Annotated in this window: 54 protein-coding genes and 2 pseudogenes; 23 read left to right on the top strand and 33 right to left on the bottom strand. The window is 67.4% G+C overall.

Translation table 11 applies throughout. From position 1 onward, the window contains the following. The 4 genes and pseudogenes from JWP60_RS03680 to JWP60_RS03670 all read left to right on the top strand — a co-directional run. A pseudogene (locus JWP60_RS03680) lies at nt 1-195 on the top strand (phosphohydrolase); the annotation flags it as partial. Nucleotides 196-307: 112 nt separating this feature from the next. Continuing rightward, nucleotides 308-568: pseudogene (locus tag JWP60_RS03675) on the top strand (catalase); the annotation flags it as partial. Between the two features lie 29 nt (nt 569-597). Next, complete coding sequence (locus JWP60_RS26735; protein ID WP_363320822.1) at nt 598-699, top strand: catalase-related domain-containing protein; 102 nt, start codon at nt 598-600, stop codon at nt 697-699. Between the two features lie 85 nt (nt 700-784). Next, nucleotides 785-6,691: an AAA family ATPase gene (locus JWP60_RS03670; protein ID WP_299786487.1), complete on the top strand. Its 5,907-nt coding sequence runs from the start codon at nt 785-787 to the stop codon at nt 6,689-6,691. Between the two features lie 389 nt (nt 6,692-7,080). Here the strand turns inward: JWP60_RS03670 and JWP60_RS03665 are convergent, their stop codons facing one another. Then, nucleotides 7,081-7,980 carry a LysR family transcriptional regulator gene (locus JWP60_RS03665; RefSeq protein ID WP_299786485.1) on the bottom strand — a complete coding sequence of 300 codons (900 nt, stop codon included), beginning with the start codon at nt 7,978-7,980 and terminating at the stop codon, nt 7,081-7,083. Between the two features lie 93 nt (nt 7,981-8,073). On the opposite strand from JWP60_RS03665, the gene JWP60_RS03660 reads away from it, so the two are divergent. From JWP60_RS03660 to JWP60_RS03635, 6 genes are all read left to right on the top strand, one after another. Continuing rightward, nucleotides 8,074-8,529, top strand: coding sequence for an NAD(P)-binding domain-containing protein (locus JWP60_RS03660; protein ID WP_363320821.1), 456 nt, complete (start codon nt 8,074-8,076; stop codon nt 8,527-8,529). Nucleotides 8,530-8,555: 26 nt separating this feature from the next. Then, nucleotides 8,556-9,107, top strand: coding sequence for an ester cyclase (locus JWP60_RS03655; protein WP_299786481.1), 552 nt, complete (start codon nt 8,556-8,558; stop codon nt 9,105-9,107). A gap of 90 nt (nt 9,108-9,197) precedes the next feature. After that, on the top strand, nt 9,198-9,704 hold the full coding sequence (locus JWP60_RS03650) for a hypothetical protein (RefSeq protein WP_299786479.1): 507 nt from the start codon (nt 9,198-9,200) through the stop codon (nt 9,702-9,704). Nucleotides 9,705-9,709: 5 nt separating this feature from the next. Continuing rightward, the gene (locus tag JWP60_RS03645) at nt 9,710-10,336 is read left to right on the top strand and encodes a zinc-binding dehydrogenase (protein WP_299786477.1); all 627 of its coding nucleotides are present in this window, start codon (nt 9,710-9,712) and stop codon (nt 10,334-10,336) included. 332 nt (nt 10,337-10,668) lie between these two features. Next, entirely contained in the window at nt 10,669-10,962 is a 294-nt protein-coding gene (locus JWP60_RS03640) for a YlcI/YnfO family protein (protein ID WP_299786475.1), read from the top strand. Further along, complete coding sequence (locus JWP60_RS03635) at nt 10,959-11,270, top strand: type II toxin-antitoxin system RelE/ParE family toxin (protein WP_299786473.1); 312 nt, start codon at nt 10,959-10,961, stop codon at nt 11,268-11,270. Before JWP60_RS03640 ends, JWP60_RS03635 begins: the two co-directional genes overlap by 4 nt. Nucleotides 11,271-11,682: 412 nt before the next feature. On the opposite strand, the gene JWP60_RS03630 is transcribed toward JWP60_RS03635, so the two are convergent. Then, a complete protein-coding gene (locus tag JWP60_RS03630) occupies nt 11,683-11,913 on the bottom strand; it encodes a hypothetical protein (RefSeq protein WP_299786471.1) in 231 nt (76 codons plus the stop codon). Nucleotides 11,914-11,951: 38 nt separating this feature from the next. Here JWP60_RS03630 and JWP60_RS03625 point away from each other — a divergent pair, with 38 nt between their 5' ends. The 7 genes from JWP60_RS03625 (at nt 11,952) to JWP60_RS03595 (ending at nt 20,172) form a co-directional block, all read left to right on the top strand. Then, a complete protein-coding gene (locus JWP60_RS03625; protein WP_363320820.1) occupies nt 11,952-12,926 on the top strand; it encodes a LysR family transcriptional regulator in 975 nt (324 codons plus the stop codon). Between the two features lie 114 nt (nt 12,927-13,040). Beyond that, entirely contained in the window at nt 13,041-14,021 is a 981-nt protein-coding gene (locus JWP60_RS03620; protein WP_299786469.1) for a tripartite tricarboxylate transporter substrate binding protein, read from the top strand. A 1-nt stretch (nt 14,022) separates the two neighbouring features. Then, complete coding sequence (locus JWP60_RS03615) at nt 14,023-15,372, top strand: MmgE/PrpD family protein (RefSeq protein ID WP_299786467.1); 1,350 nt, start codon at nt 14,023-14,025, stop codon at nt 15,370-15,372. 21 nt (nt 15,373-15,393) lie between these two features. After that, nucleotides 15,394-16,326 carry a polysaccharide deacetylase family protein gene (locus JWP60_RS03610; protein ID WP_299786465.1) on the top strand — a complete coding sequence of 311 codons (933 nt, stop codon included), beginning with the start codon at nt 15,394-15,396 and terminating at the stop codon, nt 16,324-16,326. Further along, nucleotides 16,292-17,677: an amidase gene (locus tag JWP60_RS03605; protein WP_299786463.1), complete on the top strand. Its 1,386-nt coding sequence runs from the start codon at nt 16,292-16,294 to the stop codon at nt 17,675-17,677. Before JWP60_RS03610 ends, JWP60_RS03605 begins: the two co-directional genes overlap by 35 nt. Continuing rightward, nucleotides 17,674-18,738 (top strand): isocitrate/isopropylmalate family dehydrogenase, encoded by a 1,065-nt coding sequence (locus JWP60_RS03600; protein ID WP_299786461.1) that lies wholly within the window; start codon nt 17,674-17,676, stop codon nt 18,736-18,738. The genes JWP60_RS03605 and JWP60_RS03600 overlap by 4 nt, the downstream gene beginning before the upstream one ends. A gap of 57 nt (nt 18,739-18,795) precedes the next feature. Further along, on the top strand, nt 18,796-20,172 hold the full coding sequence (locus JWP60_RS03595) for an MmgE/PrpD family protein (RefSeq protein WP_299786459.1): 1,377 nt from the start codon (nt 18,796-18,798) through the stop codon (nt 20,170-20,172). Here JWP60_RS03595 and JWP60_RS03590 read toward each other — a convergent pair. Both JWP60_RS03590 and JWP60_RS03585 read right to left on the bottom strand, forming a co-directional pair. Continuing rightward, the gene (locus tag JWP60_RS03590) at nt 20,159-21,145 is read right to left on the bottom strand and encodes a tripartite tricarboxylate transporter substrate binding protein (protein ID WP_299786457.1); all 987 of its coding nucleotides are present in this window, start codon (nt 21,143-21,145) and stop codon (nt 20,159-20,161) included. The genes JWP60_RS03595 and JWP60_RS03590 overlap by 14 nt on opposite strands. Before the next feature lie 126 nt (nt 21,146-21,271). Then, on the bottom strand, nt 21,272-21,595 hold the full coding sequence (locus tag JWP60_RS03585; RefSeq protein WP_299786455.1) for an HU family DNA-binding protein: 324 nt from the start codon (nt 21,593-21,595) through the stop codon (nt 21,272-21,274). A 483-nt stretch (nt 21,596-22,078) separates the two neighbouring features. Here JWP60_RS03585 and JWP60_RS03580 point away from each other — a divergent pair, with 483 nt between their 5' ends. Then, nucleotides 22,079-23,026 (top strand): alpha/beta fold hydrolase, encoded by a 948-nt coding sequence (locus JWP60_RS03580; RefSeq protein WP_299786453.1) that lies wholly within the window; start codon nt 22,079-22,081, stop codon nt 23,024-23,026. Nucleotides 23,027-23,095: 69 nt separating this feature from the next. On the opposite strand, the gene JWP60_RS03575 is transcribed toward JWP60_RS03580, so the two are convergent. From JWP60_RS03575 to JWP60_RS03435, 29 genes are all read right to left on the bottom strand, one after another. Continuing rightward, nucleotides 23,096-24,376: a RidA family protein gene (locus JWP60_RS03575; protein WP_299786451.1), complete on the bottom strand. Its 1,281-nt coding sequence runs from the start codon at nt 24,374-24,376 to the stop codon at nt 23,096-23,098. Between the two features lie 13 nt (nt 24,377-24,389). Next, nucleotides 24,390-25,460 (bottom strand): tripartite tricarboxylate transporter substrate binding protein, encoded by a 1,071-nt coding sequence (locus JWP60_RS03570; RefSeq protein ID WP_299786449.1) that lies wholly within the window; start codon nt 25,458-25,460, stop codon nt 24,390-24,392. 13 nt (nt 25,461-25,473) lie between these two features. Then, the gene (locus tag JWP60_RS03565) at nt 25,474-26,388 is read right to left on the bottom strand and encodes a LysR family transcriptional regulator (protein ID WP_299786447.1); all 915 of its coding nucleotides are present in this window, start codon (nt 26,386-26,388) and stop codon (nt 25,474-25,476) included. A gap of 9 nt (nt 26,389-26,397) precedes the next feature. Next, a complete protein-coding gene (locus JWP60_RS03560) occupies nt 26,398-26,562 on the bottom strand; it encodes an FCD domain-containing protein (protein WP_299786445.1) in 165 nt (54 codons plus the stop codon). Nucleotides 26,563-26,566: 4 nt separating this feature from the next. Next, a complete protein-coding gene (locus JWP60_RS03555; protein WP_299786443.1) occupies nt 26,567-27,952 on the bottom strand; it encodes an MmgE/PrpD family protein in 1,386 nt (461 codons plus the stop codon). 57 nt (nt 27,953-28,009) lie between these two features. Continuing rightward, nucleotides 28,010-28,996, bottom strand: a complete 987-nt coding sequence (locus JWP60_RS03550; RefSeq protein ID WP_299786441.1) for a tripartite tricarboxylate transporter substrate binding protein — start codon at nt 28,994-28,996, stop codon at nt 28,010-28,012. 20 nt (nt 28,997-29,016) lie between these two features. Then, a complete protein-coding gene (locus tag JWP60_RS03545) occupies nt 29,017-30,375 on the bottom strand; it encodes an MmgE/PrpD family protein (protein WP_299786439.1) in 1,359 nt (452 codons plus the stop codon). After that, complete coding sequence (locus JWP60_RS03540; RefSeq protein WP_299786437.1) at nt 30,375-31,361, bottom strand: tripartite tricarboxylate transporter substrate binding protein; 987 nt, start codon at nt 31,359-31,361, stop codon at nt 30,375-30,377. Before JWP60_RS03540 ends, JWP60_RS03545 begins: the two co-directional genes overlap by 1 nt. Before the next feature lie 53 nt (nt 31,362-31,414). Next, a complete protein-coding gene (locus JWP60_RS03535) occupies nt 31,415-32,410 on the bottom strand; it encodes a GTP-binding protein (protein WP_299786435.1) in 996 nt (331 codons plus the stop codon). Further along, nucleotides 32,407-32,679, bottom strand: a complete 273-nt coding sequence (locus JWP60_RS03530) for a hypothetical protein (protein WP_299786433.1) — start codon at nt 32,677-32,679, stop codon at nt 32,407-32,409. Before JWP60_RS03530 ends, JWP60_RS03535 begins: the two co-directional genes overlap by 4 nt. A gap of 12 nt (nt 32,680-32,691) precedes the next feature. Further along, nucleotides 32,692-33,573, bottom strand: a complete 882-nt coding sequence (locus tag JWP60_RS03525) for a polysaccharide deacetylase (protein WP_299786431.1) — start codon at nt 33,571-33,573, stop codon at nt 32,692-32,694. Nucleotides 33,574-33,599: 26 nt separating this feature from the next. Beyond that, the gene (locus JWP60_RS03520; protein ID WP_299786429.1) at nt 33,600-35,006 is read right to left on the bottom strand and encodes an amidase; all 1,407 of its coding nucleotides are present in this window, start codon (nt 35,004-35,006) and stop codon (nt 33,600-33,602) included. Next, complete coding sequence (locus tag JWP60_RS03515; RefSeq protein ID WP_299786427.1) at nt 35,003-35,212, bottom strand: hypothetical protein; 210 nt, start codon at nt 35,210-35,212, stop codon at nt 35,003-35,005. The genes JWP60_RS03520 and JWP60_RS03515 overlap by 4 nt, the downstream gene beginning before the upstream one ends. 8 nt (nt 35,213-35,220) lie before the next feature. Beyond that, nucleotides 35,221-35,970: an SDR family oxidoreductase gene (locus JWP60_RS03510; RefSeq protein WP_299786425.1), complete on the bottom strand. Its 750-nt coding sequence runs from the start codon at nt 35,968-35,970 to the stop codon at nt 35,221-35,223. A 23-nt stretch (nt 35,971-35,993) separates the two neighbouring features. Beyond that, nucleotides 35,994-36,998 (bottom strand): TRAP transporter substrate-binding protein, encoded by a 1,005-nt coding sequence (locus tag JWP60_RS03505; RefSeq protein WP_299786423.1) that lies wholly within the window; start codon nt 36,996-36,998, stop codon nt 35,994-35,996. A gap of 20 nt (nt 36,999-37,018) precedes the next feature. Beyond that, the gene (locus tag JWP60_RS03500) at nt 37,019-38,293 is read right to left on the bottom strand and encodes a TRAP transporter large permease subunit (protein ID WP_299786421.1); all 1,275 of its coding nucleotides are present in this window, start codon (nt 38,291-38,293) and stop codon (nt 37,019-37,021) included. Next, entirely contained in the window at nt 38,290-38,847 is a 558-nt protein-coding gene (locus JWP60_RS03495) for a TRAP transporter small permease (RefSeq protein ID WP_299786419.1), read from the bottom strand. Before JWP60_RS03495 ends, JWP60_RS03500 begins: the two co-directional genes overlap by 4 nt. Nucleotides 38,848-38,940: 93 nt before the next feature. After that, nucleotides 38,941-40,083 (bottom strand): DSD1 family PLP-dependent enzyme, encoded by a 1,143-nt coding sequence (locus JWP60_RS03490; RefSeq protein WP_299786417.1) that lies wholly within the window; start codon nt 40,081-40,083, stop codon nt 38,941-38,943. 21 nt (nt 40,084-40,104) lie between these two features. Then, on the bottom strand, nt 40,105-40,584 hold the full coding sequence (locus JWP60_RS03485; protein ID WP_299786415.1) for a hypothetical protein: 480 nt from the start codon (nt 40,582-40,584) through the stop codon (nt 40,105-40,107). Nucleotides 40,585-40,602: 18 nt separating this feature from the next. Then, nucleotides 40,603-41,514: a GAF domain-containing protein gene (locus tag JWP60_RS03480; protein ID WP_299786413.1), complete on the bottom strand. Its 912-nt coding sequence runs from the start codon at nt 41,512-41,514 to the stop codon at nt 40,603-40,605. Between the two features lie 30 nt (nt 41,515-41,544). After that, the gene (locus JWP60_RS03475; RefSeq protein ID WP_299786411.1) at nt 41,545-43,152 is read right to left on the bottom strand and encodes a gamma-glutamyltransferase family protein; all 1,608 of its coding nucleotides are present in this window, start codon (nt 43,150-43,152) and stop codon (nt 41,545-41,547) included. Between the two features lie 41 nt (nt 43,153-43,193). After that, nucleotides 43,194-44,081 (bottom strand): ABC transporter permease, encoded by an 888-nt coding sequence (locus JWP60_RS03470; protein ID WP_299786409.1) that lies wholly within the window; start codon nt 44,079-44,081, stop codon nt 43,194-43,196. A gap of 2 nt (nt 44,082-44,083) precedes the next feature. Then, nucleotides 44,084-45,025, bottom strand: coding sequence for an ABC transporter permease (locus tag JWP60_RS03465; protein ID WP_299786407.1), 942 nt, complete (start codon nt 45,023-45,025; stop codon nt 44,084-44,086). Between the two features lie 16 nt (nt 45,026-45,041). After that, nucleotides 45,042-46,550 carry an ABC transporter substrate-binding protein gene (locus tag JWP60_RS03460; RefSeq protein ID WP_299786405.1) on the bottom strand — a complete coding sequence of 503 codons (1,509 nt, stop codon included), beginning with the start codon at nt 46,548-46,550 and terminating at the stop codon, nt 45,042-45,044. 28 nt (nt 46,551-46,578) lie between these two features. Continuing rightward, nucleotides 46,579-48,084, bottom strand: a complete 1,506-nt coding sequence (locus tag JWP60_RS03455; RefSeq protein ID WP_299786403.1) for an ABC transporter substrate-binding protein — start codon at nt 48,082-48,084, stop codon at nt 46,579-46,581. Between the two features lie 59 nt (nt 48,085-48,143). After that, nucleotides 48,144-49,226, bottom strand: a complete 1,083-nt coding sequence (locus JWP60_RS03450) for a dipeptide ABC transporter ATP-binding protein (RefSeq protein ID WP_299786402.1) — start codon at nt 49,224-49,226, stop codon at nt 48,144-48,146. Beyond that, complete coding sequence (locus JWP60_RS03445; RefSeq protein ID WP_299786400.1) at nt 49,223-50,236, bottom strand: ABC transporter ATP-binding protein; 1,014 nt, start codon at nt 50,234-50,236, stop codon at nt 49,223-49,225. Before JWP60_RS03445 ends, JWP60_RS03450 begins: the two co-directional genes overlap by 4 nt. A gap of 134 nt (nt 50,237-50,370) precedes the next feature. Next, entirely contained in the window at nt 50,371-51,171 is an 801-nt protein-coding gene (locus JWP60_RS03440; protein WP_299786398.1) for an aspartate dehydrogenase, read from the bottom strand. 186 nt (nt 51,172-51,357) lie between these two features. Further along, entirely contained in the window at nt 51,358-52,257 is a 900-nt protein-coding gene (locus JWP60_RS03435; protein ID WP_299786396.1) for a LysR family transcriptional regulator, read from the bottom strand. Nucleotides 52,258-52,895: 638 nt separating this feature from the next. On the opposite strand from JWP60_RS03435, the gene JWP60_RS03430 reads away from it, so the two are divergent. The 5 genes from JWP60_RS03430 to JWP60_RS03410 form a co-directional block, all read left to right on the top strand. Further along, the gene (locus JWP60_RS03430) at nt 52,896-53,195 is read left to right on the top strand and encodes a helix-turn-helix domain-containing protein (protein ID WP_299786394.1); all 300 of its coding nucleotides are present in this window, start codon (nt 52,896-52,898) and stop codon (nt 53,193-53,195) included. Between the two features lie 2 nt (nt 53,196-53,197). Beyond that, on the top strand, nt 53,198-54,535 hold the full coding sequence (locus tag JWP60_RS03425) for a type II toxin-antitoxin system HipA family toxin (RefSeq protein ID WP_299786489.1): 1,338 nt from the start codon (nt 53,198-53,200) through the stop codon (nt 54,533-54,535). A 131-nt stretch (nt 54,536-54,666) separates the two neighbouring features. After that, entirely contained in the window at nt 54,667-55,101 is a 435-nt protein-coding gene (locus JWP60_RS03420; RefSeq protein ID WP_299786392.1) for a C4-dicarboxylate ABC transporter substrate-binding protein, read from the top strand. After that, complete coding sequence (locus tag JWP60_RS03415; protein WP_299786390.1) at nt 55,077-56,579, top strand: TRAP transporter large permease subunit; 1,503 nt, start codon at nt 55,077-55,079, stop codon at nt 56,577-56,579. The genes JWP60_RS03420 and JWP60_RS03415 overlap by 25 nt, the downstream gene beginning before the upstream one ends. Before the next feature lie 220 nt (nt 56,580-56,799). Further along, nucleotides 56,800-57,034 (top strand): hypothetical protein (locus JWP60_RS03410; RefSeq protein ID WP_299786388.1); only part of this gene is annotated, 235 nt, incomplete at its 3' end.

Here is a 57,034-nt window from a genome sequence, read left to right as displayed (position 1 = left end):
GAAGCGATCGTCGGCGCGTATCCGCGCACCGAGCACTTCAAGGAAGACATCATCCAGGCCTTTTACGACGGCATCAGCCACAAGCCCGAAACGACATTCGGCAATGTGAATGCCGATGTACTCGCAGACAGGGATCCAAAGTTCCGGCGCATGAACTTCTGCAGCGTCATCCGCGGCTCGCGCTGGAAGGCCTAGGCGTGCAGGCGGCAAGGCCATGAACCGCCTGCGAGAAGCTCGCCCAAGTGAAGGCCGAGGTACTCGCCAGGGGCCGGGCTTGGCGCAGGAATTTGCGAAAGGACGATTCATGATGTCGTACTCCGAACGCTTCACCAATGCAACCGGCCCTCCGGTTGCGGACAACACGAACATCCTGACGGCCGGCCGCCGCGGCCCGGCCCTGCTGCAGGACATCAGGCTGATCGAGAAGCTGGCGCACTTCGACCGCGAGGTCATCCCCGAGCGCAGGATGCATGCGAAGGGTTGGGGCGCGCAAGGCACCTTCACGACGACGCACGACATCACGAAGTACACCAAGGCGGCGATGTTTTCCGAAATCGACAAGCGGACGCCCAGCTGTTCGACAACACGGCGCGCGCGATGAATGGGGCTTCCCGGCAGGTCCAGGAAAGGCACATCGCCAACTGCAGAACGGCCGATCCGGCCTACGGCGACGGCGTGGCGCGCGCCCTGAAGGGCTGACGCCGAAGAACATGAAAATCTGTCTCCGCGACGCGGTTGAGCGCATGATGGGACTCGTCTTGCTGAAAGCAAGCTGGGGGCCCTCATGACGGCGGCTACCGGGTATGTGCTGGAGACACTGCGCGAGGGCGCGGAATCCACCCTTTACCGTGGCCGGCAGCACGGCAATATCCTTCCGCTCCTCGCCGTGGCTCTCGCCGCGGAGCAGCCGTCGGCCCAGAGCCTGCAACGCCTCGAGCATGAGTTCTCGCTCGCCGCCGACCTCGACCCCGCGTGGGCCGCCCGGCCATTGGTGCTCACCCGCCACGGCGCGCGGGCGATGCTCGTCTTCAATGACCCGGGAGGCGAGCCCCTGGACCTCGTCCTCGATCGCGGCCACGGGCAGCCGCTGGCGCTGACTCGCTGCTTGCGCATCGCCATCGGCCTGACGGCAGCGCTCGGTCAGGTCCACGGATGCGGTCTCATCCACAAGGACATCAAGCCCGCGAACGTCCTGGTCGATGACGAGGGCCACGCGTGGCTCACCGGATTCGGGATCGCGTCGCGGCTGCCGCACGAGAGCCAGGCCCCCGCGCCGCCCGAGGTCATTGCCGGCACGCTCGCCTATATGGCGCCCGAGCAGACCGGCCGGATGAACCGCTCCATCGATGCGCGCAGCGATCTCTATTCCGTGGGCGTCACCTTGTACCAGATGCTCACCGGCCGCCTTCCGTTTGCTGCCGCCGATCCCCTGGAGTGGGTGCACTGCCATATCGCGCGCCAGCCCACACCCCCCGACGAACACGCCGCGGTCCCGGGCCCCCTCTCGGCCATCGTCATGAAGCTGCTGGCCAAGAACGCCGAAGAGCGCTACCAGACCGCCGCTGGCCTGGGGAGCGATCTTCGCTGGTGCTTGGAGCAATGGGAGGCGCATGGGGGCATCGATGCGTTCGAACCGGGTGCGCACGACGTGTCGGACCGGTTGCGCATCCCGGAGAAACTGTATGGGCGGGAGCGCGAGATCGACGCCCTGCTCGCCGCCTTCGACCGGGTCGTGGCCGACGGCACACCGGAGCTCGTGCTGGTGTCCGGATATTCCGGCGTCGGCAAATCCTCCGTGGTGAACGAACTGCACAAGGTGCTTGTCCTGCCGCGTGGCCTGTTCGCGTCCGGCAAGTTCGACCAGTACCAGCGCGACATCCCGTACGCGAGCCTGGCCCAGGCCTTCCAGACGCTGGTCCGCCAGATCCTCGCCAGGAGCGAAGCGGAGGTGGACCGCTGGCGTCAGACCCTGACGGAGGCGCTGGGTCCGAACGGCCAACTCGTCGTCGGCCTCATCCCCGAGGTGGAGTTCATCATCGGGAAACAGCCGCCCGTTGCGGAATTGCCTGCACAAGATGCACAGGCGCGGTTCCACATGGTGTTCCGGCGGTTCATCGGCGCGTTCGCACGGCCGGAGCACCCGCTCGCGTTGTTCCTTGATGACTTGCAATGGCTCGATCTGGCGACGCTGGCCCTGCTCGAGCACGTGGTCACGCATTCCGAGGTGCGGCATCTGCTGCTGGTCGGGGCCTACCGGAACAACGAGGTCGGCCCTGCGCACCCGCTTCTGCAAATGCTGGAGGCTATCCGCAAAACCGGAGCCAGGGTGCATGAGATCACGCTGGCGCCCCTCGGACTCGAAGATGTCGGCCGGCTCGCCTGCGCTGCGCTGCACTGCGCGCCGGAGCACGCGCAGCCTCTGGCGCAGCTGGTGCAGGAAAAGACCAGCGGCAATCCATTCTTCGCCATCCAGTTCGTGACCGCCCTGGCCGAAGACAGGCTGCTCACGTTCGATCCGGTCAAACGGGCCTGGCTGTGGGACATGCATCGCATCCGAGCCCGGAGCTACACCGATAACGTGGTGGAGCTCATGGCCGCGAAGCTGCAGCGGCTGTCCGCCACCATCCAGGAAGTCCTGAAACAGTTCGCGTGCCTGGGCAATATCGTCGACATCGTCACGCTGGCCCTGGTCCGCGGAGAAACGGAGGAAGCGACGGACGCCGCGCTCCTGGAAGCGGTACAGGCCGGACTCGTGTTCCGACACGAGCATGCCTACAGATTCCTGCACGATCGAATCCAGCAGGCAGCGTATTCGCTGATCCCCGACGAGGACCGTGCGGAGATGCACCTGCGCATCGGCCGCGTGCTGCTGGCGGGCACGACGCCGGACGCGCTTGCGGAACATGTCTTCGAGATCGTGAACCAGCTCAACCGCGGCGCCGTGCTGGTCACCGCATCGGACGAGCGCGAGCACCTTGCCGGGCTCAACCTGCTTGCGGGCAGGCGCGCGATGGCGTCGACGGCTCACGCCTCGGCGCTCAGCTATCTCGTCGCCGGGGCGGCGCTGCTCGCGGAAGACGCGTGGGAGCACCAGCACGAGCTCACCTTCGCACTGGAGCTGAACCGGGCCGAATGCGAGTTCCTCACCTGCGCGCTGGTGGAAGCGGAGAGGCGCCTGACGGAGCTCTCAACGCGTTCCGCCAATCCAGTCGAACAGGCGAGCGTCGCGTGCCTGCGCGTGGACGTCTACCTCACCCTCGACCAGAGCGCAGACGCGGTCGCCGTCGGGCTCGACTACCTGCGGGTTGCCGGTCTTGATCTGCCAGCGCATCCAGGTGAAGAGGACGCTCGGCGCGAATACGAACGGGTCTGGTCCCAGGTCTGCCACCGATCCCCCGAAGAAATCGTCAACCTGCCGCTGATGAGCGATCCGGCAGCGCTGGCAACGCTGAACGTCTTGACCAAGCTTTCCGCGCCCGCGAATTTCATCAGTGCGGACTTGGTCTGCGTCATCCTGTGCAGGGCCGCCAGTTTGAGTCTGGAGCGAGGCAACTCCGACGGGTCGTGCGTGGCGTTTGCACTGATCGCGATGCTCGCAGCGCCGCGTTTTGGCGAGAACCAGGCGGTCATTCGACTGGCCCAGCTGGGCTATGAACTGGTCGAGCGGCGCGGGTTGAAGCGATTCCAGGCCGAGACGTACATCTATGCAGCCACGGTCATGCAGTGGACCCAGCATCCCCGGGCCGGCCGCGATCTGCTGCGCGAAGCGTTCACGGTCGCGAGCAGGAGCGGCAATCTGACCTTCGCGTCACTCAGTTGCAACAACCTTGTCTCAAACCTTCTCGCAGCAGGTGTCGCGCTCCAGGATGTCCAACGCGAAGCCGAACATGGCCTGGCCTTTGCGCGGAACGCCAGGTTCGGCATGGTCGTCGACATCATCACCACGCAGCTTGAACTCATCCGGTGCCTGCGCGGCCTGACCCCGAAATTCGGCTGTTTCGACGAGGGCGCGTTCGACGAGTTGCAGTTCGAAGCTCATTTCGCCGACAGGCCGGCTTTGGCCATCGCCGAGTGCTGGTACTGGATACGAAAACTGCAGGCCCGCTTCCTTGCGGATGACCATGCAGCGGCCATTCACGCCGCTTCGATGGCACAGCGCCTTCTTTGGACATCGCCGTTGCTTCCCGAGACGGCCGCCTACCACTACTACGCCGGGCTGTGCCGGGCCGCTCTGTGGGATACGGCGCCAGCCGGCGAGCGGCCACAGCATCTGCAATCGCTGGCCGCGCATCACGCGCAACTCCAGGCCTGGGCGGTGAACTGCCCCGGGAATTTCGGGAATGGCGCGGCACTGGTGGGCGCCGAGATCGCGCGAATCGGGTGCCGCGACCTCGACGCGATGCGCCTCTACGAGGAAGCGATCCGCTCGGCCCGCGCAAATGACTTCGTGCACAACGAGGCACTCGCCAACGAGCTCGCCGCCCGCTTCTACGCGGCACGTGGATTCGAGAAGATTGCGCACGTGTATTTGCGCGACGCCCGGTACGGCTATCTCCGTTGGGGAGCCACCGGCAAGGTCCGTCAACTCGACGCGTTGCTTCCTTGCCTCAAGGAGGAAGAGCGAGCGCCCGGCTCCACGAGCACGATCGACACGCCGGTCGAACAACTGGATCTCGCCACCGTCATCAAGGTCTCGCAAGCAGTGTCGGGCGAGATCGTCCTCGAGAAACTGATCGACACCCTCATGCGTACCGCGATCGAGCACGCGGGCGCCGAGCGCGGCCTGCTGATTCTTCCGCGAGGTGATGCACTGCGGATCCAGGCGGAAGCCACGACCAGCGGCAACACGATTCTCGTGCGGTTGCGCGACCAGGCGGTGACTGCGGCGGTACTACCGCAGTCGGTATTTCACTACGTCTTGCACTCGCACGAAAGCGTCGTTCTCGACGATGCGGCGGTTCAGGGCCCGTTTTCCGGCGATCCGTACTTCCGTGAGCAGCATGCGCGTTCGATTCTCTGCCTGCCGCTGCTCAGTCAGGGCACGCTCCTGGGCATGATCTACCTCGAGAACCAGTTGCTCCCTCATGTCTTCGCGCCGGCACGGATCAGCGTTCTCAAGCTGCTCGCCACGCAGGCGGCGATGTCGCTCGAGAAAACCCACTTGTACCGCGATCTCGCAGGACGGGAAGCGAAAATCCGCCGCCTGGTCGATGCCAACATCATTGGCATCTTCATCTGGGACTTCGACGGCCGGGTCCTGGAGGCCAACGACGCGTTCCTTGAGATGATCGGGTACGACCGAGAGGATCTCCTGGCGGGCCGCATACGCTGGACCGAGCTGACGCCCGCGGACTGGCGCGATCGCGACGCAGTGGCGGTACGAGAGAACAAGAGGACCGGGCGCTTGCCCGCCTTCGAAAAGGAGTACTTCCGGAAAGACGGTAGCCGCGTGCCCGTACTCATCGGCGCGGCAACCTTCGAAGAGGGTGGCAGCCAAGGCGTTTCCTTCGTGGTCGATCTGAGCGAGCGCAAGCAGGCCGAGGCGGCGCTTCGCGAGCGCGAATCGCGCATCCGGCGGCTCGTCGAGTCCAACATCGTCGGAGTGTGCTTCTGGAACATTGCCGGCGGCCTCTCGGAGGCGAACGACGCATTCCTCCAGAGCATGGGTTACTCGCGGCAGGAACTGCTGTCAGGCGATCTCAACTGGATCGCCATGACGCCGCCGGAATATCACGCCGCCAACGCGCGCGCGGCTGAAGAATTGGCACAGACCGGGACGTTCCAGCCCTTCGAGAAGGAATTCATCCGCAAGGACGGCGAGCGCGTCGCGGTTCTCCTTACCGGCGCGGCCTTCGAGCATTCCAGCGAAGAAGGGGTTGCATTCATCCTCGACTTGACCGAACGCAAGGCCGCAGAGGCCGAGCGTGAGCGACTGGGGCAGCGACTGCGCCAGGCCGAGAAAATGGAAGCGGTCGGTCGGTTTGCCGGCGGCATTGCGCACGACTTCAACAGCGTGCTGAGCGGCATCCTCGCGTATGGTGAGATGCTCGCCCAGGAGACGCCCGAGGGGTCGCCATCCAGGCGCTATGCGCAGAACGTTCTGAATGCCGCGAACCGGGGTCGCGCCCTGGTCGAGAAGATCCTCGCCTACAGCCGCAGCCAGGGCGGCAAGCGCACGCCCGTCGACATCGTGGGCGTGCTGCTCGAGACGCTGGAGCTGGTCGGGGCCGCGCTCCCGGCGAACGTCCGGCTCGAGGTGAGTATCCCGCGGGCACCTGTCGTTGCGATGGGCGATGCCACCCAGCTGCACCAGATCGCCATGAACCTGTGCAGCAATGCGATCCAGGCCATGAGCGAAGGCGGTACCTTGCGCGTTGCACTGGAGGCCGCCGACGTCGCAGCCGGGCGCGTGCTGTCGCACGGGACGCTCAGGCGGGGCCCTCATGTCTGCCTGAGCGTGGACGACAGTGGCTCCGGAATGGACGAGGCGACACTCTCGCGCATCTTCGAGCCGTTCTTCACCACGAAGGACGCCGGCCGGGGTACGGGTCTCGGGCTGTCGATCGTCTACGCCATCGTCGTCGACTGGGGTGGTGTGATCGACGTCAAGAGCGTGGTCAAGCACGGCAGCACGTTCGCCATCTACCTGCCGTTGCTGGAGACCGTGCCGAAAGGAGCCCACCATGAGTGAGCCGTGCGTGATTCCGGACGAGCCGTACGCCAACATGGCGCACGACCTGCCGGCGACCTGCGCCGGTTTCGGGGCACTGGCACAGCCCGCCAGGGCCAGCGCCAGGCCCAGGACAGCGATGCGCTGGAAGGCCATCATGTTCACGTGCCGATCGCCGTTGCGAATTCAGGATAGCGAGCGCACGCGGGGGGACGCCGTGACTTAGGTCATCGGCGCCGCTGCGCGGGCGAGGAGCGCCCTAGACTCGCACCATGTTCCGATGGCACGCAGCCGTGTGCGTCCGCCGCCGGCAGCGTTTCCGTCCGTCACGATCTGGTTCGCAGGCGCAGCGCCTTTCTCGACCAGTTCTCCGGAGCGGTCAGGCGCTTGGCAGTGGTGGTGAACCCCGGTCAGGTGGCCCACGACTGCTTTGCGAATGAGCCGGACAAGTAATCGATGAGCGCGCGAACTTTCGGCAGCAGGTGCTTGCGCGTGGGATACACGGCATAGATCCCAAACTCCACGGACCGGTATTGAGGCAGCACCTCGACGAGATCTCCGGACCGCAAGTCGTCGTGAACCATGATCGTTGGCTGCAGGATGATGCCCTCATGCCCCAATGCCACCGCGCGGCACGTCTCGCCGCTGTTGGTGTGCAAGCGCGGCTTGACGCGCACGGAAACCGGCCCGTCAGGTCCGGTGAACTCCCATGTGTCGCCCATTGCCAGCAGGCTGTACGCCAGCACCACGTGTTGCGCGAGGTCTTGCGGATGTCGCGGCGTACCGTGCTTGCGCAGGTATCGCTTCGAAGCGCAAAGGACGAGGCGGGTCGAGGAAAGCTGGCGGCTGACCAGGGATGAATTGCGCAGTCGCGCGATCCGCACCGCGATGTCTATCCCTTCTTCGACGACATCGACCATCCGGTCCGACAGGTTGACCTCGAGTTCCACATCGGGGTTCTGCGCCATGAAGCCTGCCCACAGTGGCGCGAGATGCAGCACGCCAAAGGTTACCGGCGCGCTCACCTTGAGCGTGCCGACGGCCCGGCCGCTGCGCGCGGTGATCTCGGCTTCCGCCTCGGCAACAGCAGCAACAAGCTCCTTGGCCCGCGCATGGAACACCTCTCCTTCGGCCGTCAGTGATTGACGCCTCGTCGTGCGGTGCATGAGACGGACCCCCAGCCGGGCTTCGAGGTCCGCGACGATGCGCGATACAGCGGCCTTCGACAAGTCCAGCGTGTCCGCCGCCCTGACAAAGCTGCCCGCATCCACAACAGCAGCGAACACGCGCATTTCGAGAAAGCGATCCATGGCACTTCACTCCTTGATTGACTCGCCAGGCGAGACAGTAAATCAAGAAAGCCCCGGTTTATCTTGCCTCCATCGACTACTACAGTGCTTTCCATGGTGCAGCAACGAGTTGCATGGATCGATCGGCTCACCCCACACAAAGGATTCATCATGAAAGTCACCGTCATCGGCTCCGGCAACATGGGCTCGGCATTCGTCAGGCAACTGCATGCGGCGGGTCACAGCGTCAGCGTCACCGGCGTGGATGTCGCCAAGGCCACCGCGCTCGCGGCCCAGTACCCCGGGGTGGGCTTCGTCGACATCAAGTCCGCGGCCAAGAGCAGCGACGCCATCGTCCTGGCCACGCCTTACGAACAGGGCGCTGCGGCCCTGCAGTCGCTTGGAGATCTGAGCGGCAAGGTCGTCATCGACATCACCAATCCGCTGACGCCCGACTACATGGGCTTGACGATCGGCCACGACACGTCGGCTGCAGAGCAGATCGCCAAGGCAGTGCCCGGCGCCGGGCTGGGCACGTCGGTCGCGCCGAGCTGGATCTCCGCCCAATAAATCATCGACCTCACTGGAAAGTCATCATGAACAATGTACGCAATATTCTCGCTGCAGCCGCCATCGCTGCCACCACGCTGGGCGCCCATGCCGCTACGCTGGCTGAAAATCCCCCGACGCCCGCGCCGAAGCACGAGCGCCAGGCGCCCGGCGTCGAGCGCAACCTTCGCAAGTTCGACACGCTGGACTTCGACGTGTTCAGCAACCAGAAGTGGGAGCGGCTGAACGAGAGCCACGCAAAAGACATCGTGGTGACCTGGCCCGACGGCCATGAGACCAAGGGGATCGACAAGCACATCGACGACCTGAAGGCGCTCTTCGTGTTCGCTCCCGACATCACCATCAAGACGCACCCGATCCGCTTCGGCTCGGGCACGTACACCGGCGTGACGGGCGTGATGACCGGAACCTTCACCAAGCCGATGCCCATCGGCGAAGGTAAATTCATCCAGCCGACCGGCCAGCGTTTCGCCCTCAGCATGGCCACCATCGGCCACTGGAGCGGCAAGACAATGGATCACGAATGGCTGTTCTGGGACAACAAGGATTTCATGAAGCAGATCGGCGTGGGTCAGTAACTTGTCGCCCCAACGGAGGACGCCCTAAAAGGTCTTCCGTCGGTGCGTGTTTAGCCCCGGAATATCTCGGACGGTGAAGCTGGCGGTACCATGAAAACGCAAGGCAAAGGCAAAGCGGTCGTTTGGCTGGAGCTCGTGGCGTCCTCCGGGCGCATCCGTGTCGCTGCTGATGGTTCGACCGACACCTTCCCCTTGCCCATCGGCACGTCGGCTGTGGCTGCCCTGTTCCGGCGCGATCCTCCGACCGAGGGAGAACTCGAAACCGCCATCGAGCTGATCGAGGAGGCCGTGATGCCGCTCGCAATCAAGGTGCCCCGCGGGGCGGTTTTGGTCGCGTGCAGCGAGCGCGCGCGGGAACTTGTCAATCTCAGTACCGGGTCCGGGGCGCGCAACGTCGCCTCGCTTGATGCGGTGGAGGCTAGCTTCGAGCAAATGGCCCTTGCGGTAAGGCGCGGTGCGTGGTCGCGGGAACTCCGGATGGACGCTTCCCTTTGCGCCGGCTTGTTGATCTTGCGGGAATTCATGCACCACACCGGGTTCGGCGGCATCGAGGTGCGAGACGCGATCGCTTTCACGGCCAACGAAGCAGAGGGGTGAGGACGATGGTTGCTGCCCGCGCGGTTCACATGCAGGGTCTGGGCGGAGTTCGCGCGGAACGACCGGGTGCGTACGCCGAATTCGTGACCGTTGATTCGCAGGCGCTTGCGCTGGTGCCAGCCGCGGTCGATCCATTCGCGATGGCCGCATTGGGGCTCGTCGGGGTCACGGCGATGGGGGGACTGCGCCAGCTCGGCTCCCTGCAAGGCAAGCGGGTGCTTGTGACCGGGGCCGCAGGCGGCGTGGGTTCCGCCGCAATTGCAGTTGCGCGCGCCATGGGTGCCAGCGTGGCGGGGATCGTCGCGCGGGCTGAGCAAGCACCGCATGTCACAGGCCTTGGCGCCGACGAGGTCATCGTCGTCGAGCGCTACGGCGCCGACAAGCACCAGGGAACCATGCTCGCATGGCAGTTGATTCGTCCGATAGCGCTCACCGGCTACTCGACAGAAACGCTCGACGGCGCGGGTCTTCGAGCTTCGGTTCAATCGCTATCGACCTGGCTTGAGACAGGCGCTATCCGCCCTCCGCAATTCAGGAGGATTCCGCTCGATCGCGCAGCCGAGGCGCACGGTTTACTGGAGCAGGGCGGAGTCAGCGGGCGTGTATTGCTGGTTCCGCAAGGGAAGCGGTAGTCTCGCCTGAACGAGACAAGCACCATCCAGGACGTGCAGCAAACCATGGCGACGATGTGAGGTAGCCGAGACGGAAGAGGGAAGGCCGAGCCAGTCGGCCCAGCTTCTCCGGATGGCGGTACTTCTGACAGTACCAGGCATCCCGCAGCGCCCACCGCCAGCACTGGTGCGCGGTAGCGGCTTCTTTTCGATACGCTCCGGGACCGGCGCGACGTGGACCAGGCCCGGCCATTTACCTGGAGTCGAGCGCGGGTCGTAGGCACGTGTCCTCGCAGTCAGCCATGAGCCGTCTTCCGCGAGTGGGTGCATAGCAGTTGCTATACACTGCCGCCATGAAGTCGTCACAACTGCCGCCCGTACGTGTCGAGCTTGCCGTTCGCGAGGAGATCGAAAGCTGCCTCAGGGAGGGCGAGAGTCTGTCCCAGTTCATCGAGAAGGCCGCCGTCGAGGCTGCACGGGCGCGCAAGTCTCAGGAGGTGTTCTTGGCGCGCGGGCGGGCATCATTGGCGCGAGCTCGGCGTGAAGGGGAGTTTTACCCTGCCTCTGACGTTCTTGAGGGCATGCGCAGCAGGCTTCAGAGTCGTATGAAGGCCCTCAAGCGGAGGAGGGCGGTCAACTCGCCGTGACTTACAAGGTCCTGCTGACACGGGAAGCTAGGGACGATCTGCAGCGCCTGGAGGAGTTCCTCGAGCGCGCTGCAATGGAGTCGGGAGATTTCGATCTGCCGCTTCGGGCGGTCGATGCAATCCTGACCGAATTCGGGGTTCTTGAACGCAACCCCTTCACTTGTCGCAGGGTGAGCGAAGACCCCTTCGAGCGGGAATTGGTGATTCCCTTCGGCAAGGCCGGCTACGTCGCGCTCTTTCGCGTCCTGAGCGAAGAGGAGGTTGTCGTCCTCGCGGTTCGGCACCAGCGCGAGGACGACTATCGGTGACTGGCCGGAGACCGGGATGCGTGAACGAGGACCGGCGGAGTGCGCGCGCTTCGGGTGTAATTCCGGTGTAATCTGCTGGCGATCAGTGCCCGTTTTGGGCGAGCAGCAGCTAGCGCCTCACAGTGAAAGCGTGCATGCGTTTTGCCTGTCACAAGCCTTCACACGGCAGGGGTCGCAGGTTCAAACCCTGCATCACCCACCATCAAAATCAAGCACTTGCGCCACCTTCGGGTGGCGTTTTGCTTGGTGGTACGGAAAAGGTACGGAAAACCGCTTGTCGGCGTGCCCATCCGCGGCATGCGCGCGGAGCTCGCCGTGACCGGAGGCCTCAGCCAGGTACCGAACAAGCAGCAGTACCTGTGACCAGGTTGCTGGGCACGGCAGCGCAACGGCGAACTCCATTTGCAGCTTTTCAAGGGCATCCACGGCGACCCTCGCCGCAGCTCGGCACGGGGCGAGGTGGCCAATTTCGCTCGCGCTGACCACGCATCGCCGCGCGCGCGGCGGCTTCGGTGAACGGATTGAGCAGGTAGCCGTCCGGGATCAGGCGATCTGAGTGATCGGAGCAATCGGACGGGACGAACTTCCTGAGGGATGCGTACTCGCCAACCGGCAGCCTGAGTTCCTCGAGCAGTTCGAGCAACGCCGCGAACGAACACGCCGTGCCTGCGCAGGTGACGCATGAGCTCTTCGCCTATCATCGGTCTGCCGCTCGGGAGACTACGGTTGGAACTTCGCCAGATTCGCTACTTCGTGCGCGCCGCCGAACTCGGCAGCATCAGCCGCGCCGCTACGGATCTCGGAGCCGTCCAATCAGCGGTCAGCCAGCACATTACACGACTGGAAACCGAGCTGAATGTCCGCCTCCTGCGCCGGACCAGCCGCGGAGTCGAGCCGACCGAGGGCGGACTCGCCTTCCTTCGGGAAGCCCAACTCATCCTGCGCCATACCGACCAGGCCTGTCGCGCCGCCCAGCAGGCCCGCCTGACCGGCAGCGCGAGCGTCGGTTTCGCTCCCACGACGGCGTGTGTTCTCGCACTTCCGTTCATGCGCGAAATGCGCGCCCGGTTCCCGGATGTGCGGCTGCACATCGTGGAGGGTTTGTCGGGGCAGCTGGCGGAATTGCTCAACACGAGAAAAATTGATGTCGCGGTGCTGTTCAACGTCACGAAATCGCTTCACTGGAACGTCACGCAGATGCTGGAGGAACGGCTTTTCCTGATCAGCGCGCGAGCCCAACGCGGTCAACAGCCCCAAGCGGATGTCGCATCGCTGAACGACCTGCGCGACGTGCCGCTGATCCTGCCGACAGCGGGCAACGGCTTGCGCACCATCCTGGACGCGGCATTCGAGCGCTCGGGCACGACCCCTGCGGTGATCGCCGAAGTCGATTCCCTGGCGATCCTGATGGATGCCGTGCGCAGCGGCTTGGGCGCCACCATCCAGCCGCGCGCCGCAATGCGGCGCTTCCCGGATGCGGCTGAATCGTTCCACTTCGCCGAGATCGCGGACCTGCACGTGCGGCATGTCAACTCGCTTTGCTCCCTGGGCAACGAGGAGCTTTCTCCGGCAGCCCTGGCCACGCTCGCTACGCTGAAGTCCTGCATGCGCACGCTGGTCGGCTCGGGCGCCTGGCCCGACGCCTCGCTGACCTGAGGCATCGCGATTCACGATACCCGTATGCCCGCTCCTGGGTAGAGCAAGCGCGCCAGGGTGGCTAGAGTCCGGCGGTCCGTGCATGCATTCGCAGGCGCCGTCCCGGAGGTTGCGATGAAGCGTAGGTTGGTGTCGTGCGGCTTGGCTTGCGTGTCGCTCCTGGGTATCTGGCCGGTGGCGGCCATGGCGCAGGACTGGCCGGCCAGAACGGTGCGCATCGTGGTGCCGTTCGCCCCTGGAGGTGCCGTCGACTTCATGGCACGCGAACTCGCACAGGGCCTTTCGATGCGGCTCGGCAAGACGTTCGTCGTCGATAACCGGCCGGGCGCCTCCGGGGTCATCGGTGTGGACGCCGTGGCCAAGGCGCCCGCAGACGGCTACACCATCGTCCTGGCAAACACCGGGGCCATCGCGATCAGTCCGCACATCAACAAGGCGATGCCGTACGACGCGCTGAAGGATCTCGTGGCGGTTTCCGCCGTCGCGAAAGTCACCAACGTGATGGTGGTGCCCTCATCGTTTGCCGCCAGGTCGGTCAAGCAATTCATCGCGATCGCGAAGGCGGCGCCAGGCAAGATCAACTTCGCGTCCTCCGGCGTGGGGGCGTCAGACCAGATGGCCGCCGAGCAGTTCATGGCCATGGCCGGCATCAGGATGACCAACGTTCCCTACAAGGGCGGCGGACCGGCGATGATCGATGTGCTCTCGGGCAACGTCGACGTCATCTTCTCCACCTTTCCGCCGGCCGTCCCATACATGAAGTCGGGCAAGCTGCGGGCCCTTGGAGTGACGTCCGCCACGCGCCTGGAGATCGCCCCCGACGTGCCGACCATCGCCGAGGCGGGCGTGCCCGGTTACGAGTCGGATGCGTGGTATGGCGTCTTCGCGCCGGCAGGCACTCCACCCGCCATCGTGACGGCGCTGAACGCTGAAATCACCGCCGTCCTGCAGGATCCCGCCCTGCAAAAGCGCCTGCTCGAAGGCGCGGCCGCCAAGACCTTCACCAGTTCGCCCAAGGTGTTCGCCACCTTCGTGGCGGGCGAATCGAAGCGCTGGCAGAAGATCGTCCAGGCCAGCGGCATCGTGGGGGAATGAAATGCAGGATTACCTCGACACCTTGAGCGACTTCGTCTGCCGCACGCGCGTGCAGGACCTGGATGGCGCGCTGCGCCGGCACGGCCGCTGGATCATCGCCGACAGCATTCCGGTCATCGCGGCCGGAATGCAGGGGGCGGAAATGCGCGCGCTGGTGGCTGCCCAGCTCGAGAGCGCCGCGCCCGGCAAGGCCTGGGTCATCGGCACCGGGCGCCGCAGCAACCCGGTCGATGCGGCCCTCCTGAACGGCACGGCCGGCGTCTGGCTCGAACTCGACGAGGGCAACCTGGTCGCCAAGGGCCACCCGGGGATCCAGGTCGTGCCGGCGGCGCTGGCCGCAGCGCAGGAGACCGGCGCCTCGGGCTCGGACCTGCTGCTGGCCGTGATCCTGGGCTACGAAGTCTCGGCCCGCATCAGCCGCGCCGCGAAAGTCCGCATCGCCGTCCACCCGCATGGCACCTACGGCGTGATCGGCGCGGCGGTGGCGGTGGGCAAGATGAAGGGCTTCACGCCCGCGCAGATGCGCCAGTTGATCAACATCGCGGCGACGATGGGGCTGGCGACGAGCCGCAACACCCTGCTCGAAGGCGCCACGGTTCGCAACATCTACGCCGGGCACTCGGGCCTCATGGGCCAGATGGCGGTGCGGCTGGTGCTTGCTGGCTTCAAGGGCGAGTCCGACGGCGTGCAGTCGATCTACGGCCGGGTGCTGTCCGACCAGTTCGATCCCGGGCTTGTCGTCGCGGATCTCGGCAGCGACTGGCTGTTGATGCAGGGTTACTTCAAGCTTCATTGCACCGGGCGCTACGTGCATTCGGCCATCGACGCGCTGGAGGATGCGCTGGCCAAGGCGCCCACCGGCGTCACGGCGGAGTCGGTCGAGCGGATCGATGTCAGCGCCTATGCCCTGGCCGCCAGCTTGAACGGGCAGAACATCACGACCAGTTTCGGCGCCCGCTTCTCGGTGCCGTTCGCACTGGCGACGATTCTTCGCCACGGCGAGTCGAACCTGGCCGCCTTCTCCGAGCAGGCGGTCGCCGATGCGCAGGTGCAACAACTCGCCAGGCGCGTCTTCGTGGTGGAAAACGAGGCCTACAACGCGCTCTATCCCGGCCTGCAACGCTGCGACCTGACGATGACGCTGCGCGACGGCACGGTCCTGACCGGCCGCTGCGACGTCACCAAGGGCGAAGCCTCCAAGCCGCACCGGCAGGAAGACCTGGCAGCCAAGTTCATGACGCTCGCCCGCTCGGTATGGAGCGAGGAAAAGTCGTCGGCCTTGCGCGACGTTTGCCTGGACCTCGAAGCGCCCGGGGCGTTCGAGGCGTTTTCCGGGACGGTCGACCTGTGAAAGCACTGTGAGGGGACGACCATGGCACTGAAGACGCACGGCCGCTACGACTACTCGGCGATCCTGGACCGACCGGTCTACGACTTTCCCGGCGGCAAGCGCCTGGCCGTGACCTTTCCGCTGAACGTCGAGCATTTCGCCTTCGGCGAAGGCATAGGCAACGACTACGGCGTTTCCGCTGCGCAGCCTAACGTCCGCAGCTATGCCTGGCGGGACTACGGCAATCGCGTCGGCGCCTGGCGCGTGCTCGAACTGGCGGAAGAATATGGGCTGCCGTGCGCGCTGCTGGCGAACACGGCGCTGTACGACTACTGCCCGCAGCTGATCGCCGCCTTCCGCCGGCGTGGCGACGAGGTGGTCGGCCATGGCCGCACCAACAGCGAACGCCAGACCGACATGAGCCAGGAGCAGGAGAGGGCCTGCATCGAGGAGGTGTTCGCCGCAATCGCGCGGCACGAAGGGCAGGGCCCCACCGGCTGGCTGGCACCCTACCTGTCCCAGACCGCCGATTCGCTCGATCTTCTCAGGGCCGCCGGTTTTCGCTACATGATGGACTGGCCGCTGGACGACCAGCCGGTCTGGTTTCGCACCAAGCATGGGCCGATCCTGTCCATTCCGTACGCGCACGATCTCAACGATTCGCTGGAGGTCGTGACGCGCAGGACTCCGTCGCAGCTCTGGTGCGACAACCTGATCGACCAGTTCGACGAGCTGCTCGCCGGCTCGCGGCACAGGCCGCTGGTCATGAGCGTGGTGATGCACAGCTTCATCGTCGGCCAGCCGCACCGGATGCGCCAGTTCCGGCGTGTGATCGAGCACATCTGCGCGCATCGCGACCAGGTCTGGTTCGCGCGGCCGGCTGACATCCTGCGGCACATCGAATCGCTGCCGCCAGGGACGGTTCCCGGGAGCGTCGGTTATGCGGACCTCGATCCGGCACGCAGTGGCCGCTGAATTGCCGATCTGGCGGCAGTCGGCGGCCGATCTGCTGGCAGCAGTGCGCTCCGGCGTCCTCGACCCCGAGACCCTGGCCCGAGCCCATCTCGATCGCCTGGCCGAACGCGAACCCAAGCTGCGGGCGTGGGCCTGGCACGAGCCCGAGGCCGTGCTGGAGCAGGTGCGGGCACTGCGGCCCGGGGCCGCGATCCTGCCGCTGCAGGGCATTCCGGTCGGCGTGAAGGACATCGTTGACACCGCCGACATGCCGACCGCTTACGGCTCCCCGATCTATGGCCAGCATAGGCCGCGCCGCGACGCTGCCGTGGTGGCCCGACTGCGGGCTGCGGGCGCCGTGGTGATGGGCAAGACCACGACCGCGGAATTCGCGTTCGCCTCGCCGCCGCCGACCGTCAACCCGCATCACCCCGGACACACGCCGGGCGGATCCTCGAGCGGCTCGGCGGCGGCAGTGGCCGACGGGCACGTGCCGCTGGCCGTGAGCACGCAAACCGGCGGTTCGACGATTCGTCCGGCGGCGTACTGCGGCATCGTGGGCTTCAAACCCAGCTTCGGCGTGCTGGCCCTGGACGGTGTCAAGCCGCTTGCGCCGTCGCAGGACACCTTGGGCCTGCACGCCCGTACGGTCGGCGACGTGGCCCTGCTCTTCGAGGCGCTCGCGGGAAGCCGCGGCGAAGTTGCCGGGAAGAGGGCGCCCGGCCCTTTGCGCGTCGCCTTCGTCGCCGGCCCCGATGCAAGCGCGGCCGACGCTGAAGCGACCGAAGCCTTCGCGGCGGCGGGCGCAGCCCTTCGCCAGAGCGGCGCCAGCGTCGAGATGCTGGACCTGCCGTCAAACCTGTTCGACGGGCTCGGCGCCGCCAGCCGGTCGATCATGGCCTGCGAGGCGGCGCGCTCCCTGCGCGTCGAGTTCGAGCGGCACCGCGACCAGCTCAGTGCCGCGCTCATCGAGCTGATCGAGGTTGGCCTTGCGACCCCGGCAGTGGCCTACCACGAGGCCTTGCAGACGGTCGCCAGCTGCAGGGCGGCCTTCGAGCAGGTCGTCAAGCCGTTCGACTGCATCGTCACCTTCAGTGCTCCGGGGGCAGCGCCCCGGCTGGAGCAGGGGACCGGCAACTCGGTGTTCAACCGCGGCTGGACGGCGATGCATGCGCCCTGCCTGGCACTACCCGTTGCGCTTGGCGCGGCTTCGCGCCTGCCCGTCGGCGTGCAACTGGTCGCCGCGGCCGGAAGCGATCGGCGACTGCTGTCCGCTGCCGGGCGCATCGAAGCCGCGCTGCATCGCTCGCCATTCGCACCGGCCGCCGCAGCCCTTGGCGGCTCCAGCACCCATGACAGGACACAAAGATGAAAATCGTAGTCATCCCCGGCGACGGCATCGGTGCCGAGACCATGGCCGCGACCGTCGAGGTTCTCCGCGCGGCGTCGAAGCGTTATTCGCTGAAACTCGAACTGGTTGACGAGATCGCGGGCCATGCCAGCCTGGCGCGCCATGGGGCTACCGTCACTCCCGAGTTGCTCGAGCGCGTGAGCGCCGCCGACGGCCTGATGCTCGGGCCGATGTCGACTTTCGAGTTCAAGGACGAGAGCCGCGGCGAGATCAACCCCTCCAAGTTCTTCCGCAAGGAACTCGACCTGTTCGCCAACATCCGGCCGGCGCGGACCTACGCCGGCATGCCGGCCAAGCTGGGCGCCATGGACCTTGTCGTCGTCCGCGAGAACACCGAAGGCTTCTATGCCGACCGGAACGTCGAATCGGGCAGCAGCGAGATTCTGGTCACGCGCGATGTCGTGATCTCCCTGCGCCGCATCACGCGACATTGCTGCGAGCGCATTGCACGCGCGGCGTTCGCCCTCGCGATGACGCGCAGGCGGCACCTGAGCGTGGTCCACAAGGCCAACGTGCTGAAGATCGGGGACGGCATGTTCCTCGACATCTGCCGCGCCGTCGCCAAGGAATTTCCGGAGGTCCGCGTCGACGAATTCATCGTCGACGCCATGATGGCGCACGTGGTCCGCGATCCGAAGCGCTTCGACGTGATAGTCACCACCAATATGTTCGGCGATATCCTGTCGGACCTCACGGCAGAGATCTCGGGCAGCCTCGGGATGGGCGGCTCGCTGAACCTCGGCCTCGACCATGCCATGGGCCAGGCGGCGCACGGCTCGGCGCCGGATATCGCCGGCCGCGATGTGGCCAACCCGTTCTCGCTCGTGCTCTCCGCCGGGATGTTGCTGGAATGGTTTGGCGCCAAGTCCGGCAACGCCGATTTCGTTGCCGCCGCGCAGGCGATCTCCTTGGGCGTGGCCGGCGCCATCGAAAGCGGCGAGTGCACCGCCGATGCCGGCGGCCGGCTCGGCACCAGGGCGACCGGCGCGGCGCTGGCGCAGCGCCTGTCGGCGGGCCGCTGAGGCGGTGTTGCAGCCGACGCAGCGAACACGGACGGACATGGAAGAGGGGGCGGGGCGATGACACTTGCACGGCAACTCGCGACACGCGTCGTCGGGACGGTCCACGAGCAACTGACGCCCGCTGTCCACGGCTATGCCAGGATCGGGCTGCTCGATACTCTGGCCGTCGGCATCGCCGGGGCTGCCGACGAGGCCGCGGCCATTGCCCGGCGTGTGCTGCAATCCGGCCCCGGGCCGGCGCTGGTGTGGGGCACCAGCGAGCGAGTCCCCAGCCTCGATGCGGCCTTCGTCAACGGCGTAGCCGCCAACGTCCTCGACTTCGACGACTGCACCGACAACCTGGGCGGGCATCCGTCGTCGCCCATCCTGCCGGCGCTGCTCGCGCTTGCCGAGGAACTGGGGTCCGGCGGCCGTGAGGTTCTGACGGCCTATGTCGCCGGCTTCGAACTCGAGACCTGCCTGGCCCGTGGCGTCAACTTCCACCATTACGAAAAGGGCTGGCACCCGACGGCGACCCTCGGCGTCTTCGGTGCGGCGGCCGCATGCGCGCGGCTGATGGGACTCGGTGTCGAGCAGACCACGCACGCGCTCGCGCTGTGCGCATCGCTGTCTTCCGGAGTGAAGTCCAACCTGGGCTCGATGGCCAAGCCGATGCACGTGGGCCACTGCTCGCGCAACGGCCTGCTGGCAGCCCGGCTCGCGGCTGAGGGTTTCACCGGCAACGCCGACGCGCTCGAGCGCCACCAGGGCTTCCTGGAAGTCTTCAACGGCCCGGGCTGCTACGACGTCGGCCGCATTCTCGAAAAGTGGGGCACGCCCTGGGAGATCGAGATGCCGGGCATCGCCGTCAAGCAATATCCGTGCTGCCTCAGCACGCAGGCAGTCGTCGATGCCATGCTGGACCTGGTTCGCCGGCACGATGTCGATGCGGGCAGCGTGGCACGGGTGCAGGCCCGCGTCTCGTCACGCCGCCTCGAGCACACCGACCGGCCCGATCCGCGCAGCGCCCTCGATGCGAAGCTCAGCGTCCAGTACGTGCTGGCACGGGCGTTGAAGGACCGCGCCGTGGACCTGCGGCATTTCGAGGAAGGCAGCGAACGCGACCCGGAGACCCGGCGGATCATGTCGCTGGTCGAGGTGCAGCCGCTGGACGCCGAGACGCTGCGCCGCGCCGGCGATTTCCACGCCGAAGTCACGGTGGTTCTCGACGACGGGCGGAGTATCTTCGCGGCCCAGGGGCGGCCGGTGGGGCACGAGGCCGGCGTGCCCTTGCCGCCGGCACTGCACAAGGCCAAGTTCGAGGCTTGCCTGCGCCAGCCCCTGGGCCCCGCGCGGATGGAATCCCTGTACCAGGCCGTGCAGTCGTTCGGCGAGATCGCCCACATGCGCGAGTTGACGCAGTGGATGATCCCTTGCGGCCTTACTCCACCTTGAGGCCGGCGGCCTGAATCAGCTTGCCCCACTTCCTGGCGTCCGCTTCGATGAACGCGCTGAATTCCGCGGGCGTATCGCCGACAGGCTCGGCGCTGATCTCGGCGAAACGCTTGCGCAAGTCGGGACTCCGCAGGGCCTTGACCATTTCGGCGTTCAGCTTGGCGATGATCGCTTGCGGGGTTCCCGCCGGCGCGTGGAAGCCATACCAGGAACCAACTTCCAGCCCGGGCAGGCCCAGTTCCTTGGCGCTCGGGACGTCGGGCATCAGCGGCGATCTTTGCGAACTGGCGACGACCAGCGCTCGCAGCTTGCCGGCCTTGACCTGCGGCAGGACGGCGGCCCCGTTTTCCAGCGCGCCTTGCACCTGGCCGGAGACCACGGCGGGAATGGATTCGGCGCCGCCCTTGTAGGGGACATGCGTCACGCTGACTCCCGCCACCGACTGGAAGAGCATCGCGGCGAGGTGGCTGGGGGTGGCGATGCCCGAGGACGCCAGGGTCACGCGCCCCGGACGCGCCTTCGCGAAGGCGACGAATTCCTTCAGGGAGTTGGCCGGCACCTCGGGATTGACCACCAGGAAGAACGAGCTCGTGGTGGCCAGCGTGATCGGCGCCAGATCCTTGATGGGGTCGTACGAGAGCTTGGAATACACGAACGGGCTGATGGAGACGGGCCCGAAGCTGCTCAGCACCAAGGTATAGCCGTCCGGCGGCGACTTCGCGGCGACCGCCATGCCGATGTTGCCGCCGGCGCCGGCCCGGTTGTCGATGATGACCGGTTGGCCCCAGGCCTCTTGCAGCTTTTGCCCGATCGCGCGTGCGACGATGTCCGTCGGCCCGCCCGCGGGGAAGGTGACGATGATGCGGATCGGCTTGCTCGGGTAGCTTTGCGCGCTCTCCTGGGCGCCGGCCGCGCCGGTCCACGTCGCGAGCGTCGCCGCGCACGCCAGGGCCATCCATGCCAATCGGTTCAATCGAGACTTCATCGTAGCTTTCGACGGTGTTCCGCGGCTGCGAGGTGCAGTCGGGAGCACTCTATCAACGGCGGCTGATGCGACCTAGCCGGATCAGGGATGGGGGCATCGCGAATTCCGATAGTGCTAGGCCGCCTTATGTAGCGCAGGCTTCGTGGCCTTCTTCCCCACGGGCTTCTTCACCGCATTCTTCGGCGCTGCGGCAGCCTTGTCGGCCTTGCGCTTCGCGAACTTGGCGTCGACGGCAGCCTTGAACGCGGTGCCTGGGGTGAACTTCGGCACCTTGGAGGCAGCGATCTTGATCTTCGTGCCGGCCTGCGGGTTAAAGCCGGTTCGTGCTGCGCGCGCCACTTGCTTGAAGGTGCCAGCCGGCTTCTTCCCTTTCGCCCGCGCTTCGCAGTATTGGCGAAGTTGCGCAATGGGCTGCTCCTTGAATTCATAGATCGCCATGGGCGTGGTCTTGCCGCGGCGTCTTGCTCTTGTTGTGTGTCTGCATCACCGCACAGGCGCGTTCCAGCAGCACCTTGAGTTGCGCGTCTTCTGCAGCGTTCATCAGCTTTCCGAGCTTGGTGATGCGCTGCTTGACTGTGCGCAGTTCCTTCGCGCAGTGAGAGCACGTCATTCATCCAGCGAAAGGAGGCCGCCCGCAGCAACACAGCTCAGAGGCCGCAGCGGGAACGCGAAGCAGCCACGGACATCCAGGCGAATCCTCGGCAACGTTATTGGCGAGCCTTCGTGGCGACCGCAGACCCTAGAGGCCCTGGACGGCGGCGGCGCAGGCGCTGGCCCACGCATGGCTGTACATGGCGCTCAACATCGTCGTCGACGACGAACACGACTGCCGGGAAACTCACTGTTCACGGATTCACATTGCGGCGCCCAGTGCGCACACAGCATGATCGTCCTCCACCACGACATTGAGGAGGACGTGATATGCCAAGCGACCACAGCTCCGGCGCGCCGGGTTTCGACGTACGCTGGAGCGACGGCGAAGAGCACTGGACCACCCGCCTGAACGGGGAGGTCGACCTGTTCCTGTGGCACAAGCCGGCCGCCGCCGACGTGCCGTTTGCCGGCACCATTCTGTTCGTGCACGGCTCGTCGATGGCTTCGCAGCCGACCTTCGACCTCAGCGTGGTCGGGCGGCCGGACTCTTCGGCGATGGACTGGTTCCGCGCGCGGGGCTTCGACACCTGGTGCAGCGACAACGAGGGCTACGGCCGCTCGAGCAAGCATCGCCCGGTCAACTTCGACATCGGCAACGGCGCCGACGATCTCGCCGCTGTCTCGGAGTACATCCTGAAACGCGCCCGGTCGCCGAAGCTGATGGTGTACGGAATTTCTTCGGGTGCGCTCAAGGCAGCCCTCTTCGCGCAGCAGCATCCACGGCGAGTTGAGCGGCTGGCGCTTGATGCCTTCGTGTGGACCGGCGAAGGCAGCCCGACGCTCGCCAAGCGGCGCGAACGGATGGCGGAGTGGACGGGCAGCCATCGTCGTCCGATCGACCAGGCTTTCGTACACAGCATCTTCAACCGCGACCATCCCGGCACTGCCGAGGACCGCGCCGTCGAGGCGTTCGCGGCTGCCATCCTGACGCTGGACAGCTCCATGCCCACGGGCACGTATGTGGACATGTGCTCGAATCTGCCGCTGGTGGATCCGTTCAAGCTCGACATGCCGACGATGGTCATGCGCGGCGAATACGACGGCATCGCGAGCGTCGAAGACCTCCTGCAGTTCTTCCAGCGGCTGCCGAACGCCGACAAGCAGTTCGCGGTGATGGCGGGCATCGCGCACGCAAGCTTCCAGCAGAAGAACTACCGAAGGGTCTACCACATCCTGCATGCATTTCTCGGCGCGCCGGCGCAGGTCTATCGCTAGCTGCCCGACCGGCGCCTGCCTCGTCGCTTGCAAAGCAACGAGGCAGGCCCTGAGGGCGGCTGCGGTTGTTCAGGCGACCGAGCCCCACAGGTCCAGGATCACGCGCGCACCGGGCGCAAAGAGGTCCCGTGCCACCTCGATGGCGCTGAAGGGAATCCCGGCACTGCGCGACTCCGCGTCCCATGCCAGATAGCAGCTGCGGAAGTCCTCCAGGTCGGCATGGAACTGCAGGGCCCGGGTAACCTGGGTGAGATCCGAGCCGGCCGCCGCGAAGATCGTGCGCGCTTTGCCCAGCGCATCTGCGAACTGCTCCTGCGCCGGATCCTGGAAGAACGGTGCGCTGGCATGCGGCACGCTTGCTGCGACTACCCCGCCGTTCTCGATGCCCATCAGGCCCGCTACGAAGAGCACGCCATCGAAGGCTCGCGCCGGGATCATGTCTTTCGCCATGAGTTCGACGTCGCAGCGGATGTCCCGTACGCCGCTCGCGGCGCTTTCGTGGGCAGCGACGATGTTGATCTCCACGGTCGCCGCGCTGGTCCCGAAACCAGGGTGATCGACGGGCACCACCGTCGTGGGCGGCACGCGGCCGCCGAATGCGGCGGACCACGTCTGCCAGAACGCGGGCAGGTCGGCCGAATGACTGAGGTACACCTGTGCCTTCAGCACCAGTTCGAGATGGCTACCCGCTGCCTCCAGGGCAGGGACCAGGCGCCGCCTGACCAGGTACTCCGTTTCCAACTTGATGCGGGTGCCGTTCCACAGCTGGCCAGCAGGCACCTGCGCCTCGGGGGCGATGTTGCCGCTGCCGTCGCGTGCGAGCTGGCCGGCCACGAAGATCATGTCACCCACGCGCACGCACGGCGCGTAACCGGAGGTGGCGGGTGCATTCAGCCCGCCCTGGTGCGGCCGCTCGACCTGGTAGCCGCTGGCGTGCGTTGCGGCGAGCACCTGCACGTCCATGGATGCATCCAGGTTCAGCAGCCTGCGCACAATGACCGAGGTGCTCGGTGCTACCTGGCCTGCCAACGCCTTCTTGCGCGCCACGTGATAGGGGTCGACGTATTCCGCGTCGGGGTAGTACTGGTCGAGACGCGCGACGCGGCGGATGTCGCTGCCCGCCTGTTCCAGATTGCTCGCCATGCCGGCGAAGATGGCCGCGGCCTCGCGCTGCGCCTTGGGCGCGGCTCCGAGCGGGCGGCCCTCGAGGGCGACTTCGGGATCCAGCAGGCCGTCGGCGCGCGTGGCGCGCAGGCCGGTACCGAACACCCATTTGCCGGCGCGCACGTAGGGGGTGTGAACGACGTCGCCCGTGCCGTAGGCGCGCGTCCCGATTCGATCGATGCTCATGCTTCTCTTTCGCTCAGTCGATGTGCAGCCCGGCTTCCTTGATGACCCTGGCCGAGCGCTGCTTCTCCTCGCGCAGGAAGGCGAGGAAGGCCGCGGGCGTGTCCGTGATGACTTCCACGGCGGCCTTGTCCATGAAGGCCTTCACCGGGGGCGCTGCCAGCGCCGTCTTCAGCTCCTTGCCCAATCGGTCAATCACTTCGGGGGGTGTCCCCTTCGGGGCCAGCAACCCGTTCCAGACATACGCCGTGGCCCCCGGATACCCGGACTCGGCAAAGGTGGGCACCTCCGGCAGCAGCGGCGAACGCTTGCCCCCGCTGGTGGCCAGCGCGCGCAGGCGCCCGCCCTGGATGTGGGCCACCATTGCCGCGAGTCCCGGCATCGCCACGGGAACTTGCCCGCCGATCACGTCTGTCACCGCTTGCGCGCTGCCGCGATAGGGCACATGCGCCATCTTGAGATCCGCTTCCGCCAGGAATTGCGCGGTGAAGAGATGCTGCGCGCTGCCATTGCCGGAAGACGCATAGTTGATCTTGCCGGGATGTGCCTTCACGTACGCAATGAACTCCTGCAGGTTGCGGGCAGGGAAACTTGGATGCACCACCAGCACGCTCGGCTCGCGGTCGAACAGCGAGATCGGTGCGAAGTCCTCTACCGGATCGAAGGTGAGACGGCTGTAAAGCGAAGCGCTTATGGTCTGGGGATTGGACCCCAGCAGCAGCGTATAGCCGTCCGGCGCCGAATGCGCCACGTACTCGGCGCCGATCATGCCGCCCTGGCCGGGTTTGTTCTCGACAATGAAGGCTTGGCCGAGTTGCCGGCTCAACTGCTCCGCGATCGCCCGCATCGGCGCATCGGATGAGCCGCCGGCGGAATACGGGACGATGATGCGCAGGGGCCGGGTTGGATAGTCAGCGGCCTGGGCCAGCAGCGGGCCGAGGCAAAGGACAGCGGGCGCCGCAAGCAGGCGGCGCCGGGTCAAGGACAGGCTCATGGGGCGTTCGTTCCTACAAAGCACGGGGACGGTATGAATGTGGATCAGTGGGTAGGGGCTTGGCAACGCATCCGGCGTGAACAGACTGTTCACCGCGCACGGGCCTTCATGAAAACCCGAGGTCCCGGTCCCAGTACGGGGACGCGCCCAGCTCGCGCTGGAGGAACTGGATGAAGGTGCGCACGCACAGCGGCATCGTCGGATTCGGCAGGTGCGAGGCATAAAGGATGCTGTGCGGAAGCTGCCATTGCGGCAGCAGCCGCACCAGCCGGCCGGCACGAACCTCGTCGCCCGCCGCCATCGTGCTGATGGCCGCGATGCCCAGGCCTTGCAGGGTGGCCTGCAGGACGCCGTCGGCGTTGTTCGCCTTGTAGTTGCCGCGCACGCGCACGGACTCATCGTGCTCGGCGCCGCTGAAGTGCCAGACGCCGTCCGCGTTGCTGGAGTAAAGGAGGCAGTTGTGCCCGGGGAGCTCGCGCGGTGCCTGCGGCTGGCCGTGCCGCTCCAGGTACGAGGGTGCGGCGCAAAGGATCCAGCGCCATGGCGCCAGCGAACGCGCGACCAGAGACAGCAGCCGCGGCTCGTCGGCGGTGCGGATCACCACGTCCTGCCCGCTGGTGACCAGGTCGGCGAAGCGGTCGGTCAGGTGCAGTTCCACCGTGACGCCGGGCTGCGCCTGCAGGAAGCGCGCGATCAGGGGCACCAGGTGGATGCGGCCGAAGGCGATGGCGGAACTGACCTTCACGTGGCCCACGGGCGAACTGCGGAATTGCTCCAGGTCATGGACCGCTGCTTCGGCCTGCACGAGCAATTGCTTGCAGCGTTCAAGGAACATCTCGCCCGCGGGCGTGAGCCCAATGCGGCGCGTGTTCCGGTGCAGCAGCTTCACGCCCAGCGAATGCTCGAGTTCGGCGACGTGCTTGGTCGCGAGTGCCTTGGAGATGCCGAGCCGTTCCGCGGCCTGCGAGAAGCTGCCGGCTTCCGCTATGCCCACGAAGGTGACGAATTCGTTCAGATTCACGATGCCCGCTCACCGCGCCAGCAGATTGCGCTTCACGCCCAACAGGTGGGCTATCGTCATCTCGCGGGCGCCGCCGGCATCGCGCCGCTTGATGGCCTGCACCAGCTGCCGGTGCTCGGACTCGTAGCGTATGCGACGCTGCGGCGTGACTGTCGCGAACCTCAGCTCGTTCACCCGCTCAAGACCCGGGAGCGATCGGGCTTTTCCAATCCGCGCGGGAGTGGCGACGCAGCAGGTCGACCAGCTCGGACGCGCTCGTCCAATGCTCCAGTCTGTCGATCGCGCGTTCGACTTCGTCCAGGCCTCGCGACGTGAGTGCCGTGGATGCGAGCTGGCGAAACTTCTGGCGGATCTCCGACGCGTCGTACGGGTTGAGGCAATCGCCTCTCGGACTGTCGCAGCTGCGCGTGGCCTGCCGCCCGTCCTTCAGGCTGACCGTGACGCGGGCCGGCTTCGAGGCCGGAACCCTCGCCGTCAATGCCGGGTCCGCGCTGACGTGTATGCGGTGGCGCAGCGCGGCGATCTCCGGGTCCTGCAGCGCCGAGTCGTCGACCGCCTCATGGCCGGCGCTCCCTCGCACGGCCAGGCAGGCGGCCACATGGGGCAGCGAGTATTTCGAGGCGAAATAGTTCGGCGGGTCGGGGTTGCGCATGACCGCTGCGAACTCGAATGTGGCGATGTCGATGCGCTCGATGTCTTCGCCTTTCGCGCCCAGCGCCGCAATGGCTTCCTCGAGCGCATCGAGCGCCGCATAGATCGGATTGCAGCAGGCCCGCAGGCGCAGCCAGTTGCGCGTGATCTCCCAGCGGATGCCGAGCTGCTCCAGCACGCCGGCCGGCGCGAAGCCGTCGCCGACCAGGCTGCTGAGCGCTTCCTCGATCGCGTCGTCCTGCGCCGTAAAGCCCGCCAGCGCCAGATCGGGTGCGAGCCCGAGCACGAAGCCGCTCATGCCGCCTGCCACGTTCAGCGTGGTCGCGCCGGCTACGGCATTGTTGTAGCTCGGGGTCAGGACCAGCGTGGCGGCGATGCGCATCGCCCGGCTCGTGTCGGCGGCGTCCAGCGCCCGCAAGCGCGATCCCGCCGCGGCCGCGCCCAACAGCGCAGCCTGGCCGTTCTGGTGGGCGAGCGGCCGGGTCTTCATCGCCGCGCCGAGGCGCGCGCCGGCGTCATACCCAAGGATCAAGGCCGAGAGGATCTCCCGGCCTGACCGGCGCTCCCACTCGCCGACGCTCAGGAGGCCGGGCAGGATCTGCATGGCGCCCTGGTAGGAAACATAGCGGTTGCCCTCGCCCAGCTCGATGGACCGGCCGGCGATGCCATTCAACATGGCGGCGGTGCGGGGGTCGCCCGCCGGCCAACCGGGCGCGAACACGGTGGCGCCGGTCCCCGCGGTCGCGTTCAGGCGCTCGCGCAGCCCCCGCACCTCGGGCCGGCTTGCGCCTGCGAGGATGACACCGATCGTGTCCAGCACGACCAGCTTCGCATACCGCTGCACTTCCAGCGGCACCTGCTCCAGCGTCGTTTCGGCGACGAAGCGAGCGAGCTCTTCAATTTCCCGGGCCATGTGCGTTCCTTTTGAACCGAAAGTCGTTTTTTTCATGCGGCGCGTGGATAGCGCGCGTCACTCGGCCCGAATGCCTTTTTCCTTGATGACCGTGCCCCAGCGAACCATCTCGGCCTTGATGAACGCGCCGAATTCCTCCGGGGTGTTGCCGACCGGCTCCGCCCCGAGCGCGGCCATCTGCTGCCGCACCTCCGGCAGGCGCAGGATCCTGGCCACCTCGGTTTGCAGCCGCGCCACGATCTCCGGCGGCGTTCCTCTCGGGGCCACGATCCCGTTCCAGCCGATCACCTCGTAACCGGGCACGCCCGCCTCGCCCATCGTCGGCAGCTCGGGGGCGAGCGGCGAGCGCTGCGCGCTGGTGATGGCGAGCGCCCGCAGCTTGCCGGCCTTCACGAACGGCATCGTGCCGGCCATGTTCTCGATCATGAAGGACAACTGCCCGCCCACGAGATCGTTGAGCGCGGGCGCGCCGCCCTTGTACGGCACGTGCACGGCGTCGTTTCCGGAGAGCGACTTGAACAGCTCGCTGGCGAGGTGCGGCGTGCTGCCCACACCGCCCGAACCGTAGTTGAGCTTGCCGGGATGCGACTTCGCATAGGCGAGCAGTTCCTTCACCGAAGCCACGGGGACCGACGGATGCACCACCAGCAGCAGCGGTGCGGAGTTGATCATGGTCACAGGCGCGAGATCCTTCAGCGGATCGAAGGGCAGCTTCGGATACAGATAGGGGTTCGCCGCGAGCGAGACGTTGGTCATCAGGAGCGTATAGCCGTCGGGGGCCGCTTTCGCCACCATGTCCGTGGCGGGCACGCCTCCGGCTCCCGGGCGGTTGTCGATCACGATGCGCTGGCCGAGGCTCGCGCTCAGGCGTTGTTCGATGAGGCGCGCCATCAGGTCGGTCCCGCCGCTGCCCGCCGAAAAGGGCACCACCATGCGGATCGCGCGATTCGGCCAGGCTTGCGCGAAGACCACGCCTGGCAGCGGCAGCGCCAGCAGGGCGAGCAGGAGGCGGCAAAGCAGTTTGCGGACGGCGGACGGGTTCATCGGAACTCTTTCCTGGTTGGCTAAGGATGCGGCGCGGCCGCGCGCACGAACTCGCCGGCATCGGTGAGATCGTCGAGCGACCACGCAAGTGCGAGGAACGCGGATGCGTCGCATTGCGGCCAGCCCCACTCGGCCAGCACGTGGAATTTGCGGGCGAGCGCTGCATCGCTCATGGGCCGCTCCAGGCTCCCGGTCGCGTGCGGCACATACCGCTCCAACGCCGAGCCGTCCTGCAAGCGTACGGCGACGCCTGCTGCCTCCTTGGGCATGGCCGCGTCTTCGGCGAGGATCACGCGGGCCCGCAACGCGGCGACGGCGGGATCGTTGACGCACGCGTCCGTGAACTCGCGCACGCCGACCTGGCCATGAAGGAATGCCGCGGCCGCGCAGTGCTGCACCGAAAGCTTGGCTTCCAGTCCGCTGGTCGGCACCGCGTTCCCCATCAGCATCCGCACCAGCGGATGCACACGCAATTCGATGCGTTCGATGGAATCGGCGGCCACCCGGTCTTCACCGCGCAGCGCCAGGCAACCGTCGATGACCGGATGCGCGACGATGCCGCACGGATATGGCTTGTAGGTGTTGCGCGCCAGTTCCCAGCTTGCGCCCAGCCCGCGCGTGATCTCGTCGAGGTCGCGGCGCTGCGCCAGCACCCGCGTGAAGCCGCGCTCGCCTTCGAGGCCCTGCTCGGTGCTGGTGAAACCCCTGGCGGCCAGCAGCGCGGCCAGCAGGCCGTTGCGCGCCGCGCTCGCCATGTTCCACGACTTGGTCATGCTGCCGTGCGCGCCGGTGGTGCCCGCTGCCTGGTTCGCGGCGATGCCGAGCGCCCATGCCGTCCTCTGCGGGTCGAGCCCGAGCAGCTTGGCACACGCCGCCGCCGCACCGAAAACTCCGCAGGTCGCCGTGATGTGCCAACCCGCGTCGTAATGCTCCGGCGAGATCGCATTGCCGATGCGGCACTCGACTTCGACGCCGAGGATGAATGCATGCAGCAGTTGCGCGCCCGTCACGGGCACGCGCTCGGCCAAGGCGCACAGGGCGGCCGCGACCGGCACGGTGGGATGGATCACCGTGCGCAGATGCGTATCGTCGAAGTCGAGGATGTTGGAGCTCAGGCCGTTGAGCGCCGCGGCGCTCAGGATGTCCGTGCGCTCGTCGCGCCCGAACAGCGTCGCCTGCGGGCGCCCGGAACATTCCGAGAGCACCGCCAGCGCGGTATCCACGCTCTCGTCGCGGCAGCCGCCGAGCGCGCAGCCCGCCCAATTGAGCAGCGCGCGCTTGGCTTCGTGCCTGACCGCCGCGGGAATCGACTGCCAGCGCGACTCGACGGCAAAGCGCGCGATTGCCCGGGTAACGCCTGTCTGTTGTAGATCGTCCATCAGTCGGCCCGAATTCCCTTTTCCTTGATGACCTTGCCCCAGCGCGCCGTCTCGGTCTTGAGAAACGCGCTGAACTCCTCCGGGGTGTTGCCGATCGGTTCCGCCCCGAGCGCGGCCATCTGCTGGCGCACCTCCGGCAGGCGCAGGATCCTGGCCACCTCGGTTTGCAGCCGCGCCACGATTGCCGGCGGCGTTCCCTTCACGGCAAAGATGGCGTTCCAGCCGATCACCTCGTAGCCGGGCACACCGGCCTCGGCCATCGTCGGCAGCGCGGGGACGAGCGGCGAGCGCTGCGCGCTGGTGATGGCGAGCGCGCGCAGCCTGCCGGCCTTCACGAACGGCATCGTGCCCGGTACGTTCTCGATCATGTACGTCAGCTGGCCGGCCATGAGGTCGTTGAGCGCGGGCGCACCGCCCTTGTACGGCACGTGCACGGCATCGATGCCGGAGAGCGACTTGAACAGCTCGCCGGCGAGGTGCGGCGTGGTGCCCACGCCGCCGGATCCATAGTTCAGCTTGCCCGGATGCGTCTTCGCGTAGGCGACCAGTTCCTTCACCGAAGTCACCGGGACCGACGGATGCACCACCAGCAGTAGCGGTGCGGAGTTGATCATGGTCACGGGAATGAAGTCGGCCACCGGATCGAACGGCAGCCTGGAATACAGGTACGGGTCCACCGTGTGCGCCACATTCGACACCAGGAAGGTATAGCCGTCGGGGGCGGCTTTCGCGACGGCGTCCGTCCCCGCGATTCCCCCGGCCCCGGGCCGGTTGTCGATCACCACCGGCTGCCCGAGGCTGTCACTCAGGTGTTTGGCAACCAGGCGCGCCATGATGTCGGTCACGCCTGCCCCTGCCGAAAAGGGCACCACCATGCGGATCGGGTGGGCTGGCCAGGCTTGCGCGAATGCCGCGCCCGGCAGCGACAGCGCCAGCACGACGAGCAGGAGCCGGCAAAACAACTTGCTGAAGACGAATGACTGCATGAACCTGCTTCCTTGAACGTTGAACCGGTGGGCAGACAGGCGCCAGGCCGCTACTACCGCAGCAATTCCGGCGCCAGCGAGTTGTCGTGCACCAACCGCCGGTATGAACTCTCGATCAGCGCCGGATCGAGGCGCACGGTGATGAACACGAGGCAGGCGCCACAGTCGGGCGGCGCATCCAGTGCCAGGTGAACGGGAGGATGGAAGAAGCGCCGCACGCCGTGCACGCCGATCCAGAGCTGGCGCTCCTGGTCGAAGAGCACGCCCTTGGTTCGCAGGATCCTGTCCCCGTGCACGAACACGAGCCGGGTGAGCCAGATGGCGAACTGCGGCCACGACACGGGCGCTGCCGCGCGAATGACCACGGTGCGAATGCCGTGGGGCCGGGCCCGCAGGGTCCGCCGCAACAGGGGCAGCTGCAGCACGCGCTGCGAGCCTTCGCCGCGCGTCTCTTCCTGCTCGAGCCAGCCGACCAGCCGCGGGGCCGGCACGATGTGGGCGAGTGGATTGAGCCCGGCGACCGCCGATTGCACCGCCCGGGTCGTCCCGTCGTCGACGAGGTCGCGCTTGGTGATCACGATGGCGTCGGCCGCGGTGACCTGGGCGAGGCCTTCGGCTCTCTGCTCCCACGGCGTCCCATCCGCGGCGCCCACCGTGCACACGACGCTGCCGACCCGAAAGCGGGTGCGCAGGTTGAAGTCCGAGCGGAGGGTCTGCAGGATCGGCAGCGGATCGGAAATGCCCGAGGTCTCGATCAGGATGCGCCGCAAGGGCGGCGCCGCACCGCGCGCCGCCACCAGTTGCATCAGTGTCGTGACGAGATCCGACCGCACCGTGCAGCACACGCAGCCGCTCTTCAACACGATGGTTTCCTGGGAGCGCGCCTGCACGAACAGCTGGTCAAGTCCGACAGCGCCGAACTCGTTGACGATCACCGCCGTATCGGCACCGAAACCGGCCAGCAGCGCGTGATTCAGCAAGGTCGTCTTGCCGCTGCCGAGGAAACCGGTCAGCACGTGGACCGGGATCAGGGCCGACGAATCGTTCATGCAATCAGCGGATCGGGAATCTCGATCCCGCGCCGCTCCAGCAAGTGCCAGAGTTGCGCCAGGCCGACGACCATCTCCGTGCCGCCGGTCGGAAACGCCACGACGAAACCGAAATCCGCACTGGCCGTGACCTTGATCCGCCGCGGCGACAACAGTGCCGTGAGCTCCGCCGCGGTGGCGGCAGCTTCGCGGCGCAGCCGCCAGCGCGCGTCGTCGCCGGCCTGGCCCTGCTGCTCCCAGGCCTGGCCCTGGCCGATGGCGCCGCACATGCTGCACATGGGCTACGCGCTCGGCGGCTGGCGCCGCAGGAAGTCGTCGGCGATCTGGTCGAAGGTGACCCACTTGACGCCGGCATGCGCCGAGATGTGTTCGATGATCCGCTCCAGCATCAACAGCACCTGCGGCCGGCCCGAGACGTCGGGGTGGATGGCGATCGTGAACGCCGCGTAATCCATCTCGCGGTAGACCCAGTCGAACTGGTCGCGCCAGATGTCTTCCAGGTGCCGCGGATTGACGAAGCCGTGGCTGTTGGGGGCCGCCTTGATGAACATCATCGGCGGCAGGTCGTCGAGATACCAGTTGCCGGAGATCTCGACCAGGCCGGTGAGCTTGCCGCGCTGCAAGGGCTTCATCCAGTGCGACGCGGGCTTCGAATAGTCGATCTTCGTCCAGCTGTCGCCGGTTCGCACGTAATACGGCGAAAAGTCGTTGTGCATCAGGCTATGGTCGTACTTGATGCCCTTCTTGACCAGCAGGTCCACGGTGACCGGGCTCAACTCCCACCACGGCGCGACGTAGCCGCGCGGCCGCCGGCCGCTCAGCCGCTCGACGAGGTCGATCGACTTGTCGAGCACGTCCTCCTCCTGTTGCGGCGTCATGCTGACCGGGTTTTCGTGGCTGTAGCCATGCAGGCCGATCTCGTGCCCCGCATCGACCACCAGCTTCATCTGGTCCGGAAAGGTCTCGATCGAGTGGCCCGGCACGAACCAGGTCGTCTTCATGCCGTACTTGTCGAACAGCCTGACCAGGCGCGGCACGCCAACCTCGCCGGCGAACATGCCGCGCGAGATGTCCAGACTGGAGTCTTCACCCCCGTACGAGCCGAGCCAGCCGGCGACGGCGTCCACGTCCACCCCGAACGAACACAGGATCTCTTTTGCCATGACGTTTTTCCTTTGAACAGCGTGCGTTACTGCGGAATGCGGCGATGCCAGTCCGTCGCCTGCTGGAACGCATGTCCGGCACGCAGCAAGGTGGCCTCGTCGAAGGGCTTGCCGACCAGCTGGAACGCGATCGGCAGGCCCTGGGCGGAAAAGCCCGCGGGCACGGACAGCGCCGGCAGGCCGAGATAGTTGATGGCCCGCGTGCAGCGGGTGACGGCGGCGATCACCGCCGCCACGTCGGCGGGCGAGCCTTGGGTGGTGGCGGCGATGGTCGGCACCGTGATCGGAATCGCCGGCAGGTGCATCACGTCACAGTCGCCGAGCGCGGCGCGCAGGTAATCCTCGGTCAGCCGCGCGCGCAGGCTCACGGCCTCGAGGTAGCGGGTGGCCGGGTAGTACAGGCCGGCCTCGATTCTCGTGCGCACCTGGTCGGCATAGTCGCCCGGCCGCTGCGCCAGCCAGCGGCGGTGGATCGTCGCCGCCTCGCAGGCGATCACGACCTGCATCATCGCGTTGATCACCGCCATGTCCGGCACCTGCGTGTCGACGACGATGGCACCGAGATCGCGCAACACGCGCAGGCTTTCGTCGCGCGCCGCCGCGACCTCGGGGTCCAGGGCATCGTCGTAGTAGTCGCGGGGCACGGCAATGCGCAAGCCGCGGACCGAAGTGGCCAGGGCCGCCTCGTAGTCGGGAACCGCCACGGCGGCCGCGCTGCCGTCGCGCGGACCGGCTCCGGCGATGACGCCCAGCAGCCGTGCGCAATCGCGCGCCGACTGCGCCAGCGGGCCGACGCAATCGAGCGACCACGACAGCGGCATCACACCGTCGCCGCTCACCCGCCGCAGCGTGGGCTTGAGGCCGGTGACGCCGCACATGGCCGCGGGATGGCGGATCGAACCGCCGGTGTCGGTGCCGAGCGAGCCGAACACCATGCGGCCCGCGACCGCGATCCCGGAGCCGCTCGACGAGCCGCCGCACACGTGCTCCGGTGACCACGGGTTGCGCCCGTGGCCGTAGTGCTCGTTGTAGCCGGTGGGGCTGAGCGCGAATTCGGCCATGTGCAGCGTGCCGAGGTCGATCGCGCCGGCTGCGTCGAGCCGCAGCAGGACGCTCGCGGTTTCGTCGGGCACGTAGTCGGCGCGGATCTTCGAGCCCCCGGCACAGGGGCGCCCGGCACGGTAGAAGAGGTCCTTGTGCGCCAGCGGGACGCCGTGCAAGGGCCCGAGCGCGGCACCGCGGGCACGGGCCAGGTCTGCCGCGCGCGCCGCCTCCAGGGCCGCCTGCGCATCGAGCCGCACGACGGCGTTGTGGGCGCGCCCCTGCCCCTCGAGCCGGCCCAGGCACAGGCGCGTCACCTGTTCGGCGCTGGCGTCGCCCTGGCGGATGGCAGCGGCAATGCCGACCAGGTCGTGTTCGAGCAGGCCGCTCATTTTTCACGCTCCGGCGCCGCAAAGCTGCGGCACCACGGATCGAAGCTGCCGGGGTGGTCTTCCATCCGCAGCAAGGCGAGGCTCGCCTGCGCCACGCAGGCGTTGTTCGTCTCGACCAGGGCCGCGACGCGCGAGGCGCGCGGGGCCGATGCCGACACGCGCTGCAACTCGATCGCGATCGCCGCCAGCAGTTGCTGTTCATCCATGTTCGTCGTCACTCCAGGATCCAGCCGCCGTCCACGACGACGGTGTGGCCGGTGATGTAGGCGGCAGCTTCCGAAGCCAGGAACAGCGCCACGTTGGCCATGTCGGCGGGCTCTCCGTAGCGCTGCAGCGGGATGCGCTGCAAGCCGGTTTCGTATTCGGCCGGATCGGCCAGCAGCGCCGCGTTGAGCGCCGTGATCGTCCGGCCGGGCGCGATGCAGTTGACCCGGATTCCGTGGGGCCCCCACTCGAGCGCGGCGGTCTTCGTGAACTGCGAGATGGCGACCTTCGTCGACGAATACACGGAGCGGTGCCGGGCGCCATTGAACGCCATCTGCGAGCCGATGTTGATGATCGTCCCGCTGCGGCGTCGGACCATGGCCGCGCCGACGAGGCGAGTGAGCGCGACCGGACCGACGAGGTTGACGTCGACCATCCGGCGCAGGTCGGCCCAGTCGAGGTCGAGCAGCGGTGCGCGCACGACGATGCCGGCGTTGTTGACCAGGATGTCGACCTCGCCGGCCGCGGCGGCGAGCGCCTCGATCGACGCCAGGTCGGCCTGGTCGAACGGGTGGGACTGCGACGACGGCGCAAGATCGGAGGCCACCTTCCGCAGCGCCTCCCGGTCGCGGTCGGCCAGGATGACATGCGCTCCCTGGGCGGCGAAGGCGCGCGCCATCGCCTCGCCGATGCCGCTGGCGGCGCCGGTGATCAGGGCCCGCTTGCCGCTGAAGTCGAACAGGCGCTCGAAGGGCTTCAATTCACGCTCCCGCACCGCAAGGCCTATCGCACCGCCTGGATGCGCTGGTAGATCTCCAGGAGGCTGCCCTTCTGGAAGGTCCTCGGCACGTCCTTGACCTTCTCGCGGAACGCGGCCTTGTCCGGCTGGATGATGGTCACGCCGGCCGCCTTGAATTCAGCCAGCAGGTCCTGTTCGCTCTTGACCGTCAGGTCATACATCGTGGTGCCGGCGTCGCGCACCGCGGCCTTGATCAGCGCGGCCTGGTCCGGCTTCAGGCGGCGATAGGTGTCGTCGCTCATCGCCACGATCACGTTGGCCACCAGGTGGTCCGTCAGCGACAGGTTCTTGTTGACCAGCTGGATGCCGGCGCCCTTGATATTGGCCAGCGGGTTTTCCTGCGCATCCACGGCATTGGTCTGCAGCGCGGTGAACAGGTCCTTGAAATCGACCGGCGTCGGCGTCGCCCCGACGGCGCGCCAGGACGCCTCGAAGATCGGGACCGGCACGACGCGGATCTTCATGCCCACCATGTCGGCCGGCGTCTTCACGGGGCGGTTCGACGTCAGTTGCCGGGTGCCGAAGTACCACGAGGAGCTCATGATGTGGATGCCCGTCTTCTTCAGCAAGTCGGCGGCCAACTGGTCGCCGACCGGGCCGTCCATCACCTTGCGCATGTGGGCGGGGTCGCGGAACACATACGAGATGCCCAGCACGTTGGCTTCGGGGAGCACGTTGCCGTAAGTCGCCCCGATGATGGCGGCCATGTCGAGCGTGCCGATCTGCAGCCCCTCGATCATCTGCTGCTCGTTGCCGATCTGCCCGGCCGGATAGTCGCGAACGACGATCTTGCCGCCCGAGCGCTCTTCGACGAGCCTGGCGAAGCGCTTGACGCTCAGGTCCAGTGGCGTCCCGACGGCGGTGTTCTGGCCGATGCGCAGCGTGAGCGTCTGCGCCGAGGCCCCCGGCGCGGCAAGCAGCGCGGCGCCGACGGCCATGCTGGCGAGGGTGGTGGCGACGAAGCGCGCAACCGGGTTGGCTCGATTCATGGATGCTCCTTGGGCTTGGGTCACTTTGCGTAGACGGCGGTGGGTAGCCAGGTGATCAACGAGGGGAACAGGATCATCAGGACCATCGTGACGACCAGCGGGACGATGAAAGGCGCCGTGGCGGCGACCACCTTCTCGAGCCGGACGCCCGAGATCTGGCTGCCGACGTACAGGCACATGCCAACCGGGGGCGTGACCAGGCCGATGCCCAGCGTGTAGACCATCAGCACGCCGACGAACACCGGGTCGAGCCCGGTCGCGATCAGGGCTGCGCCGAGCACCGGGGTGAGCAGGATGAGGGCGGCCACGACCTCCATGAAGCAGCCGACCACGAGCAGCAGCGCCACCACCGCGAACAGCAGCAGGACATGGCCCTTGAACGAGCCGACCAGCAGCGTCGACAGCCCCACGGCGACCTGCTCACGGGCGATGACGTAGCCCAGGGGGGCGGCAAAGCCGATGATGACGAGGATGGCCCCCGAGACGATCGCGGTGCTGAGCAGCACCTCGAAGATGGTCGCCCAGGTCAGCTCCCGGTAGATGAGGCCGGCCACGACGAGCGTGTACAGCGTGGCGACGATCGCCGCTTCGGTCGGCGTGGCGATGCCCGTGAACATGGCGCCCAGCAGGACGACCGGCGTCATCAGCGACCAGAACGCTTCCCGGAACGCCGGCCACAGCCCCTGCCTTGCCTGCGGCTCCAGCACCTTGACCTTGCGCCGCCAGAACAGCAAGGCGAACATCAGCATGATCATGCTGCCGGTGAGGATGCCGGGCAGGACCCCGCCCAGGAACAGCAGGCCGATCGGCACGTTGGCGATGCTGCCGAAGATCACCATGTTGATGCTGGGAGGGATGATCGGCCCGATCGTCGAGGCCGAAATGATCACGCCGAGGCTGAGGTTGTCGGGATAGCTGGCGTCGCGCATCGACTTCAGGCCGATCTTTCCCACGCTGGCGAGGTCGGCCACGGCCGACCCTGACATGCCCGCGAAGATCATCGCGGCCACGACGTTCGTGTGTCCCAGGTTGCCCGGCACGCGGCCGACGACCGCCTCGGCGAAGGCAAAGATGCGGCGGGTGACGCCGCCGCGGTTCATCAACTCACCGGCGAGAACGAAGAACGGAACCGAGATCAGGGACAGGTTGCTCAGTTGCCCGATGAACTGCTGCGGCAGCACCAGCAGGTTCGCGCCGGACAGCAGGAAGTACGAGAGCGCGGACAGGCCGATGGCAAAGGCGACCGGCACACCGATCACGAGGGCCAGCAGCAGGACGACTGTCGCGGCGATCACAGGATGGGCCCTGCGGGAGCGGGCGCGCCGCGCTCGCCGGCGACCAGCGATTCGATGAACGCGAAACGATAGCCAAGCAGCTGCAGCTGGACCAGCCGCACGGTCATCAGCACCGAGAAGGCCGGGGCGGCGGCGTAGAGCCAGGCCCAGGTCAGCGGCAGCGTCGCGGCCGCGAACGAGGTGTTGGCGCCGAGCTGCCAGCCTTTCCAGCCGAGGATTGCGAGCAGGACCACGATGGCAGCGAGGATCAGGCGGTCGACCACGCGTCCGACTGCCGGGGGCAACTTTTCGGCAACCGCTTCCAGGCGCACCAGCCCGTGCCGCTTGCCGGCGCCGACCGCGCCGAGCGCCGAGGCCCACACGAAGAGGAACTGCGATAGCTCCTCGGGCCAGCTCAGGGGCGCGCCGAAGAACGAGCGCAGGCAGACCTGGGCCGCCATGATCGCGCCGATCACGCACAACAGGGCGACGGCCATCAGCTCCTCGAAATTGTCGGCAACGACGCGGCCGAGCGGCGGCCGTTGCGCCGGCGCGGAACCAGGGACTTCCTGCATCGAAACATTCCTCCTGGGGCCAGTGTGCCCATCGTCATCGGCTCTGCGAACAGTCAACTGCCTGACACCGCGTTGCGCCATTCGCAACGGCGCTCACCAGCCGTGCAGGCGGCTCCACGCAGTCAATCCACCGTCTGCCGCAAGCGCCTGGTACGCGGGGAACTGCGCCCCTGTGGCGCAGGCATGGATCGGCAGGATGCGCAGCTGCGTGCCGACCGGGAAGCGCTTGGCGATCTCGCCGTCGGGTGAGCCCTCGCGCGACAGGATTCCGTGCTCCTGGTTGGTGCCGCTCAGCACGTAGCCTTCCAGCACGGTGCCGTCGCTGCTGCACACCTGGCCGAAGCCGTAGTCCCGCTTCTGCTTCTCCGTGCCGCGGTCGCGGCTCATCGCCATCCAGCCGGCATCGACGATGGCCCAGCCCTTGGCCACCTGGTGGCCGATGACGGTCGTCAGCACGCTCAACGCGATGTCCGCGGTACTGCAGACACCGATGTTGTGCATCACGAGGTCGAAGAACACGTACACGCCGGCGCGCACTTCCGTGACGCCATCGAGCCGCTCGGCCGCCAGGGCGGTCGGAGTGGACCCGACGCTGACCGCCCGGCAGGGCAGGCCCGCGGCGCGCAGCCGCTCGGCCGCGCGCACGCAGCCGGCGCGCTCCTGCTCGGCGAGCGCGACCAGCGCCGCGTGCGTGTCGAGCTCATAGCTGGTGCCGGCATGGGTCATCACGCCGCCCAGCAGCATGCCGCCGTCATGCAGCACGCGCCCCACTTCCAGCAGTTCCGGCTGCTCCGGCTTGATGCCGGAGCGGTCACCGTCGGTGTCGATCTCGATCCAGACCTCGAAAACCTCTCCATGCGCCCGGCCGAACGCGGCGATGGCGGCGGCCGAGTCCACGCTGTCGGTGATCAGCTTCAGGTCGCAGCCCTGGCGCCGCAGCGCCAGCGCCTGCGGCAGCCTGGCCGGCGCCATGCCGACCGCGTAGAGGATGTCGGTGACGCCGTCGGCGAAGAACTGCGCGGCTTCCTTGAGCGTCGACACAGTGATGCCGCGGGCGCCGGCGGCGAGCTGGGCGCGCGTGACCGGCGTGCTCTTGCTGGTCTTCACGTGCGGCCGGAAGCGCACGCCGAGCGCATCCATGCGCTGCTGCATGCGCACGATGTTGCGTTGCATGCGCGGCAGGTCGATGAGGGCCGCGGGCGTGTCGAGGGTGGCGAGTGCGGAGCTGGCGTCCATGGCTGTCCTCGGTCCTTGCGGCTACGACCCGATGCCGGCCAGGCGTGCCACCTCGGACGCGGCGTGATCGAGCGCGCGCTGCTCGCCGGCCGTGAAGGCGTGCGTGCCGTCGACGTAATGGACCGAGATCCAGCCGCTGAGGGCTCCGTCCTTCGCCAGCAGTGGGGCGAGCATCTGGGCCTTGGCGGCGTAGGCGCTCATGAGCGCCGGCGGCGGCGGGGGCACCGGGCTGCCGGTCAGATCCGGCTGGACGAGATTGCGCTTTTCCGCCGCCAGCCACTGCACCGTGGCTGCGGCGCGCTGGTCGATGGAGCCATCGCCGCGCAGCGACTTCACGCCCGGCCGCAGGGCTTCCGCGCAGATGAAGTCGACGTGCCAGCCGCGCGGCGCGTCATCGATGCGCAAGGTGCAGCGGCTGCCATGGCTGGCGTGCAGCAAGGTTGCAAGAATGTCGTCGAACTTCTTCTCGAGGGCGGCGACCTGGGAGGATTTTTTTTCCATGGTGTTGCTTGGTGGGTTCTAGGCGAGCGTTGCGCCGATCAGCAGCCCGATCAGCCGGCTCGCGGATCGCGCCAGCGCCGTTTCCTCGGGGGTCCACGGGTGCAGATCCTTCAGGCTGTGGACCGAGATCGCGGCGGCCATGCTGTCCTCGCGGAACAGCGGCGTGACCATCTGCGAGCGCATGTCGCCGTAGTGCTTCAACATGCTGTGGAACACGGGCTCGGTGGAGGCGCTGCGGGTGTCGTCCTGCACCACCTGCGCGCGCTCGGCGAGCATCTTCATGATGACCGGTTGGTTGGTCTGGACGATCGTGAGGTCGCCGCGCAAGCTCCACACGCCGTCGGCGCGCGACTCGTGCGTCACCGGGAAGGCATAGGCGCCACTGACGTTCTGGCGCAGCGTGCAGCGCTGGACGCGCAGGCCCGCGCGCAGGCCGTCCAGGATCGCCTGGAGGGCCGCGTCGCGCAGGTCCTCGATGGACGTTCCCAGCTTGCGGCCGGCGCGTTCTTCCAGTAGCGCGAGCGCGCTGGCCTGCGCCTTGCGCACGGCCTCGACGTCCTGCGCCTGCCATGGCCTGGGTCCCGGCAGATGGTGGAGCGTGATCATTCCGGCAAGCCCGTCGCCTTGCACCAGCGGGGCCAGAATGCGTGCCCGGGCGCCGTAGCGATCAACCAGGGCCCGGGCCACCGATGGCTCGGCGCGTTCCAGGTCGTCCTGGGTCACGATCTGTTTGTCGCGCTCCAGTTGCGCAAACGTGGCCGCTTCGAGCGGCGCGCCATCGGCGGGATCGTTGCGCATCTGGCGCGCGCCGTGGGCGACCGCCTCGCCGGCAAAGGCAAGACCGCCTTCGGGCCGTGCGAGTTGCACCGTCGCCCGGCTCGCGCCGGTGGCGAGCAGCAGGTCCTCGGCAATCGATTGGAATGTTGGCATGGCGAAACTCCTGTTCAATAAATACCGATGTCAGTAAGCCGCGGCGTGGCCGTCGCGGCGCGAGTCGCTGGCGGCGACATAGCCGTCCTCGAGAGCGTCGGACAGCTTCCAGATGAACTGGCCGCTGCCGAACTCCATGTAGCTGTCGGTCGTCGGCTCCTGCTGGTGGCCCAGGTCCTTCAGCCCGCCGACCAGCGCCGGCGCCATCGTCGATTCGAAGTCGATGCCCAGGCCCTTGCTGACCCGCCAGCGCGGCGCGTCGCAGGCGGCCTGCGGCTGCTGGCGATGCGTCAGCATGCGCACCAGCGTCTGCAAGTGGCCTTGCGGTTGCATGTTGCCACCCATCACGCCGAAGCTCATCTGCGGCTGGCCGTCGCGCATCAGGAAGCCGGGGATGATGGTGTGGAAAGGCCGCTTGCCGCCGGCCACGAGGTTCGGGTGCCCGGCCTGGAGCGTGAAGCCGAAACCGCGGTTCTGCAGGCTGACGCCGGTGCCGGGCACGACCACGCCGCTGCCGAAGCCGTTGAAGTTCGACTGGATCAGGCTGATCATCATGCCGCTCTCGTCGGCCGCGGTGAGGTAGATCGTGCCGCCGCTGGGCGGCGTGCCGTGCTTGAAGTCGGTCGCGCGGCGCATGTCGATCAGCTTCGCGCGTTCGGCCAGATAGCCGTCGCTGAGCAGGTCCGCCGCCGTCACCTCGGTCATGAAGCGCGGGTCGCCCACCCAGCGGGTGGTGTCGGCGAAGGCGAGCTTCATCGCCTCGATCTGCAGGTGTTGCGACTCCACGCTGTCGACGGGGAAGCGCGCCAGGTCCAGCTTGTCCAGCATGCCCAGTGCCATCAGCGCGGCGATGCCCTGACCGTTCGGCGGGATCTCGTGCACGGTGTGGCCGGCGAAGTCCTGCTGGATCGTGCCGACCCATTCGGGACTGTGGTTCGCCAGGTCCGACAGCACCATGCTGCCGCCGTTGGCCTTGGCATGGGCCACCAGCTTTTCGGCGATCTCGCCGCGGTAGAAGGCTTCGCCCTTGGTCAGCGCGATCTGGCGCAGCGTGGCGCCGGCCTCGGCGAACACGAAGCGCTCTCCCGGCGCCGGTGCCCGCCCGTGCGGCAGGAAGGCTTGGGCGTAACCCGGCTGGCCCTCCAGCAACGGAACCTGGCGTGCCCATTTGTCGCCGACGATGCGCCCGACTCCATGGCCCCGCTCGGCGAGTTCGATGGCCGGCTCCAGCAGGTCCGCGAACGGCAGCCTGCCGAAGCGCGTCGACAACGCCACCCAGCCGGCCACGGCGCCCGGCGTCGTGACGCTGTCCCAGCCACGCTGCGGAATCCTGCCGCCGTGCCGGCGCCGGAAGTAGTCCGGGTTCCAGGCGGCCGGCGCGACGCCCGACGAGTTCAGGCCGTGCAGCTGCTGCCCGTCCCAGAGGATCGCGAAGTTGTCGCTGCCCAGGCCGTTGGACACCGGCTCGACGATGGTGATCGCGGCGGCGGCGGCGATCGCCGCGTCCACGGCGTTGCCGCCCTTGAGCAGCATGCGCACCCCGGCCTGCGACGCGAGCGCGTGCGAAGTCGCGACGACGTTGCGTGCCATCACGGGGCTGCGGATCGTCGGATACGGGTTGTTCCAGTCGAAGTTCATGTCGTTGAGCGGTCGAGAAAGGGAATGGGAAGGCCTGGGGCTCAGCGTTGGCGCGGGTCGAGCGCATCGCGCAGTCCGTCGCCCAGGAGGTTGAACGACAGGACCAGCAGGAAGATCGACAGCCCGGGCCAGATCGCCATCCAGGGCGCGTTGTCGATGAAGTTCTTCGCGGTGTTGAGCATGCTGCCCCAGCTCGGCGCCGGCGGTTGCTGGCCGAGGCCGAGGAACGACAGGCTGGCCTCGGCAATCACCGCGGCGGCGATGGCGAGCGTCGACTGCACGATCAGGGGCGGGGTGACGTTGGGCAGCACGTGACGCAGCGCGATGCGCAGCGGCGAATTGCCGACCGCCCGCGCCGCCTCGATGTAGTCCTCGACCTTGACGGTGAGAACCTGCGCGCGCGTCAGGCGCACGAAGATCGGCGTCGCCGACACGCCGATCGCGATCATGGCGTTGCTCAGGCTCGGGCCCAGGAAGGAAGCGAGCGCGATCGCGAGGATCAGGAACGGGCAGGCCAGGAAGGCGTCGGTAATGCGCGAAATCAGTCCATCGGCAAAACCGCCGAGAAAGCCCGCAGCCAGGCCGATCGGCACGCCCAGGAGCAGCGAGATCGACACCGACAGCACGCCCGCGAGCAGCGAGGCCCGCGTGCCCCAGATCACGCGCGACAGCACGTCGCGACCGATCTCGTCGGTGCCGAACCAGTGCTCGGCGCTAGGCGCCTTGCGGATGGCGCCCCAGCTGGTGGCGATCGGGTCGTGCGGCGCGATCCATGGCGCGCACACCGCCAGCGCGATGAAGGCGAGGACCACCGACAGGCCGATCAGCGCGCCGCGGCGGCGGCACAGGCGGCGCCAAGCGCGGCGCCACGGGCCGGCCTCGCGCTGCGGTGGGTTGGAGCTGAGGCTGATGGGAAGAACGGCGGACATGCTCAGCGCCTCAAGCGCGGGTTGACGAGGAAGTAGGCCAGGTCGGCCAGCAGGTTCAGCGTGATGTAGGTGGTGGCCGTGACCAGCACCACCCCCTGCACGACCGAGTAGTCGCGATTGAAGACCGAGTCGACGATCAGCTTGCCGAAGCCCGGGATCGTGAACACCTGCTCGGTGAGCACTGCGCCCGACAGCAGCGTGCCGAGTTCGAGCGCCCCCAGCGTGATGATCGGCGTGAGCGCGTTGCGCAGTGCGTGCCTGAGCACCACGGTGCGCTCGCTCAGGCCCTTGGCGCGTGCGGTGCGCACGTAGTCGGTGGACATGACCTGCAGCATCGCGCTGCGGGTGTGGCGCATCAGCACCGCCGCGATCGCGTTGCCAAGGACGAAGGCCGGCATGACCATCGCCGCGAGGTTCGCGCCCAGGTCCTCGAACGGACTGACGTAACCGGACGCCGGCAGCCAGCGGAGCTGCACCGAGAACAGCAGGATCATCAGGATGCCGAGCCAGAAGTTCGGCGTCGAGACGCCCCATAGCGCAAAGCCGTTGGCCGCGAAGTCCCAGCCCGTGCCGCGGCCGACCGCCGCAACGATGCCCGCCGGCACGCCGATCAGCAGCGCGAAGCACATCGCCAGCAAGGCCAGTTCCACCGTCACCGGCAGCTTCTGCGCGATCAGCACGAGCACCGGTTCCTGGGTATGTACCGACTCGCCGAGGTCCCCCTGCACCACGCCGCGCATCCAGATCGCATAGCGCGCGGGCAGCGGTTCGTCCAGATGGAGCTTGCTGCGAAAGTGGGCGATGACGGCGGGATCCTGGTCTTCGCCGGCCAGGATCTTCGCCGGGTCGCCGGGCAGCAGTTGCTGCAGCCCGAAGATCAGCATCGACACGAACAGGAGCGTCGGCAGGATGGTGGCCAGGCGCTTGACGAGGAACTCGAACATCTCGCTGCGACCCGGTTCAGGGAGCCATCGTCAGGCCCGTGACGCGCAGGAGGCCGTCGGGCACGCTGCGCACGCCGGATAGCTTGGCGCTGTAGGCCCACAGCCAGTTGCGGTGGAACAGGTAGATGACCGGGCGCTCCTTGAGCACGCGCGCGGCGATCTGCTCGTACACCTTCTTGCGCGCGGCCGGGTCGCGCAGCGCGCGGGACTCGTTCAGCAGCGCATCGGTCTCGGGGCTGCAGTAGCCGGCGTAGTTCAACGGCTGCTTGCAGGCATTGGAGCTGTACAGATTGCCGTCGGGGTCGGCGCGGCCGCTCCAGGCCTGCGGATAGACCTCGAACTCGCCCGCGTCCTCCATCTTCTGCGAAGTCGCGAACTCGGTGACCTGGATCTTGACGTCGAAGCCCGCTTCGCGCGCCATTGCCTGCACGACCAGCGCCAGCTGCTTCGAGTCGGACGTGGTCGGCGTCAGCAGCGTGAAGCTAGGGTTGGGCACGCCCGCTTCCTTCAGCAGCGCCTTCGCACGCGCGAGGTCCCGCTTGGGAACCGGCATGTTCCTGGCGTAGTAGGCGTTGCCCGGCGGGACCCATTGATTGCCGACCGTGGCCTGGCCGTCCATCACCACCTGCACCAGCGCTTGCCGGTCGAGCGACAGTTCCAGCGCTTGGCGCACCCGCGGGTCGCGGCCCAGCGGATTCCTGGCCAACGCGCTCTTGCCGATGTTGATCGTCAGGGCGTCGAAGCCCAGGCCGGTGATGCGCGATGTCTTCAGCCGCTTGTCGGTCTGGAGCTTTTCCATGTCGCTGGGCGCAACGCGCTCGACGAAGTCGAGCTGGCCGGACTTCAGGTTCGCCAGGCGCACCGTGGCGTCGGGAATCGGCGTGTAGATCAACTTGTCGAAGTGCACCGCCTCCTTGTTCCAGTACTGCGCATAGCGCTCCAGGACGATCCGGTCCTGCGCGACGCGCTCGACGAACTTGAACGGGCCCGAACACACCGGGGCGGCGCTGAACTTTTCGCCCGCGGCCAGCGCGGCCTTCGGCGAGATCATCATGCCGGCGCGGTCGGCCAGCTGCGACAGCAGCGGCGACGACGGCGCCGACAGCTTCAGCCGCACCGTGGAGGGGTCGATCACTTCGACGCTTTCCACCGGCGCCAGGTCGCCGCGGCGGTTGGAACCCGGCAGGGTCTTGTGGCGTTCGATGTTGAACTTGACCGCGGCGGCATCGAACTTCTCGCCGTCATGGAAGGTGACGCCCTGGCGCAGCTTCAAGGTCAGCACCTTGTTGTCGGCCGACCACTCGTAGCCGGTGGCCAGCTGCGGCACGATGTTCAGTCTCTCGTCGATGTCCAGCAGCTTGTCGCACAGCGCGGTGAACACGATGCGGCCGACGAAACCGCGCGACAGCGTGGGATCGAGCGTTTCGAGGTCTTCTGCCAGGCCGATGCGCAAGGTGTTCGCCTGCACGATGAGTGGCGCCAGGGCGAGCAGCACGGGCCAGACGGATCGCAGTTTGAATGTCATGGGCACCTTGAGAGGGAAATACAGGCTGTCAGCGCGCCAGCTTCAGGCCGGCCACGTGCAGCAGACCGTCGGGGCCGTTGCGCACGCCGGCGAGCCGGGCGTCGTAGGCCCACAGCCAGTTGCGGTGGTACAGGTAGAGGATCGCGCGATCCTTGAGCACGCGGGCGGCGATCCGCTCGTACACCTTCTTGCGTTCGGCCGTGTCGCGCACCGCGCGCGACTGGTTCAGCAGCGCCTCGGTCTCGGGGCTGCAGTACCCGGCGTAATTGAGCGGCTGCTTGCAGCCATAGAAGCTGAACAGGTTGCCGTCCGGGTCGGCGCGGCCGCTCCACGCCTCGACATAGGCATCGTACGCACCCCGGTCCTCCATCTGCCGCGAGGTCGCCATTTCGGCCACCTGGATCTTGACGTCGAAGCCCGCCTCGCGCGCCATGGCCTGCACCACCTCCGCCAGGCGCTGCTGCTCGGACGTGTTCGTCGTCAGCAGCGTGAAGCTGGGATTGGGCACCCCGGCTTCCTTCAGCAGTGCCTTGGCGCGCGCCAGGTCTCGCCCGGGGACCGGCATGTTCTGCGCGTAATAGGGGTTGCCGGGCGCGACCCACTGGTTGCCGACCTGGGCCTCGCCGTCCATCACCACCTGGACCAGACCCCGCCGGTCGAGCGACAGCTCGAAGGCCTCGCGCACGCGGGGGTCGCGGCCCAGCGGGTTCTTGCTGGCCTGGTCGCCGCGGCCGAGGTTGATCGTGATGCCCTGGTAGCCGATTTCGGTGGTGTGCGAGGTCTTCAGCTTCTTGTCGGACCGAAGCTTTTCCATGTCGCTGGAGGCGACGCGCTCGATGAAATCGAGCTGCCCGGACCGCAAGTTGGCCAACCGCACCGTCGCGTCGGGGATCGGCCGGTAGATCACCCGGTCGAAGTGGATCGCGTCCTTGTTCCAGTACTGCGGGTAGCGCTCCAGCACAACGCGGTCCTGGGCGACCCGCTCGACGAACTTGAACGGCCCCGCGCACACCGGCCGGGAGCCGAACTTGTCGCCGGCCGCGAGCGCGGCCTTCGGCGACACCATCATCCCGGCGCGGTCGGTCAGCTGCGCGAGCACTGGCGACGACGGCGCCGACAGGTTCAGCCGGACCGTGTACGGGTCGACCACGTCGACGCTCGCCACCGGCGCCAGCTCGCCGCGGCGGTTGGAGCCGGGCGTCGTGCGGTGGCGATCGAGGTTGAACTTGACCGCCGCGGCATCGAACTTCTCGCCATCCTGAAAGGTGACGCCCTGGCGCAGCTTCAAGGTCAGCGCCTTGCCGTCGGCGGACCATTCGTAGCCGGTGGCCAGCTGCGGCACGATGTTCACCTTGTCGTCGATGTCGAACAGCTTGTCGCACAGCGCGTTGAAGACGATGCGCTCGGCGAAGGTGCGCGCGAACGTGGGGTCGAGCGTTTCGATGTCTTCGGCGATGCCGACCCGCAGCGTCTGCGACACGACGGCCAGCGGGGCGAGCGCGAGCAACAGCGCGAGCGAGAAAGATCGGGACATTGATTTCATGGTCGAAGCGGGGGCGGCAAGGGAGCGGGGAGAATGAATGGCCGGGTGCTTCACGCGCCGGCCGCATTCACCGGGGCAACGGGAATGAACGCCGATTGCAGCCACTCCAGCCGTTGCCGCGCGTCCGTTCGGACGGCCGCATCAGGCAGCCGGGCCGGGACGGGAAGCTCACGCCAGAAGTGGCAGGCCACCGCTTGGCTGCCGACAGTTCCCAGCTCTGGCGCGCGCTGCGAGCAAAGCGGTTGCGCATGCGGGCAGCGGGTATGGAAGTGGCATCCCGCCGGCGGGTTCAGCGGGCTCGGCACATCGCCGGCCAGCATCGTGCGTTCGCGCTGCAAGCCGGGCTCGGGCAGCGGGATCGCCGCCAGCAGGGCGCGCGTATACGGGTGGCGCGGAGCCGCGAACAGTTCGTCCTTGTCGCCGATCTCGACGATGCGCCCGAGGTACATCACGGCGATGCGCGTCGCGATGTGCTTGATGACCGCGAGGTCGTGCGCGATGAACATGTAGGCGAGGCCGAAGCGGCGTTGCAGGTCCTGCAACAGGTTGACGACCTGCGCCTGGACCGACACGTCCAGCGCCGACACCGCCTCGTCGCAGACGATCAGCTTCGGCTCGACCGCCAGCGCACGGGCGATGCCGATGCGCTGGCGCTGGCCGCCGGAGAATTCGTGCGGATAGCGCTGCGCATGCTCGCCGGCCAGGCCCACCGTGTGCAGCAGCTCGGCCACGCGCTCGCGGTGGCGGCCGGCGTGCAGTCCGTGCAGCATCAGCGGCTCGGCGAGCGTCTGGCCCACCGTCATGCGCGGGTTCAGGGAGGAATACGGATCCTGGAAGATGATCTGCATGGCCCGGCGCTGGGCGCGCAGCCCTGCGGCGTCGAGCGTGTTCAGGTCCTGTCCGTCGAAGAGGATGCGGCCGCCGGTCGGCTCGATCAGCCGCAGCACCAGGCGCCCGAGCGTCGACTTGCCGCAGCCGGATTCGCCGACCACGCCCAGCGTTTCGCCGGCGGCAATCTGCAGGTCCACGCAGTCGACCGCGCGCACGGCGCCCTGCACCCGTCCGAACACGCCGCGGCGCACCGGGAAATGCTTGACGAGTCCCTCCACCTGAAGCAGTGGCGCAGCGCTCATGCCAGCACCGCCTCGGGCCAGCGCGGCATCAATGCCCGTGGATCGAGCGGTGCCTTCCGGCAGGCCGACAGGTGCTGCGCCCCCACTTCCCGCAGTGCGGGCGCCGCGGCGCGGCATTGCGCATCGGCAAAAGGGCAGCGCTCCGCAAAGCCGCAGCCGGCCGGCCGCCGCAGCGGACTCGGGACCTGGCCTTCGATCGAGGCGAGCCGCTCGCGCGCGCCATCGAGGCGCGGAATCGACCCCAGCAAGCCGATGGTGTACGGATGCTGGGGCGCCTCGAACAGCGCCTTCACCGGCGCGCGCTCGACCACGCGGCCGCAATACATCACCGCCACTTCGTCGGCGAGTTCGGCGACGACGCCCAGGTCGTGGGTGATCAGCATGATCGCGGCGCCGGTGTCCGCCTGCAAGGTGCGCATGAGGTCAAGAATCTGCGCCTGGATGGTCACGTCCAGCGCCGTGGTCGGCTCGTCGGCGATCAGCAGGCGCGGCTCGCAGGCCAGCGCCATCGCGATCATGGCGCGCTGCCGCATGCCGCCGGAGAGCTTGTGCGGGTATTCATGGAAGCGCTGCTCCGGCGCGGGGATGCGCACCTTGCGCAGCATCGCGATCGCGCGCCCAGTGGCTTCCGCGCGGCTGATCCTGCGATGCCGCAGCAGGCCCTCGACGATTTGCTCGCCGATGGTGAAGGCCGGGTTGAGCGAGGACATCGGCTCCTGGAAGATCATCGCCATGCCGTTGCCGCGCAGCTCCTGCAGTTCGCGCGCCGGGGCGCCGACCAGCTCGCGCCCCTCGAAGCGGATCGAACCGCCGCGGATGCGCCCGGGCGGGTTGGGCACCAGTCCCATGATCGACAAGGACGTCACGCTCTTGCCGCAACCCGACTCGCCGACGATCGCCAGCGTGCGACCGGCGTCGATGGCGAAACTCACGCCGTCGACCGCCGCGAACTCGCCTTCGTCGGTGGTGAAATGCGTGCGCAATTCGTGCACTTCGAGCAGGGCTGTCATTCGGTGGAAACGGGGCCTTTGCGGTGTGAACGGGACCTCGAAATTGATCTTAGCCACCGGACGGTGACTTGCTGCCGCCAATGCTCGATGAGGGCGTTGCGCTAAATCGAACGCATGGCCGGCAGTGCGGCATGTCAGCCGAACGAGACCGGGGCCGCCGCGTTCTCCAGCATCGACAGCACGCTCATGCCGGTGATCTCGGAGGTCTTCGGATTCGACGCGCTGCTGCTGCCCGCCACCGTCACCGCCAGGTTGGAGCCCTCTCCCTCGGCCTCGATGCGCCCGATATTCCACCTGGCGCCCGGGTCGGCCACCAGTTCGACCAGCGTTCGTTCGAAACCCAGCCCGGCCAGCCCCACCGCCGCCGCCAGGTTGGCGTTCTTCGGAAAGAGCCTCGCAGCCTCGCCCGCGCTGCCGCGGAAGATCACTGCCGGCCCGGTCAGGCCGCGCAGGTCGAAGTGCTGTTCGGCCGGCGTTCCGAGCCACGACTTCGGCGGCTTGATCGAGGTGTACTTCACACGATGCAGACCGGCGCGCCGCAAGGCCAGCAGGCCGTCGAGGCCGGCGATGGCCCCGACCGGCAGGATGACCCGGCTGCCGCCCGACTCCGCCGCTCGTCGCAGGCGTTCGAGGACACCCTCAGCTGCGAGGCCGCCGACCGACAACAGCAGGAAATCGGTGCCCTTGCGCAGAATCCTTTCACCATAGGCGATGACGGCGGTGTGGCCCGCAGCCTCGACCACCGCATGCGGGCAGCGGTCAAGGAATTCCGCGAAATCGGCGGTCACCACGACGCCGCCCGCAACGGCGGCCCGGGCCTCATCTGCCTGGTGCGGACGCACCAGGATCGCGCCCAATCGATAGCCGGGCAAGGGGCTGCGCGACCAGTCGGCGACGATCGAACGACCGATCGCGCCGTAGCCGATGATGCCCACATGCTTGTCGTGCATGACAAGTGTTTTCATTGTTCTCGACGGATCAGGAGCGCGGCGACGTGCCGCGCCCGACCGGGGCAGTGTGCCCCCAGCCGCTCCGCCTGAGAACGCGCAACTGCCGCACAGGGCATTGCGTAACTCGCAACAGCAGTGGGCCTGCGGTTGCGGACCGGCCGGCCGCGCGTCTTACACGGACGCCTTCGCGACGCGCTGCAACTCGTCGAGAAACAGCTTCAGCAGACGGGACGGCCGGCGCGAGCCGAGAGCGATGATGTCGACGGTCGTGTCGTTCAGCGCGCGGTCGTCGATTACGACCCCTTTCAGGCGCCCGAGCGTCCGATCGATCGCTATGCTCAATCGCGGGAGCAGCGCGCCGCCCGCGCCCTGGCGCGCAAAGCCACGCAATGCTTCGAACGAATCGGTGCTCAACACCGGCGTTAGCGCCACGCCGGCCGCCTGGGCGGCGCGGTCCAGGACCTGGCGCACGCCGAAGCTGGGCTCCGGCATGGCGAGCGGCAAGGTCTTCAGGTCCGCCAGCGTCACCGAATCCGCGGCAGCCAGCGGATGATCGGGCGCGAGCGCCAGGACGATGGGCTCGGCGAACCGCGCCAGGAAACGCAGTTCGGTGTCCGGGCCGGCACAAAACGTGAGGCCGACGTCGACTTCACCGAGCTTCACGGCCTCGATGACCTTCGGCGCGGGGAGCATGCGAAGCTGGAACGACACGCCGTCGAACTTGGACCGGAAGTTCGTGATGGCCATGACTGCCCGCTCCGAGATGGTGCTTTCCACCGCCGCGATGCGGATGAAGCCGCGCCGCACGCCCTTGAGATCGTTGATGTCAGCGCGCAGGCTGTCGTAGTCCAGCAGCACCGTTCGCGCAAAGTCCGCCACCAGCTTGCCCGCGTAGGTGGGAACGACGCCGGCCGCCGACCGGTCGAACAGCTGCGCCCCGACCTGGTGCTCCAGCAGCTGGATCTGCCGGCTCACCGATGAAGGCGCCAGGCTCAGATTATCGCCGGCGCCGCGGATGGACCCGGCACGAACGGCCTCATAAAACGCTCGAAGACTTCCGGGAAACAGCATGTCTCGATCTCTCCATGAACTCAAGCCCGTCCAATCCAGGAGCAGGCAGCGCGCGTTGCAAGGAATGCAACGACGATTGTGTGGGCGGCGTTGCGCTTGTCGCAACCCATATGGCCGACGCGAGTTGCAAATCCCATGCCACGGACATCGCCGCTGCGGCGGCGCAGTTCCCGGCAGCAGCTTTGTAATGTTCGCGTCATCCAGGCGTTGCCGCCACGCTTCCGGGACTGCGAGCGCGATGCTCGAAGACGCACGCCGAGCGCGACGCCGACCTGTGACGCAGGCGATGGCGATGGCGCCGCTGAAGAGATGATGTTGGAGGTGTATGCGCGCTGGATCTAGAGCGTCCATTTGTACAAATGCTTCATTGCAGCACGGCCCGTTCGGGTCTTTCAACACATAGGCCAGAACCGGTCCTGAGCCAGAGGGTCGCGCAAACCGGAACGCATCGTGTGGCATCTCAAAGGAGATAGCCCTGTTGATCTAGATCACCGCGGTGATTGGGAGTATCGGTGCCTGCCACTGCGGCCCGGGCGCTTTACTCCGGATGCGGGTATCTTGCAAATACTCGCAGCTCGAGTATTTGCTATTTACCTCGAATAGGAGTAAAGTTACTTTACTCCAAATGCGAGTAATCCATGGGATCCACTCTCAGCTTTCCGCTCCTTACCGCCGCCCAGCTAGGCCGAATGCTGCAGAGTGCTCGCAAGGGGCGCAAGCTGAGCCAAGCGGAGGTCGGTGCTCGCCTAGGGTTGAGCCAAAAACGGGTGTCGGCGCTGGAGCTCGATCCGGGCAGCATTAGCGTAGACCAAATGCTGCGGTGGTGCGCCGCTGTGGGGCTCGCCTTGGAGATTGGCCTAAATCCCGACAGCGCTCCATCCGATATGGACGGGGCGGCGCCGGAGCAGGATCCGGGTTCCGCGAAAGTGGAGTGGTAGGCGTGGGCCGTCCCTCTCTGTCGCGCGCCCTGTCCGTCTGGGCCAACGGCGTGCGGGTTGGCACTTGGCGCATTCCGGCTCGCGGCGACATGGAGCTCTACTACGACGATTCCTGGCGCAGCTCCGACGGCGGCAGGCCGCTGTCACTTTCGCTGCCGTTCGGCGCGGACGCATCGCCTCTCAAAGGCGCGGCGGTCGCCAACTACTTCGACAATCTTCTGCCGGACAGCGCCCACATCCGCAAGCGGCTGGCGGGTCGATTCCGCACGCGTGCAGACGATACCTTTGACCTGCTGGCGGCGATCGGCCGGGACTGCGTCGGTGCCGTGCAGCTGTTGCCCGAGGATGGCCAGCCCGAAGGTGTCGCCCGGATCGCGGGTACACCCATGTCCGATGAAGACGTGGCCAGGCACCTGCAAGGCATGCTGGCGCCACCGATGCCGGGGCAGGGCGCGGACGACGAATTCCGGATCTCGATTGCAGGCGCCCAGGAGAAGTCAGCGCTGCTGCGGCACGAGGGTCACTGGCTGCTGCCGCACGGCGCCACGCCCACCACCCACATCCTGAAGTTGCCGCTGGGGCTCGTCGGCAATACGAAGGCGGACCTCACCACTTCGGTGGAAAACGAGTGGCTGTGCATGCAGCTGCTGCAGGCCTTCGGCCTGGCCGCGGCCAACACCGAAATTCGCGATTTCGCTGGCCAGCGGGTGCTCTGCGTGGAGCGCTTCGATCGCCAGCTGCATTCTTCCGGCACCTGGATCATGCGTCTGCCGCAGGAGGACTTCTGCCAAGTCAACGGACTGCCACCGTCACTGAAGTACGAGGCGGAGGGCGGTCCGGGACTGCCGCAACTAGCGCGCATCCTCGCCAACTCGCAGCGCGCGCAGCAGGACATCGCAACCGTGCTGAAGGCGCAGATCCTTTTCTGGATGCTTGCCGCCACCGACGGTCATGCGAAGAACTTCAGCATCCAGCTGCTGGCCCGAGGCCGTTACCAACTCACACCGCTGTACGACGTGGTGTCGATCTGGCCGATCGCCGGTGGCGCTGCCAACCAGTTGTCCTGGCACAAGGCCAAGCTGGCCATGGCGGTTTCGGGCAAGAACCGGCACTACCTGCTCAAGGACATCCAGCGGCGGCACTTCAACGCGATGGCATTCAAGTGCGGGTATGGGCCAAGCGCGGAGCCGCTAATCGAGGAGATCCTTGACCGGGTGCCCGGGGCCGTCGCGGAGGTCAGCTCCAGGTTGCCAGCAGCATTTCCGCAGCGCGTCGCAGACAAGATTTTTGGGGGCCTCCAGAGTTCAGCGACAAAGCTCGCGACGATGCCACCGAAGTGATGCGTCGGGTCTCGCGTCTGTAAATAAGACGCAATAGAGGTCGCTAGGAAAGCGCGCCTACACAGAGGTTTCCGGGCTGGCCGACGGGTGCTTGACGGGACGCAGCGTTTGCAGGCGTTAGCATGCCCACCATGATCCGCCGCCTCTTTCTGCTTGCTGCCGCCTTGGTGCTGCCGCTGGCGGCGCTGCTTTTCGCGCAGTGGCCTTTGCGGGAACTGGTGCGTGCCTATGCGCTTCAGGTCAATGACGTGGCGCAGGTGCTGTTCGCCGTGTTCATGGCGTTTGCCGTGGCCCATGCCAGCCGCGCGGGCACGCACCTCGTCGCCGGCCACGCGCCGCGGTCGCGGCGCTTCATGGCCACGGGTGTGACGATCTGCGTGCTGCCCTGGGCCGTGTTCATGCTGACCACCGCCGCCGGGCCGGTGTGGCGCTCCGTCCGCAGCCTCGAAAGGTTCCCGGAGACCTTCGACTCCGGCTTTTTCCTGATCCGCGTCGCGCTGATCTTGCTGGTCCTTCTGGTGCTGCTGCAGACCCTTGACGCGTGCAGGCGCGCCTGGCGCGACTGATGCCGGGCCTGGGCTTGTCGATGCTGGCCGTACTGGCGGCACTGGTGGCCACCACCGGCCTGCCCGTCTGGGCGCTGCTGCTGGGGGTCACGAGCGCGTTCGCGGTGCTGGGGCTCGCACTGGGTGCGTTCGATGCGGCGGTCCTCGGGGCCGTGGTGCCGCGCACCATGAACCTGCTGGAACACGACCTGCTGCAGGCGATGCCGCTTTATGTCTTTATCGGCATGTTGCTGCAGCGCCTCCCTGTGGGCGACGCCCTGTTCCGTACGGCGGCTCGCCTCCTCCGGCCCACGGGTGCGGGCATGGCGCTGGCCACGCTGGCCGTGGGCAGCCTGGTTGCGCCCATGAACGGCTCCGTCGCGTCCAGTGCGTCGCTGCTCTCACGGCTGGTCGGGCCGCGACTTCGCGCGTTGCCGCCCGGGCAGGGCGTCGCGCTGCTTGCCGCGGCAGCCACCATCGGCGTCGTCGTGCCGCCTTCGCTGGTGTTGCTGCTGCTGGGTGATGCGATGCTGCGGGCCCACACCGAAGCCCTGAACCTCGCGGCCGCGCCCGCCGGCAGCGTACGCGTCATCAATACACAGGACGTGCTGCATGCGGCGCTGCTGCCGGCGCTCGCGGTGCTGCTGCTCTGGGGAGTCGTCGCGTGGCGCCAGGCGCGCCGCGCTCCGCGCGACGGCGAGGAGGCGCCGCTCGCGCACGGCGACGTCGCACTGGCAGCCGCCCTGGCGTTCGGCGTGCTGACCTTGCTCGGGGGCGTGTTCGTCGGCGCGCTGCTCGCGGTCGAAGCCGCGGCCACCGGCGGGTGCCTGCTGGTGCTGCTGACTGTCGCGACGCGTTCGCTCGACGGCGCCGGCTGGCGCTCGGTGCTGGAGGACACGCTGGCCCTCAGTGGGGCCCTCTTTGCCTTGCTGGTGGGCGCCACCGCGTTCAGTCTCGTGGTCAGCGTATGCGGCACCGGCACGTGGCTCGCCGATCGCGTCACCGCGTCGCAAGCTCCGGCCCAGGCGGTCGCGGCGGCACTGCTCGCGAGCGTCGCCGCCTGCGCCTGGGTGCTGGACGCCTTCGAGATGATCTTCGTGGTCGTGCCGGTGGTCGCGCCACTGCTGGTGCTGCGCCTCGGGGATGCGCAGCAGGCCGCGGTGCTGCTCCTGCTCGTGCTGCAGGCCAGCTTCCTGCTACCCCCCCTTGGCTATGCGGTCCTGACCGCGCGCAGCCGGTCGGGTCTGCCGCCGGTGACCACGGCATCGCTGCTGCGTGCCGTGGTGCCCTTCATCGGTGTGCAGGTGCTCGTCGGGGCCGCGGTGCTGCTGTTCCCCGTCTTCGTGCACCGGTTGGACGAGCCCACCGCAGGGCCGGCCGGCAACCCGGCGCGCATGTCGGAGCAGGAACTCATGGACCGCATGCGCGACATGGCCCCGCCGCCGTACCCCGAGGAGCCGCCCGCGGCGGGCGTTCCTGCGGCGCCGGCATCGCGCTGAGCAGGACGCGTCTCGGGCTCACCCGGCGCGCCGCTCGCTTACCAGCGCGCCTGCCGCAATGCGCGGCCGGAAGCAGACATCGTCCACCGCGCATCCGAAGCAACGTGTCTAGGGCCTCGACTGCTCGATCAACCGGAGCTCCCAGGGGATGATGACTTTCGAGAAGATCACCGGGTCGGTCCAGCCGCGTGCCTCCCGTCCGAGGTGACCGCCGCTGGGGTTGATCCCAGGCGTCCTTCGGGACATCTCCGGAGCGCATCAGGAGCTCGAGGTCGGCGAACGGAACCTGCGTGTCCTTGACGCCGCCGACGACAAGCATCGGCGTCGCGGGCTTCTGAAGCAAACCCAGCGCCTTCAGCGACATCGTCGGGCCGATGCGCTCGAGATCCTGGACAGACTGGACACCCTCGTAGACGCCGAGGAAGGCCGGGACCAGATCGAACAGGTACTCGCGA

The organism is Ramlibacter sp. (genome assembly GCF_028291745.1).
Taxonomy (GTDB): domain Bacteria; phylum Pseudomonadota; class Gammaproteobacteria; order Burkholderiales; family Burkholderiaceae_C; genus Ramlibacter.
The sequence above is the reverse complement of the archived record's forward strand: the minus strand, read 5'-3'. Positions and strand labels throughout refer to the sequence as shown.

Bases quoted from the DNA above. Each gene is read 5' to 3' on its own strand.
- JWP60_RS26735 (WP_363320822.1), top strand. From the start codon at position 598: ATGAATGGGGCTTCCCGGCAGGTCCAGGAAAGGCACATCGCCAACTGC.
- JWP60_RS03670 (WP_299786487.1), top strand. From the start codon at position 785: ATGACGGCGGCTACCGGGTATGTGCTGGAGACACTGCGCGAGGGCGCG.
- JWP60_RS03665 (WP_299786485.1), bottom strand. From the start codon at position 7,980: ATGGATCGCTTTCTCGAAATGCGCGTGTTCGCTGCTGTTGTGGATGCG.
- JWP60_RS03660 (WP_363320821.1), top strand. From the start codon at position 8,074: ATGGTGCAGCAACGAGTTGCATGGATCGATCGGCTCACCCCACACAAA.
- JWP60_RS03655 (WP_299786481.1), top strand. From the start codon at position 8,556: ATGAACAATGTACGCAATATTCTCGCTGCAGCCGCCATCGCTGCCACC.
- JWP60_RS03650 (WP_299786479.1), top strand. From the start codon at position 9,198: ATGAAAACGCAAGGCAAAGGCAAAGCGGTCGTTTGGCTGGAGCTCGTG.
- JWP60_RS03645 (WP_299786477.1), top strand. From the start codon at position 9,710: ATGGTTGCTGCCCGCGCGGTTCACATGCAGGGTCTGGGCGGAGTTCGC.
- JWP60_RS03640 (WP_299786475.1), top strand. From the start codon at position 10,669: ATGAAGTCGTCACAACTGCCGCCCGTACGTGTCGAGCTTGCCGTTCGC.
- JWP60_RS03625 (WP_363320820.1), top strand. From the start codon at position 11,952: ATGAGCTCTTCGCCTATCATCGGTCTGCCGCTCGGGAGACTACGGTTG.
- JWP60_RS03620 (WP_299786469.1), top strand. From the start codon at position 13,041: ATGAAGCGTAGGTTGGTGTCGTGCGGCTTGGCTTGCGTGTCGCTCCTG.
- JWP60_RS03615 (WP_299786467.1), top strand. From the start codon at position 14,023: ATGCAGGATTACCTCGACACCTTGAGCGACTTCGTCTGCCGCACGCGC.
- JWP60_RS03610 (WP_299786465.1), top strand. From the start codon at position 15,394: ATGGCACTGAAGACGCACGGCCGCTACGACTACTCGGCGATCCTGGAC.
- JWP60_RS03605 (WP_299786463.1), top strand. From the start codon at position 16,292: ATGCGGACCTCGATCCGGCACGCAGTGGCCGCTGAATTGCCGATCTGG.
- JWP60_RS03600 (WP_299786461.1), top strand. From the start codon at position 17,674: ATGAAAATCGTAGTCATCCCCGGCGACGGCATCGGTGCCGAGACCATG.
- JWP60_RS03595 (WP_299786459.1), top strand. From the start codon at position 18,796: ATGACACTTGCACGGCAACTCGCGACACGCGTCGTCGGGACGGTCCAC.
- JWP60_RS03585 (WP_299786455.1), bottom strand. From the start codon at position 21,595: ATGGCGATCTATGAATTCAAGGAGCAGCCCATTGCGCAACTTCGCCAA.
- JWP60_RS03580 (WP_299786453.1), top strand. From the start codon at position 22,079: ATGCCAAGCGACCACAGCTCCGGCGCGCCGGGTTTCGACGTACGCTGG.
- JWP60_RS03575 (WP_299786451.1), bottom strand. From the start codon at position 24,376: ATGAGCATCGATCGAATCGGGACGCGCGCCTACGGCACGGGCGACGTC.
- JWP60_RS03555 (WP_299786443.1), bottom strand. From the start codon at position 27,952: ATGGCCCGGGAAATTGAAGAGCTCGCTCGCTTCGTCGCCGAAACGACG.
- JWP60_RS03550 (WP_299786441.1), bottom strand. From the start codon at position 28,996: ATGAACCCGTCCGCCGTCCGCAAACTGCTTTGCCGCCTCCTGCTCGCC.
- JWP60_RS03545 (WP_299786439.1), bottom strand. From the start codon at position 30,375: ATGGACGATCTACAACAGACAGGCGTTACCCGGGCAATCGCGCGCTTT.
- JWP60_RS03540 (WP_299786437.1), bottom strand. From the start codon at position 31,361: ATGCAGTCATTCGTCTTCAGCAAGTTGTTTTGCCGGCTCCTGCTCGTC.
- JWP60_RS03535 (WP_299786435.1), bottom strand. From the start codon at position 32,410: ATGAACGATTCGTCGGCCCTGATCCCGGTCCACGTGCTGACCGGTTTC.
- JWP60_RS03530 (WP_299786433.1), bottom strand. From the start codon at position 32,679: ATGTGCGGCGCCATCGGCCAGGGCCAGGCCTGGGAGCAGCAGGGCCAG.
- JWP60_RS03525 (WP_299786431.1), bottom strand. From the start codon at position 33,573: ATGGCAAAAGAGATCCTGTGTTCGTTCGGGGTGGACGTGGACGCCGTC.
- JWP60_RS03520 (WP_299786429.1), bottom strand. From the start codon at position 35,006: ATGAGCGGCCTGCTCGAACACGACCTGGTCGGCATTGCCGCTGCCATC.
- JWP60_RS03515 (WP_299786427.1), bottom strand. From the start codon at position 35,212: ATGGATGAACAGCAACTGCTGGCGGCGATCGCGATCGAGTTGCAGCGC.
- JWP60_RS03505 (WP_299786423.1), bottom strand. From the start codon at position 36,998: ATGAATCGAGCCAACCCGGTTGCGCGCTTCGTCGCCACCACCCTCGCC.
- JWP60_RS03495 (WP_299786419.1), bottom strand. From the start codon at position 38,847: ATGCAGGAAGTCCCTGGTTCCGCGCCGGCGCAACGGCCGCCGCTCGGC.
- JWP60_RS03490 (WP_299786417.1), bottom strand. From the start codon at position 40,083: ATGGACGCCAGCTCCGCACTCGCCACCCTCGACACGCCCGCGGCCCTC.
- JWP60_RS03485 (WP_299786415.1), bottom strand. From the start codon at position 40,584: ATGGAAAAAAAATCCTCCCAGGTCGCCGCCCTCGAGAAGAAGTTCGAC.
- JWP60_RS03480 (WP_299786413.1), bottom strand. From the start codon at position 41,514: ATGCCAACATTCCAATCGATTGCCGAGGACCTGCTGCTCGCCACCGGC.
- JWP60_RS03475 (WP_299786411.1), bottom strand. From the start codon at position 43,152: ATGAACTTCGACTGGAACAACCCGTATCCGACGATCCGCAGCCCCGTG.
- JWP60_RS03470 (WP_299786409.1), bottom strand. From the start codon at position 44,081: ATGTCCGCCGTTCTTCCCATCAGCCTCAGCTCCAACCCACCGCAGCGC.
- JWP60_RS03465 (WP_299786407.1), bottom strand. From the start codon at position 45,025: ATGTTCGAGTTCCTCGTCAAGCGCCTGGCCACCATCCTGCCGACGCTC.
- JWP60_RS03460 (WP_299786405.1), bottom strand. From the start codon at position 46,550: ATGACATTCAAACTGCGATCCGTCTGGCCCGTGCTGCTCGCCCTGGCG.
- JWP60_RS03455 (WP_299786403.1), bottom strand. From the start codon at position 48,084: ATGTCCCGATCTTTCTCGCTCGCGCTGTTGCTCGCGCTCGCCCCGCTG.
- JWP60_RS03450 (WP_299786402.1), bottom strand. From the start codon at position 49,226: ATGAGCGCTGCGCCACTGCTTCAGGTGGAGGGACTCGTCAAGCATTTC.
- JWP60_RS03445 (WP_299786400.1), bottom strand. From the start codon at position 50,236: ATGACAGCCCTGCTCGAAGTGCACGAATTGCGCACGCATTTCACCACC.
- JWP60_RS03435 (WP_299786396.1), bottom strand. From the start codon at position 52,257: ATGCTGTTTCCCGGAAGTCTTCGAGCGTTTTATGAGGCCGTTCGTGCC.
- JWP60_RS03430 (WP_299786394.1), top strand. From the start codon at position 52,896: ATGGGATCCACTCTCAGCTTTCCGCTCCTTACCGCCGCCCAGCTAGGC.
- JWP60_RS03420 (WP_299786392.1), top strand. From the start codon at position 54,667: ATGATCCGCCGCCTCTTTCTGCTTGCTGCCGCCTTGGTGCTGCCGCTG.